The following is a 57,671-nucleotide window of genomic DNA, read 5'->3' as shown; positions in this document are numbered from 1 at the left end:
TATTTCAAGGAACGGAAGTGATAATTCCTAGATTAGGCTTGTCACTTGCAAGTATTGGACCACTAAGTCTTAACTTAAGTATCATTGGTCAACTATTTTACCTTTTATTAAATATTCTAACAATTGTATATATTTCTAACCACAAAAGCTCAGCAAAGCAATTCAGTTATTCATTTGACTCTTCCCTAGATACTTTCTTGTACATGGTAGCAGTAATACCAATCTTTTTCTTGTTATGGGAATTAATTAGCAGATTATTTGGTATATATTATCCATATGAAATAATTTTAAGTAATGAATTTGGGTTGCATGCTCATTCACAGTCATTTGGTGATGGAATTTATAGATTTAGTTCAACCTTTTCAGAACCTTCCTTTTTTAGTCTTTTCTCATCAGGTTTCTCAATTTTTTTCTTATGTAGGGCACGCAGAGTTCTTTCTTACGATTTTCTTATGTATACGATTTATAGTATAGCAACTCTTGCATCTACCTCTACAACTGGCATTTCAGCTATGATATTTGGGCATATAATGGTTATATCTTCAAGAATTATCTCTGGAAAAGAAATTGCCAACTTTAAAGCCAAAAAGCTCCTAATAGTAGCTGCTTTATTTTCTATATTATTGATCTTTGCTATTACGTTTAATATTGTTGAATTAATTACTCTGCTTATCAGATATCAGTTTATAGAAAAAATTACTAATGAGTCTGGTTTAAATAGGTTAGGAGCTGATCAACTATCATTTATAGTTTTAATGAAGACCTACTTCATAGGTGCAGGTATTGGAGCTAATCGGCCATCAAGTCTCTTGTTATACTTGGCATCAAACACTGGCTTGATTGGTTTATTTTTATTCACTCTATACCTTTATCACTTAGTTAGAAAACTTACTAAGAATACTTCAATGACGGATTTTAATTTTGGGTATTCTTATGCTCTCAGTTTGTTAACTGTCTTTTTCGGTATGTGTGTAGGTGTACCTGATTTTAACCAACCATACTTGTGGTTTTGGATATTCTTATGTGAATTAAACATAACTAAACGCAAATCTTGCTTATGCTAAATAATAATAGAAAAATTTTACAAATATCACCTGTGTTTCCATATCCACCTAATTTCGGTGGACGAGTTGATGTTATGTATCGCTTAGAATTTTTGAAGAGCAATGGATATAATGTTGATCTTGTAGTAGCAACAAACGAAAATTCAAAAAAAGATTACATTGAAATAGTTAAAAAATACACTCATAACTTATGGGTACTACCTAGAGTAATGAACATACTTTTTATGCTTCACCCCGATCCTTTTCAAATAATTTCAAGACTCTTACTAAAGAATATTTATTTCTCAAATGAATATGATATAGTAATCATGGAAGGCGACTATGTTTTTATGGCTCTTTTTAATAGAACATTATCATATAAAAAGCTCTACGTAAGAGTTCACAATAATGAATGTTTATACTTTCGTGAGCTTGCAAATAGTACAAAAAATCCACTTAAGTATTTATACTATAGCTTAGAATCATTAAAAATGAAAAGGATTAAGCCTTACCTTTATGAAAAAGCTGATAAATTGCTATTCATATCAAATAAAGAGTATTTAGATCACATAAAGCTTTATCCTGAACACGCAGCCAAATCTCTATGGCTTCCTCCATTAGTCAAACATAAATCTTGCAGGGAACCTCGTCTTGGGAAGTCGGTTATTTTTGTTGGCTCCTTATATTCTCCTGATAACCGTTCAGCAATTACATGGTACCTTGAGAAAGTTCATCCATTAGTAACTAGTAATGATTATTCCTTAATAATTGCAGGTAACACAAAAGGTACATCTCTTGAATGGCTTTATTCAATTTGTCGAGCTTATGATAATGTATCAATCTATGATTCACCTGTGGAATTAGATAGCCTATATGATTCTTCTAGAATATTTATCAGTCCTATATTAAATGGTGCAGGACTTAAAATGAAAAGTATTGAAGCAATATTGAATGGTCTTGCTCTTATAAGCACTGAAATTGGAGTTGAAGGATCAGGATTAGTACCTAATGAGCATTTTTTACTAGCCAATGATCCTGTTGACTTTGCGAACGCTGTTGATAAGCTAATAAAGAATGAAGAAATGAGGTTATATTTGATTCAGAAAAGCCAAGAATTTATTCGTACTAACTATGATGGTTCTATCTTAATAGAACTGCTTAATGAAATTTAAATGTTTGCTTCTATGAAATACAAAGTTGCACTTACTATACCTACTAGAAATGCAGGTGATCTATGGAAGTTAGTCCTCCAATCAATTGATCAGCAACAAATTAGCCTTGATATTAAGTTATTAATTGATACTACATCGACTGATCAAACAATAAAACTAGCTAGAAATTATGGCTTTACAGTGATATCTATCCTGCCTCATGAATTTAATCATGGTCGTACACGTTCATTTGCCTTAGATTACATTGGTAATGCTGATATTGTAATTTTCATGACCCAAGATGCAATTCTTGCAGAACCAACAGCACTTCAGAAACTGATTTCTTCTTTTGATGATCCTAGTGTTGCAGTAGCCTATGGTCGCCAGTTACCTCATGAAAACGCAACCATTTTTGCTCGGCACTTGAGGCTATTTAACTACCCAGAATATTCTAGGATAATCTCAAGAGAAGATATTCCTAGACTAGGCATAAGAGCACCTTTTTGTTCAAACTCTTTTGCAGCCTATAGAGTCTCTGCATTAAACGCAATTGGTCGCTTTCCAGATAATACAATCATGGGTGAGGATGTATGTGCTGCTGCTAGAATGCTCTTAAAAGGTTGGAAGATTTATTATAATGCAGAAGCTTGTGTTTTTCATTCACATAATTACTCATTAATTGAGGAATTTAAAAGATACTTTGATATCGGTGTTTTTCACTCTCGTCAAAAATGGCTTCATCAGAACTTCGGAAAAGCAGATAGCGAGGGTTTTAAGTATTTAATCTCTGAAGCTAAATATGTAATCAGAAATAATATTCTTTTGATACCTTTTTGGGGTTGCAGAATATTAGCGAAATTGGTCGGATATAAACTTGGTCTTTACGAGAGATGGATTCCCAAAAGGCTCAAGACTATGATTTCGATGCATAAACGTTACTGGATGGAAAAAACTAATTCATAAATCTTATAATATAACTTGAGAAACTCATCTTCTTCGTTATTAGGTGCAAATGCAGCTTTTAGATCAGTAAACGTCAGTCGCTCAAAGTATTTTTCAATGAAGTTACCTACTTTGGGTAACTTTTTTACATTGTCAAAATCAGTGTAATTCAAATTGAGTGATGGATTCAGGCGATTAACTACAGAATCAAGAATATAGTTTTCTATTGCCCTCTTTCGGGTAACAAAAATAATAGAAGGGTCAAGATGATCAAGTCTCTCTAGTTCTTGCTGTCGTCGCGACAGACCATCCCTTGATTCTCTATCAGAGTCAAAGAACACAATGAATGGTTTATTGAGCCGCTGAATGATTTGTAGGTTCAGCCAATGTTTAATGTTTCCACAACCACCAACAGGTAAAATGATAACACCCATTTCTTCAAACGTTTTTTCAATTTCCCCTGCTTTTTTATACACTTGACTAGTATGGTTCAAAGCAATGACATCATCTTTGCCTTCTACCAAAATAAATCCCTTGTGTTGTATTAATAAGCTAGTTAGCTGACTGTCTGGTGCAATACCCAGATCACGGATAATTAACTCTAAAGCAGGATTCTCTGTCTCATAATGAACAAGGTTATTTTGACGCTGCACATGAATTAAAGAGGATAGTGGTGCTTGGGCAACGATAATAGGTGAATGAGAGGTTATGAGAACTTGATAGCCCAAATGTGCGAGTTCCACTAGACGAGAAAATAGGGTTTCTTGGGCTGAAGGATGTAAATAGGTTTCAGGCTCTTCAATTGCGAAAATAATTTCTTGCTTTTGCGTATTATTGCTCGATATACTTCTCTCAGCTAAGTACTCAAAGTACGATAGCATAGTAATGCGCTGAAACCCATCCCCACGACTATTGATAGCTAAGTCTTTCTCTCCTATCGTAAAGCTAATATCAAGCATTTTCGACCAATTGAAATCTGGTTTAGCATTTAGCGTTTCCGAGCTAGATGTCGCTGCTCTAATTTTTTCAGTAATTGATTCTAGCTCCTTTTCAATCACTGTCTCTAATTTCCTTTGTAGTTCAAGAACAGCAGGGTTCGTTTCACATTCTTTCTGGATGATTCTCCGTAGATATTGCTGAATAGCACTTTCTGCTTCTTGAAGGCTGCCACGAGCATGAAAATACTGATAGCTAGGTAAAACTTCTGATAGTTCATGGGCAATCTCACGAATTGCTGAATTTCCAGAACTGGGAACATCAACCCATTCGCTATTCCAGAAATTCCATAGTGATGTTCGGCATCCACGCCCTCGTTGTTCCCACATACGACGCATTCTGAAAGTATTTTCTTGGCTGAGTAAATTTATATTTCTCAGTCTCTCAATGAATTGGTGTGAAATAGCTAGTTCGCAAGTCACACTGATTTCTGTTGGCTCACCTTGAGTATGCTGGTCATCCCAGTTAAATTGCTTTGGATTAAAAAAGCTTTCTAGTGCTCGTAAAATAGTTGATTTTCCCGTATCATTCTTGCCGACCAACACTGCTAAAGGCTGAATATTAATCTTGACAGCTTTATCAATACATCGATAGTTTTGAATTGAAATACTAATGACTTTAATCATGTTGAGCTTTCCTGAGCTATAGTTCTAGTAAGATTTTTTATGCCGCGCAGTGAGCTGCAAAATGAACATGATACTAATTATCTTTCTCTATGTATAAATACTGTCTATAGCTGTATTTTTTGAAATTACTAAACTGATAAAAGTAATTATCAAGAAACTCAAAAGGTTTGTTCAGTCTCCCTCTAAGAATATATGTAGATATTAGCCTAAAGAAAAGTAACTCAGGATACTCTACTGTTACAGATAAGTATTTTTTCAATTCATCAACCTCGCTTGATGTAAGTGGAAATTCTTCTGGATCACCGTATTTAGGGATCCAGAGCTTTCCTACAAGGTTTTCTCGAAACCAAATGAGAAGATTGCTCATAGCATTATTTTCGTAGAAAAAAGCTTTACCGCCTGAAGTGAGAGAATTGGCTAAAGTTTTTGCAAACTTATCGAAAGGCTCTATGTGGTGTAAAATCATTGAACCAAAGATATAATGAACTGGCTCTAAGCTAGATATTTCCTGAGCAGGAATATTGATTGCCTTTATATTGTTAATCTGATTATTGAGACAATAGATGGACAAGTTTTCAACTGCTACTTCGCTTAGATCAATACTAATAACAGTTGCACCATGATAGGCAAAAAAAAGCGAGCTAGCACCTCGACCACAACCTAAATCTATCAATGTTTTGCCACTGATGTTGCCAAAATGACTTAGAGCTGCATTGAGAACTGGATCATTAAGATTGGGCATTTCAACTCGACTATAAGGGCTTGCTGCTCCTTGGGAGAATATATTATTCCAAAAATCTTTTGCTTGCATGAGTGGTATCCTTCAAAGTATTAAATTAAAACCTATTATATCATAAAGAGAATATTTTGTCAATTATTTTATCTTAAAATTTAATAAGCATTTTTATGAATAAACCCTCGCCAAATTGTGAGCCACAAAATGCAAAAGTCTAAAGACAGAGACCAATTTTTAATATAAAAAAGATCATGTTCAACTCGTTTTTGCATTTTTTCAACAGTGTCAGTCTCTCCTCGCCAGCCATTGACTTGCGCCCACCCTGTCATTCCTGGTTTCACTTTTAGCCGCCAAATGTAGTGGTCAATCATCTGCCGATAATATTCATCATGGGCAGTGGCATGGGGACGTGGCCCTACAAGGCTCATTTCGCCTTTCAAAACATTAAAAAGCTGAGGTAGTTCATCTAATGAAGTACGTCGTAAAATTTTGCCAATTCGAGTTATGCGTTGGTCGTTTCTTTTTGCTTGGATAATTTCACCTTTGTCTTCGCAAACTGTCATCGTTCGAAACTTCCAGACTTTGATTGGCCGACCATCCAAGCCATAGCGGGTTTGGCGAAAGAAAATAGAGCCTGGAGAATCTAGCTTGATCAAGAGGGCAATGAGGAGCATGACAGGAGCTAAAAGAACTAAGGCAACTGTTCCTAAAATTAAATCTTCTAGCCGTTTCATAAAGGCATTGTAAGCCGTTAGCGGTGATTCTGAGAGGGCAATGAGAGGAATTCCATCGACTTGAAAAAGGCGCAGATTCAGTAGCTCAAAAACAAAAATGTTAGGGAGCAGATACACGGTGGCTGTTGAGTCATGGAACTGCTGCATAATCTGCCGTAGCCGCTCTTCTGCTCTTAAAGGCAATGCTAGATAAACTAAGTCAACTTTGTTTTCTGCAACAAATTGGGCTGCGGCTGTCGTGTTGCCTCGGACAGGAATGCCTTCAACCAAGCTATTGCATAACGCTGGGGCATCATCAAAAAAGGCTAAAACATCAATGCCAAGATGGGAATGGCTGTGTAGTGTCCTCAACCAACGCTGTCCTAAACAACCTGCACCAATAATCACGGCACGGCGACGGTTTTTGCCCTTGCGGCGAATGATTTTAAGAACTTGGCGGATACTATATCGTCCAGCCCCCAGCAAAAAAAGTGTTAATAAAAACCAGAACGCCATCCCCAGCCGTGAATAAGCAGCAGTGAGCTTAAAAATCCAACCCAAAACGAGTAAACTCAGTCCTGTAGAGAGCCATGCTGCACTGATCCGCCGCACCTCTACCCAAAAAGGGCGAATACGCAAGTCTTGGTAGGCACCCCAGAGTTCGGCAAAGAGCCAAAACAGCATAATGCTCAGTAATAAAACACTGAAAGAAGGGGGAGCCAATGTGCCTTGCTCAAGGAACCATCCGTCAACGACTGCAAGCCCGGCGATCGCCAGCCCATCTGTAATCCGAGTAATCAGGGAAGCATTGGTTCCAAGGTGATTCATCTACCACTAAGGTCATGAGTCAGTTTGGTAGCCAGTATAGCAATTAGCCGTCTAAAATCGAGTCAACACTCATGCTACAGTCGCACTTACTCGCTGTTCTTCAATGAGAGGACAAATCCACGTGATTAAGGAATCCACACTCCCGACAAACCCCGCCTATCAAAACGGTCAGCTCCAGAATGGTGTCCATGACCCTGCCCCCGCTGTTCAGGAGTCAGATGAAGATGAAATTGACCTGCGCCAGCTTTTAGGTGGTATCAAGCGTCGCTGGAAAGTGGGGGTACTCACCGCAGGATGTGTGGCAGGCCTCGTTCTTGCTGGCTACTTCCTGCGTTTTCGCACATATCGTCATTCAATTTTGATGCAAGTCGAGGCTATTCAACAGCCAGGGGCGCGCTCTGGAGCACAAGTAAGAGCAATCTCTGATGCAATACAAGGACTTCCAAGTTTACCCTTGCTCTCAGGGCAAACGAGTGGTGATAGCCAAACCCTTGTGCAAATTCTCAATAGTGACTTAGTGTTGCAACCGATCTATGAAAAGTTTCTAGCTGAATACCCAGATGAGCTGAATCCTGAAAAGTATCCTTACAAAAGTTTTATTAAGAGTTTATCGATTACTGCCGAAAGCTCTGGAGCAGGAAGGCTAACAGGTTCTTCTAATTCTAGAATCATTAGAATTCAGTTTCAATCAAAGGATAAAGATAAAATCCGCTCTGTTCTCAATCTAGTCTCAGATTATCTTATCAACTTTAATGAGCAGCAGAAAAATAGACAAATTCAACAAAATTTACGCTATATCAATAATGAGATTAATAAAACTATTCGGCAAATTGAAGAATTAGAGAAAGATTTGCGGGATTTCAGAGCAGCTAATCGAGTATTTTCTCCTAGCCAAGATGCCAATGAATGGCGATCGCAATTGACAACGCTACGACAAGCTCAAAGCGACACTGAAGCTAAAATAGATGCCTTTCAGCAGCGCTTTCGTGCCCTTGAAGAAGAATTGGGGATGACCCCCCAGCAGGCCTTAGTAGCCGTTAATTTAAGTACTTCCCCTAGTTATACTTCTCAGCTTGGTGCACTGCGTCAAGTTGAACAACGGCTAGCTGAGCAAATGAGTTTATTTCCAGCAAACTCGCCAATGGTACAACAAGTAGAGGCAGAGCGGCAGCAACTCCTGCAGCAACTGCAATCTGAAGCACGCACCATTGCTCAACGGAATGCCGTCAACAACCCAGATAACTTAATAGGTTATCAAAGCTCAACATCAGCAGATTTGATTACGAATTATATTACCGCAGGAGTTGAGTATGAGTCTCTACAGCGGGTCAACAGTCGCCTACAGGAACAGATTCGGCAGGTAGAGGATCAAATTAATCGCACAATTAACTTAACACTGGGTTTTCGTAAAATTGAACAGCGGATTGCAGCGGCGCAGTCAGCTCTGCAATTATTGCTCCAGACACGGCAATCGCTCCAACTGCAAATTGCCCAGCAAGATTTTACATGGCAGTTACTCTCCGACATCAATGACGAAGAACAGTATGAACTAACAATGCGGTTCCTCGTGGCTTTGATCCTAGCGATGGTGTTGGGGGGCTTTTCGGGAGCAGTGGTGGCCATTATGCTGGATCTCATGGATCCACGGTTTCAGGATCTGCAACAGGTGCTTAAGCGATCGCCTGCACCCGTGATCGGTCAAGTGCCTTTAACGACAGAGTGGGATCAATTCTCGTTTAATCGTCTGGAACAACCTGTGGCACTCTGGGGGTTACAGCACCATTTGCCCAATAGCCCTCAAGCTTTTCAGGAGAGCTTTCTATTCTTGGTGGGACGGATGCAGCAACAGCGCCAGCGGGGGATAGTTGCGATTACGTCAGCAGAAGCAGGGGCAGGACGAACGACGATCGCCCTTTATTTGGCACTGGCAGCAGCTTCACTGGGACAACGGGTGCTTCTAGTCGATGCCAATCTGCGCGAACCAGGACTGCATACGGCCTTAGGTATCGCTAATACGTCGGGGGTTGGCGAACTACTGGCAGGGTCAACGCCGCCTCCCTACTGGCAAGGACTCCTACAGCAACATTCAGAGCGGTTGTGGGTACTGACGGCAGGGCAAGGCACTGGTCGCTTGAGTTCTGAAGCGGGTGTGGCTCTACTACAGGAGATGAAAGCAGCCTTTGACTGGGTGATTCTGGATACGCCACCGCAGTTGACTGATTCGGAGACCAATCGCCTGCTAACCGTTGTTGATGGTGCTCTCTTGGTCTTACGGCTCAACCACACGGAGCGGGAAGCCTTTATGAATGTCTGCAAGGAATATGATCTGAGTTTTCCCAAGAAGCTGCTGGGAATTGTGATCAATGGGGCACCCACGCCCAAAACCACTGCAAAGCGCGAGCGAGAAGCAGGTATTCCTGCGGGTGGACTGCGGCAACCAGTGAGTGTTTAGGGAGCTAAGACAAAGTTCACTAACTTGCCGGGAACAACAATCACTTTTTTGATCGTTTTGCCCGCTAGGTAGCGTTGGCCAATCTCTGACTGCTTGGCGGCTTCCTCAAGTTCGGCTTGGCTGGCGGTGGCAGGCACTTGAATGGCGCCACGGGTTTTGCCCATGACCTGAATGACAAGGGTGATTTCATCGGCAACGAGGGCAGTGGGGTCTGCTTTTGGCCAAGGCTGACGGTGGATGGAGTCGGTTCCACCCAGTTGTTGCCAGAGTTCTTCGCTGATGTGGGGGGCAAAGGGGGCAAGTAGGGTGAGTAGGGTTTGGATGCCTTCGCTATACACCCCCGAAGTGTAGCAGTCGGCACTGCCAAGGGCATTACTGAGTTTCATCAGTTCAGCAACGGCGGTGTTAAGTTGATAGTCCCCTTCCAGATCGTCGCTAATTTCTTTGATGGCAGTGTGAATGGCACGGCGCAGGTCTTTTTCCGCTTTAGTCAGGGGGGTGGGTAGGGGTTGGCCAAGCTGACCGCCGTTGGCTTTGAAGGTTTGCACGAGGCGCCAGACGCGGTTGAGGAAGCGAAATTGGCCTTCAACATCGGCATCGTCCCATTCAAGGTCTTTTTCGGGGGGCGCTTTGAAGAGAATAAACATCCGTGCTGTGTCGGCACCGTATTGTTGGATGACATCGCCGGGAGCAACGCCGTTGTACTTGGACTTGGACATTTTTTCATAGACGACCTCTAGGGCTTCCCCTGTGTCGGGGTCAGTGGGTTGGCTGAGATCGGCGATGCGGCTGGGAATGACGTATTTACCCGTTTTGGGATTTTTGTAGGTGCGTCCTTGAACCATGCCTTGGGTAAGAAGACGTTGGAAGGGTTCACTGACATGGACTAACTGGCGATCGCGCAAAACTTTAGTGAAAAAGCGCGAATAAAGCAAATGGAGAATGGCGTGCTCAATGCCTCCCACATACTGATCCACTGGTAACCAGTCCTTGATGGCTGCTGGGTCAAAGGGGGCTTCACTGTTGCGAGCATCGGCGTAGCGGAAGTAGTACCAAGAGGAGTCAATAAAGGTGTCCATTGTGTCCGTTTCCCGCTGGGCAGGGGTACCACATTTCGGGCAGGGGACATCCCGCCATGCAGCCAGTTTCGCCAAGGGAGAAGGGCCCCGACCCGTAAACTCCACTTCCTCGGGGAGCAGCACGGGTAATTCTGAGCGAGGCACAGGCACTGCCCCACACTGCGGACAGTGAATGATGGGAATGGGGACACCCCAATAGCGTTGGCGGGAAATGAGCCAATCTCGCAGCCGATACTGCACTTGCTGCCGTCCCCAGCCTTGGGTGGTTGCATATTCGGTAATCGCTGCTTTAGCTGTGGTGGAGTCCATGCCATCAAATGGACCACTGTTGATCAATCTCCCCGGCTCCGTATAGGCGGCCTTGAGACGGGCACTGGCTTTGCCCTCTGGGGGGATGATCACTTGGCGAATGGGGAGCTTGTGGGCTTTGGCAAATTGAAAATCCCGCTCATCGTGGGCAGGCACGCCCATCACGGCACCGGTACCGTATTCGTAGAGGACATAATCGGCAATCCAGATCGGGATTTCTTCACCGGTAAAGGGGTTCAGGGCTTTGCCACCGGTGGCCACACCGCGCTTGGGGCGATCGCCCGCTGTGCGTTCCAGTTCACTTTCCTGTTGCACACTGGCAATAAAGGCTTCAACGGTTTTGCGGCGGCGGCTAGTGGTCACTTTCGGCGTCAGGGGATGTTCAGGCGCCAGCACCACGTAGGTCACCCCATAGACAGTATCGGGACGGGTGGTAAAAACAGCAATTTTCTCATCACTGCCAACAATTGGGAATTCCAGATAGGCACCCGTGGACTTGCCGATCCAGTTGGCCTGCATCAATTTCACCCGCTCTGGCCAGCCGGTCAGTTGTTCTAAGTCATTCAACAGTTCCTCGGCATAGGCGGTAATTTTCAGAAACCATTGCTTCAGGAGTCGCCGTTCCACTAAGGCACCCGATCGCCACGATCGCCCTTCGCTATCCACCTGCTCATTGGCCAAAACCGTTTGATCGACGGGATCCCAGTTCACTGCTGCTTCCTTCTGGTAGGCCAAGCCCGCCTCAAAGAATTCCAAAAACAGCCATTGCGTCCAGCGGTAGTAGTCGGGATGACAGGTGGCCACTTCCCGCTCCCAGTCGTAGGAGAGGCCAAGGCGTTGCAGTTCTTGGCGCATTTGGGCAATGTTTTGCTGTGTCCAGACGCGAGGATGAATCCCCCGTTCAATGGCGGCATTTTCTGCCGGTAGGCCAAAGGCATCCCAGCCCATCGGGTGGAGAACGCGATAGCCCTGCATCCGCCGACAGCGGGCAATGACATCGGTAATCGTATAGTTGCGGACGTGCCCCATGTGCAGATTCCCAGAGGGGTAGGGAAACATCGAGAGGGCATAGAATTTGGGCTTTTTCGGATCGGTGTCGGTGCGATCGATCTGGCGTGCAGCCCATTCCTGTTGCCACTTGGCCTCAATCACTTGGGGGTCGTAGCGATCGTCCACAACAGTTTTCCCGAAAGAACAGCTTATCTATTGTATCTGGCACGTTCCTCTCCAAGATACGGCAACAGTGGTCTTAGCTTTCCGGTGCCGCAACGGGGCGTAGCCGATAGCCTTGACCATAGACCGTTTGAATCAGTGAGGGTTCATCCGCATGTTCAATTTTGCGGCGTAGCAGTCGAATCTGGGCGGCCAGTAGGTTGCGATTGACACAGGGCTGATCCGGCCACAGTTGACTGGCAATCAATTCATGGCTGAGGAGTTCCGTCGGGTGCTTGAGAAACAGCGCCAAAAGTGCCGTTTCCTTTTCTGAGAGACAGATGCACTGTTGCCCGCGGTAGAGCAGCCGACCTTCGACATCTAAACGCAAATCCTGCCAGCAAAGAATGGGGGCTGTACACCCCATGGTATGCCGCCGTCGCAGCAGTGCTCGTACCCGTGCCAGCAATTCCCGCAACTCAAAGGGTTTAACCAAGTAATCATCAGCACCGGCATCCAGACCCCGCACGCGGTCATCCACTGTATCTCGAGCCGTGAGAAAGAGAACGGGAGTCTCATCACCGGCTTGGCGCAATCGTTGACAGAGTTCTAGCCCCGTGGGCGGTGGCACCATCCAATCCAAAATCAAGAGGTGGTAGGGGCGCTGCGTTTGCCAGTAGGTTTGAGCCGTTTCGCCATCGTAGGCCACGTCAACGTGGTAACCCTCTTGGCGCAGGATGTGACCCAAGGGATCGGCTAGCTCCGTTTCATCCTCTAGCAGCAGAATGTGCTCCACAACATCAATTGATGACCGGCGGACACCAAAATTTTAGCGAAATCCTCTTGAGTTAGGCCGCTGCTTGTAGCAACTGTGGCGGAACCGGAATCCCCGCTGCGATCGCCTCCGCTGGGAGTGTGGGTACAAGGCGATAACAGTAGAGAAGAAATTGCTCTAACCATGTTTGCAGCAGCTCTTGCTGCTCCTCGTTGAGGTAGCGATCGGGAGCAGACACCTGCTCATTGTAAAAGGTCTCAACCCGAATCGTGCGCAGCCAAGGATGGGTAGGGCGGGTAATCAACCAGTAGTTACGCACAAGGGCGCGACCGAGGTGATTCTGGACGATCTGGCTTGCCTGCCTAAACCATGGCAGATAGTATTGCAGGGTCTGCACGGCTGGGGGCGTAAACAAGGGGGATGCCGAGGCTGTTAGGCCAAGCAGGTTAAGGATTTCACCTTCTAGCGCTAAGAGGTAGGCTAAGTTAACAGGTAAAGAGGCTGCAACCCGACGGTATGTCGTGAGTAGGGTTTCTAGAGTGGCACGGCTCGCCTCTGGGAGTACTTCAATCAACAGGAGAAGCTGATTTTCAGTTCGCAGGGGACTGGCAGAGAGGGCTGAGCCTTGGCGCTGATAAATTTCCCTCAGAGTATCGAGGAGAAGAGGCGGTAGCAGCATTGCTCAAGGAGTTAGTCTAAAAAGACCTAGGTAATCTTAATACTTTCTTTATATTTGTTTGTCGCGAGTATGGAAGTAAGGGTTGCTACAGTTGACCCAAAAAAAATTTAGTATTTTGATAGGATTTTATAAATCTTTGGGCGATCGCTTGCCAATCCTTTGGCTCATACGCTATATTAAATAGGCTGGAGCAACGCGGGGTAGAGCAGTCTGGTAGCTCGTCGGGCTCATAACCCGAAGGTCCATGGTTCAAATCCATGCCCCGCCATTCATGATGCTAAACAAACTCTGGAGTGTATTGACTCCTTTAATTACTATTCCCAGTCTGATTCTTGGCATGGCCACGGCGCAGACGGCTCAGTATCGCCTGAGTGCGCTGAAGGTTGAACTGGCACCCCAAGAACCTTTTACGGTACTGGCGATCGCCAACACAGGGAATGTCCCCCTTGACTTTAAGGTGCGGGTGCAGCAGTGGCAACAGCGGACAACTGGGGAAGATGAACTCCATCTCTTACCCGCAAATAGCCTAGAGCTAGTCGCCTTTCCCAACCTCCTGCATCTGCCCGTGGGTGGCCGGGCTGAAATTCGCATTGGCCATCGCTTGCCGACCACAGATCTGGAGCGGACATATCGGCTCTTGGTGGCGGAAATTCCCCCAGTCCCTAGCGGCCTGCAATCGGAAACACGCCTCGTAACGGTGCATAGCCTACCCGTATTTATCAAACCAGCGGTGATTCGTCGGCAGGGGCAGCTCCTCAATGCCCAAGTGCAGCAGGGGGCACTCCAAGTCACTGTCAGCAATCAGGGCAATGTACATATCGAGGCCGATCAGATCAAAGTGACGGCCTTTGGCGAAAAGGGTCAACGCCTTTTTGAGGTGCATCCGGAACGGGAATATATCCTCGCGGGGGTGACGCGCTCTTTGAGACCCATACCCTTGCCCCAAGATCACTGTGGAGCTGTGCGAAGCCTACAGATTGTCTTAGACATTGCTGCTCATCCACCCACCACTCAGATTGAACGCCCCACAGGGATTTGCCACTAGGGGATTTGTTCAACAGCAGCCCAAAGGCGCTGGCGATCGCCCTCTAGGGCTTGATCCAGTTCGGGCAAAAAGTAGTTGTCTGGCCACAGCGATGCAAACAACGTCACCATCGGCAAATTGTCAATGGCAATGAAAAAGTCCGTGGGTTGAGGGCCATCAATATGGCGGCTATTCACGCCAAAACCGGCACGAGTATAGGTAATCGCAACGGCAGGCGCCGCAGAACGCAACCAATCAAGGGGAGTTGGCTGACCGGCCATGGAGCGCACAATCTGTTCCAGTTGCTCTGGGCTACCCGACCAAATCGAGGCCAAGAGGTCACGGCGGTGGTTGGGGTCATCCCATGCCTTGAGAAAAATTTGCAGCGTTGCAGGAGCCTTCAGTGTGGTTTCCTGGGGGTTGGCCAGAGGTTGCAGCCATGCAGCTAGGGGGTCGGTATCCGGGGGGAATTCTCCTTGCCACCAGCGCAGCAGGGTTAATACTTGGCGTACATAAGCTCCAGAGGGGCGATCGCTGGGAATCTCCTGCTCAAGCTGACGATAACGCTCTGTAACCGCTGTCAGAACCGGCTGATACAAGGGTGCGAGGGGAGCGACCCGCCAAGCCGGACTGGTGATGAAGAGGGGATAGCGCAGCACCTCAAGGGTGAGGGCTTCAGTTGCAAGTTGCGGTTGATTCTCGCCAATGAGGGCTAACCCTAGCCCCAGAAAATTTCCCCGTTTAGCCGGTACAAGTTGAGCTGCTTTGGCAAATGTCAGCGCCGCTGCGCCAAAATTAGCATCTCGCCAGTAAAGCCACGCCAAGTTGCTATAGCCAAACTCTAGGTAGGGAGACAGCTCAATTCCCTTCTCAAAGTTAACCATCGCTGTGCGCAAGAGGTTGGTTCGTGCTTCGGGATTGTCTGCCATCATGCCCCGCTGGCCATAGTTCCACCCCAGTTGCAGCGGGTAGTAGGATTCCCAAGGGGCGAGTTCCTGAGCATGAAAGAGCTTCTCAGTAAAGCGATTCCAGTCGGGGGGTGTTTCCAACAAGGCTAGAAAGCCTTCGCTGCTACTTGCCCAAGCACGGTGAATCGGTGTCAGCCAACCCACCATCATTAGGATGATTCCCAAGCCCACACCCACTAGCGAGAGTGCCCAGCGTACCCGCAACCGTTTAGGAGGAGGTTGCCCTTGGCCTGTGCGAATCAGGGTTGTTAAGAGGGTGAGTTCAATTAGAAAGAGGCCACCAATGCCGACATTGTCTAGTTGAAAATCTGTAAGACTGAGCACGCCGTAGCCCCAAAGGGCAAGGTAGAGGGCGATCGCCAGCCGTTGTTCCCGCTGTTCTAAGTTCGGCCACCAGCGACGGTAGCGGATAACCCAATAGACCAGTAGCCCCACCCCCAAGAGCAATACCGCCATACCCCAAAGCCCAAGTTCGGCCCAGAGTTGTACGGGGGTACTGTGGAGTTGATAGATCCACTCCGCTTCACGGCCAGCCCAGCCTGGACGATAGTGCTGATACCACAGGGGCACACTGCCTAAGCCATTGCCCTTCAGAGGATGTGCTGCCCCCATCTGCCAGCCAACAATACTGGTAATCCAGCGGTAAGCCAGTTCGCTCCCTTGTCCTCCCTGCAAGAGAGCTACTAAGCTGCGGCGCAGGCGATCGTTAGCCAAAGCGACCACCGCTAAGCCCACCAAAGCCAAGAATCCCCACCAAGAGCGACGCTGGCGGCGATAGTACCAAATCCAACCCACGCCAAGGGGAATGACCATTGCCAGTAAGCCGAGGCCGCCCCCCCGTGAAAATGTTGTATAGAGGGTAACTAGACCCAAAAGCAGCACAGCCATCCAAAACCAGCGCGATCGCCACCACGGTTCACTGGTTTCTGCTTCTATGGCCAAAAGTCCCACCAAGGGTAGAGCCAACAGGAGATAGCCCGCCACATAGTTTTGGTGGCCAAAGGGTGCCCAATTGCGGAGTTCCAAAGTGTCCACATTGAGGTGGGGCGTTAATCCTTGGGGCGTATCGAAAATTGCTGGGGCGATCGTCGTGCCCAACCAAAGGCCTAAACTGACAAGGATCACGAGGGCAGTGAGATAGCCTTGAAAGCGCACGATTTGCCAGCGGCGTTCTGGGGTGCGCAACCAAGCCCCGAGGGGATAAAGGACAGCGATGCCCCCCAAGAGTGCCCAGCCATACCAGCGAGCCTGATGGGGAAAAGCACTCCACGTCCCTGAAATCGCCAATGCCAACAGGAGTAACAGCACCACGCCGTCAAAGCCATTTCCCAAGGGCTGCACCCGCCGTTGATAGGCCAACACCTGCAAAAACCAGAGCAGAGGCACCCCCAGCGCGGCCTGCCAGAGCAAAACCCAAGGCCACGCCACCATCAGACTGTGACTATCGGGTAAGAGGGTAAAAAAGGCATAGCCGGCTGCCGTTAGCAGCCCCAGCAGAATGCCCTCCTGTTTAGCCGCCTGTTCGCCCCAACGTGTTTTCGCCATTCGTAATGCTAAAAGCCAAGGGTATAGGGGTTGAAGCCGCCCCAACCGCCTAGGTTCAGTTCATCCAAACCCATTTCCTCACCACCCGTGCTGTAGATGTAGTTGGGGCTGCCCACATAGGCATCGTTGACAAGGGCATAATCTTGGGCTTGACGAATGACCTCGGCCACGGCTTGCTGCTGCGCTTGCTGTGCCTCCCGATCCAACACTTGGGCGTCCTGTTGCAGATTCGGATTGGGTTGGGGAAGAGGCAAGGGCATCCCTCGATCTTCAATGGCGCCCCCCTGTTGTAAAGGAGCGGCAGTGGTTCCTTGGGCAATTAAACGCTTGCTGTCCCGTTCTTCTGCCTCGATAGGGCGAGCGATCGCGATACCACTCCATAGGAGACCAAGGCCGAGACCCAAGGTTACCGCACTTTGGAACATCCTGCTCTCCTCCTTTCGTGTCTTCCCGATTCTAGCCTACGTCTCCCTAGGCAAAGGCTGCCACCACCCGATCCATGGCTTCAACCACATTTTCACGACTATTGAAGGCCGAAAGGCGCAGATAGCCCTCACCCGCTGCCCCAAAACCAGCACCCGGGGTACCCACCACATAGCAGGTGTGCAGCAATTTATCGAAAAAGTCCCAACTGCCAATCCCTTGGGGCGTCTTCAGCCAGACATAGGGAGCATTGACCCCGCCATAGACTTCAAAGCCTGCTTGGGTGAGTTTTTCGCGAATGAGACAGGCATTTTCCATGTAGAAGGCCACCAGTTCCCGTACTTGGGCTTGACCCGCTTCAGAATACACGGCCTCGGCGCCCCGCTGCACAATGTAGGACACGCCATTAAACTTCGTGGATTGCCGCCGCTGCCACAGTGCCCAGAGTTCGACGGCCTCGCCACTGGGGGTTTGCCCCTTGAGACCCTTGGGTACCACGGTAAAGGCACAGCGGGTTCCCGTAAATCCGGCATTTTTCGAGAAGGAGCGGAATTCAATGGCACACTCGCGGGCACCGGGAATTTCATAGATCGAGTGGGGGATGGCCGGATCGGTAATAAAGGCTTCGTAGGCGGCATCAAAGAAAATGATTGCCCTGTGGGCACGGGCATAGTCCACCCACGCCTGTAAATGCTCCCGTGTAGCCACCGCACCGGTAGGATTGTTGGGGAAGCAGAGGTAGATTAAATCCACAGGTTCACTGGGCAGTGTGGCGGTGAAGTGGTTTTCAGCGGTAATCGGCAAATAGACCAGTCCGGCGTACTCCCCGCGTTCATTGGCTTCGCCCGTGTGCCCTGCCATGACATTGGTATCCACATAGACGGGATAAACAGGGTCGGTAACGGCAATGCGGTTGCCGTCGCCAAAAATGTCGAGGATATTGCCTGTGTCGCACTTAGAGCCATCGGAGATAAAAATTTCACTGGCATCAATGTCGCAGCCTCGGGCTTGGAAGTCGTGGGCAGCAATTTTTTCCCGCAGCCAAGGATATCCCTGCTCAGGACCATAACCTTTGAAGGTGGCGCGATCGCCCATTTCTTCCACCGCTTGAATCATTGCTTGGCGACAGGCGGCCGGCAGCGGTTCGGTGACATCCCCAATGCCGAGACGAATCAGGGGGGCATCGGGATGGGCTTGCAAGAATTCATTGACACGGCGGGCAATTTCCGGAAAGAGATACCCTGCCTTGAGTTTGAGGTAGTTTGCGTTAACAAAGGCCATAGTGCTGCTGGGTGAGAAACAGAAGCTCAATATATCAGGATTCGAGAATCCCTTTGAGGCGAGCGTGCGCCAATTGCAGCGCCTCGGGTAATTTTGCGGGTTGAGCCCCCCCCGCTTGGGCAAAGTTGGGACGCCCACCACCGCGGCCACCACAGACTTGGGCAAGTTCCGCCACCAGTTGACCGGCATGAACCCCCCGCTGCACAACGTCCGGACTGGCGGCGACTAAAAGGTTCACTTTGTCAGCAGCAGGTTGAGTGGCCAACACCACAGCCCCACTGCCCAGTTTATTCAGGAGCCATTCAGCGGCGGTTTTTAGCCCTTGGGGATCCACGCCCGCCAGCGAGGCAATCAGCAGATGGGTATTGCCGACGGCTTCCGCCTGCTCCAAAAGGGCTTGGGTTTTAGCAAGAGCTAGTTCAGCTTTGAGGTGTTCCAGTTCCTTTTGCTGGGCTTTGAGATCCGCTTGCAGTTGGCTAATGCGATCTAGAATCTCTTCCGGTTTAGCTTTGAAGCGATCGCACAACTCGCGGACAATGCTATCGCGCTGTTGCAAATAGTCCCGCACCGCCGGTCCAGCAATGGCTTCAATGCGGCGAATGCCAGCGGCCACCCCACTTTCACTAATGATCTTGAAGAGGCCAATTTCAGCAGTGTTGTGGACATGGGTGCCACCACAGAGTTCCATAGAAACGCCCGGAATATCGAGAACCCGCACCTGCTCACCGTATTTTTCACCAAACATAGCGATCGCCCCCTTGGCCTTGGCTTCATTGAGGGCCATGATACTGGTGTGGGTGGCGTGGCTTTCACTAATCCACGTGTTGATTTGATCTTCAATCTGTTGCAGTTCCTCACGAGTGAGGGCACGGGGGCAGTTAAAGTCAAAGCGCAGCCGATCAAAGGCCACTAGCGAGCCGGCTTGGGAAATGTTTTCGTCAATCAGCTTTTTCAAGGCCGCCTGCAAGAGGTGCGTTGCGGTGTGGTGCGCCTGGACTCGCCGCCGACAACTGAGATCAATTTGGGCGCTCACGCGATCGCCAACGCTGAGGCTGCCCCGCTCTACTTTGCCGTAGTGGACAAACACTTCCTTTTGCTTTTGCACATCGTGGATTTGCACCAGCGCATCACTGGTGGCGAGATACCCGCGATCGCCAATTTGGCCACCGGATTCAGCATAGAAGGGAGTTTCCTCAAGAATCACCTGCACTTCGGTTCCTGCCGTTGCCGTTGTTACTGGATGACCCGCCACCAAAATCGCTGTTACGGTCGTGGTCAAACTAAACTCGTCATAGCCACGAAACTGCGTCGGGTGCAGTTGATCCGCTAGGGAGTCAATCCCCTCCTGAACGGTAATATCAATGGTTTCGTGAGCGGCTTGGGAACGTTGCCGCTGCTCGGCCATACAGGCTTCAAACCCAGCCACATCCACACCAATGCCTTGCTCGGCGGCAATCTCTTGGGTCAACTCCAAGGGGAAGCCATAGGTATCAAAAAGAACGAAGGCATCGCGCCCTGCCAATTGTGGTTTACTGCGTTTTTTGCCCTTAGCCGTCTTCAATGGAGCCAGCATCTCCGCCAAGAGCTTCTCACCCCGATCCAAGGTCTTGAGAAACTGTTCCTCCTCTCGTTGGAGTTCGCTGAGAATCACTGCCTGCCGCTCCCGCACATTGGGATAGACGTTGGCAGCGAGATCAATCGCCACTTGAGCCAAGGCAGGGGTCACCAGTTCATTGATCCCCAACAGCCGACTATGGCGGACAATGCGCCGAATTAATCGCCGCAGGACATAGCCACGCCCCACATTACTAGCGGTGACGCCATCGGCAATGAGATGAACCACGGCACGGGTGTGATCGCCAATCACCTTGAGGGAAGTTTTGGTGCTGGCATTGGCTTTGCGGTACTGAATCCCCGCTCGCTGCGCTGCTGCCTCAATAATCGGGAAAATTAAGTCTGTCTCGTAGTTGTTGGGCACCCCTTGCAGAACCTGCGCCATCCGCTCCAAGCCCATACCGGTATCAATGTTTTTTGCCTTGAGGGGGGTGCGGTGCCCCTGATCGTCTTGGTTCAACTCCATGAACACCAAGTTGTAGAGTTCGATGAAGCGGCGATCGTCATCGAGATCAACGTTAGCTAGCCCTTTTTCCGGATAGAAGTCGTAGTAAATCTCAGAACAAGGGCCACAGGGACCCGTTGGCCCAGCCGTCCAAAAGTTGCTCTCCTCTCCCATGCGCTGGATGCGCTCCTTGGGCAAGCCCACTTGGCGATGCCAAATGTCATAGGCCTCATCGTCATTTTCAAAGACGCTCACCAAGAGCCGTTCCGGGGGCAAACCATACACCGTGGTCATCAGCTCCCATGCCCAAGCAATGGCCTCCGCCTTGAAGTAGTCGCCAAAGCTGAAGTTGCCCAACATTTCAAAGAACGTGTGGTGGCGAGCAGTGCGACCCACATTTTCAATGTCATTGGTGCGCAGACATTTCTGGGCGGTGGTGGCGCGGGGCACTTTCGGGGCTTCTTGACCGAGGAAAATCGGTTTGAAGGGCAGCATGCCGGCGATCGTCAGCAGCACCGTCGAATCCTCTGGAATCAGCGAGGCACTGGGCAAAATCGTGTGTCCCTTGGCGGCATAGAACTCAAGGAATTTTTGGCGAATTTGATCACCTGTGAGGGCAGTTGTCGCCGACGCAGAGGGGGACGAGGTCATTGGAGCAAAGTCTCAACGGAGCGCAACAAACGGCAAGAATACTATTTCATCATACTGGATTGTACTCTGGGAATAAGGCACCCCATTGGCAGGATTTACGAGAATAGCGATGACCGAGCCGGCCACCCGCTCTGAAATGGGTCAACTCCTTGAGGAAGTGAGAGGAATGCGCGCTGACATGAGAAAGTCGCTGATTTGAGCGATCGCCAGCGGGTGGTGGATGCCCGCCTATGGGGTTTTATTGTCGCCCTTGTCGGGGGGATTTTGGCTTATCTTGTGAAGTTATCTTTCTTTGATAAGAGTTAGCGCACAAACACGCCAGGCAAGAAGGTTTCGAGGTAAAGATCAATCAATTGGCGGCCAAAGAGACCACTGACAATAGCCGCCACTGCCAAAAAAGGGCCAAAGGGAATCGGTTGCCGCCGCTGAATCCAACCGAGGGCAATCCCCAGTCCACCCATCAGGCCACCGAGGGCACAGGCCAAGAAAAAGGTCACGAGCAATCCCTGCCAACCTAGCCAAGCCCCGATCATCGCTGCAAGTTTGCTATCCCCTCCCCCCATGACCTCCTGACCAAGGGCGATCGCCCCCCCCCAGCGGATCAGATCAAAGAGCCAAATGCCAATCACTGCGGCAATGATGCCCTCGGTGAGTCCACCTAGACCCGTCGTTAACCCTCTCACCAGCAAGCCGACAATCAACCCCCACTTTGTCAGGGGATGGGGCAGCGTCATCGTGTCTAGATCAATCAAGGCCAAGGCCAATAGCCACGCACTCAACAGCCAGAGCACAAGGGTTTGCACCTGCCAACCACTCACAGCCGCAATCAGGACATATAGCAGTGCCGTCAACAGCTCAATCGCAGGATACCGCCAAGAAATCGGCGCATGGCAGTAACGACATTGCCCCCGCAGGAATAGCCAGCCCAAAATCGGGATATTGTCCCAGGGCTTGAGTGTGGTCAAACAGATTGGACAGCGAGACGGCGGATAAAGGAGCGATCGCCCACTCGGCACACGGTAGATCACAACATTGAGAAAACTACCCACCGCTGCCCCAAGGCCAAAGACAAGGCAGAAGCTGACAAAGGTCAAAAAAGTGAGTGCAGTTATAGGCGTGTTACTTCCGGCAGATGATCGTAGGGAATAAAGCATTCTTGGGGCAGCAGCACTGGTTGGCTGGTAAACAGCACATAGCCCCGCAGGGTTTGCCGATTAACAGCGACACCCGCAGGCACCGTTTTTGCCCCATGAACCTGCTGGTAGAGATTATAGATGGATTGAGCAGCGGCTAATAGGGGGGTATCAACGGTTTCCATGGTCTGCAAAACTGGCATGTGCCCCACTCCTCGGCAATCGAACAATTAGAAACGGTTATGTTTGGTTTTGAGCCAATCATCAGTTCTCGCCAAGCGCTCCGCCTATGCAAAAGCAGATCTGAAATCCTCGACCTGACCATCAATCAACTTGTCTTAGCAAAGCGATAGCATAGGGGTAGGACGGCGCTAAGACATCTTCCCCGTAAAATCACCTCAGGAGGGTATTTATTAAGGAATTGGTTGTTTCACCATGCTAAGCCCCTTGGCGATCGCTAACGGCGCCCTGTAGCCATTGACTGTGTTCCTTGTTTCCTCACACTCCTTTGGCCCAACCATGAACTCACAGCAGTTCTCCCTTGCCAATCATCTGCACCGTTTACCTCATCCTCTCTTGGCGGGCGATCGCAAGGGCACTATTCTTTACGCCAACGCTGCGGCGCAACGGTTATTAAACCACGCTAGTACCGATTTAGCGGGTCTCTCCGTCATCGAGCTACTGTCCGCCAACTTTGACTTCTCCCTAGAGCGGTTCCAGCAGGTGCTCAACACCCAAACCCCGGCACAGTGGGACTGCTATGACCCGCGCAAACAGCAGTGGTGGCAACTGGATTTAAGCGCTGATGCTCACGGCTGGACCTTGACCCTAACGGAAATTACAGAACGCTATCGCCATTGGCTACTCCAAGAAGCGCGGGTTAATGAACTGGAAAAATGGTGGCAGCGATTTCACACCCTGACGGAGATCGGTCAGCAACTTTTCTGGGAAATCCAAGGGGAGCGGTGTTCTTGGTACGGCGATAGTCAAGGGGTGCTGGGGTACTCCCTAGAACAACTGCCCAAAACCCTGCAAGCATGGCAGCAACTCATCTACCCAGAGGATCAAGAGCGCTTTTGGCAAGCCATCCCTCAGCAAAGGGGGGCAACACCCTGCGATTTGGAATATCGCCTGCGCCATGCCAATGGTGCGTATGTTTGGGTGCGCGATCGCTGGGAATATCGGCAGGAACCACCAAACACCACGACAATCATCGGCGTCATGGTCAATATCCATGACCAAAAGATACAGGAAATGCGCCTGCGGGAAAGCGAACAACGCTATCGCAACCTCGTAGATCATCTACCCGCCGTGGTGTATCGCTGTGCCATCGATGCTGCGTGGACAATGGAATACCTGAGTCCCAAGTTCACTGAGCTGACGGGGTATCTCCCTAGCGAACTGGTGCACAATCAGGTTCGTAGCTACGCTAGTATTACGCATCCAGAAGATAGCGATCGCGTTGATTGCACCATTCATGAGGCCCTTGGCAAGGGCTTGCCCTTTAGTGTCGGCTACCGCATTTTCTGCGCTGATGGGTCGGAGCGTTGGGTACATGAGTACGGTCAGGGAGTTTATGACGTGACCGGCCAAGCCTATGCAATTGAGGGCATCATTGTGGATGAAACAGAACGGATTCAGTCAGAGCAAGCCCTCAGAGAAAGTGAGTATCGCTGGCGTGCGGTCTTTGAAAATGCCCAAGTCGGGATTATTGTCACTGGCCCTGCTAACCACTATCGCCTTGTGTATTGCAATCCCTTTTTTTGCCAATTTGTCGGCTACACTGCTCCTGAACTGGCAAATCTCACCGCCCATGATCTGACCTTTGCCGAGGATTGGCCTGAGGAGGCGACCCTCATCCAAGAGTGTCAACTGGGATTACGCAACACTTATCAACTTGTCAAGCGTTACCGCCACAAAGATGGCCACACCGTCTGGGGCAATTTAACCCTCTCCTGCGTGCGCAATGCCAATGGTGAGCCTCACCTGCTGATTGCCCTGATTGATGACATTACCAGCCAACGCCAACTGCAACTCGCCCTCGATCGCGAGCGCAACCGCTACGAGCAGTTAGTGAATAATTGCCCCGTCATCATTTTGACCCTCAATCGTGACAAAATTCTCTTAACCAGTAATTGGGTTGGCTTGAAGACACTGGCAGCAGCTCAAGTCGTTCCCGGCATGCCATTTTCAGCACTGCTCCATCCCCAAGAATCAGTGACTCGGGTGGAAGCCCTGATTGACCGCGTCTTGGCGGGAGAAACCATTAACGATGAGGAAATTTCACTGCGTTGCCGCACCGCTGCCCCCTGTGATATGCTGAGCCACCTTTTTCCCCTGGTGGATGAGGAGGAAGAAATTGTGGGCTGTGTGGTTGTCTGTACCGATATTAGCGATCGCAAGCGTGCCCTTGCTGAACTGGATGAGCGCGAAGCACAATATCGCAGTGTTTTCGAGTCCGTGGCCGATGGCCTAGTGATCTATGACACCGAAAACCTACAGATCGTTGAGGTCAACGATGCCATCTGCGACATCTATGGCTACAGTCGCCGTGAATGCCTTGAACTCCAACCTGAGGATTTTCTGCACCCCGACTACCGCGATCAGTTTCAGGAATTCCTAGACACGATTCGGCATCAGCACACTTGGCACGGTGTCAGCAAGCATCGCTGTAGCGATGGCCAGATCATTGATGTCGATATCTTTGCCACAAGGTTGCGCTACAAAGGCAAAGATCAAGTCCTCTGCGTCATCCGCGATATTACCCAAATCAAGCGTTTTGAAGAGACTCAAGTGGCGATCGCCAAAGAACTCAGCCGACGGGAAGCGCTTTTTCGCAATCTCATTAACGATTTAGATGTGGGCGTCATGCTGTTGGCTGCCGATCTCTCCGCAAAAGTGATTAATCCTCGGGGCTGTGAGCTGCTGGGAGTCAAGGAAGCAGACATCATTGGTCAAAAACCAACAGAAATGGCTTGGGATGCCCTCAACGATGCTGGGGAACCAATGCCGCCAGCAGCTTTTCCGCTGATGATTGCCATTGCTCAAAAGCAGCGAGTACAAGGGGTGATGGGCATTCTCAATCAACAAACCCAACAGCGGCTCTGGCTGCAAGTGACCGCTGATCCAGAAGTCACGGCAACGGGGAGCATTGAGCAGGTGATTCTCACCTTTAGCGATATTAGCGATCGCAAGCACTACGAGGCCTACCTTCAAGATCAAGCCGTTCGCCAGCGGGAACTCAACCAGCTCATTCAGGAGATTCGCGAAGCCCCTGATCTCAATCAAGCTTTTGCCAAGGCGGTACAGGAGGTGTGTCATATCCTGCGGGTCGATCGCGCCATTGTCGTCAAGTATGAGCCAGAACAGCACCACTGGATTCCCCTAGTGGAGTTTCTCAACAAACCGTATATAACCCCTAGCGTGGGACTGACGATTCCAGACGAGCATAATCCAGTTGCCGCAGCCCTACGCCAAGGAAAGATTGCTGAGCTGCCTGCCCTAGAGAATTTAGACCCGACGGATGCAGTGAACCGTGCAATCGCCCAAGTGCTCGGTGGCGGCTGGCTCATTGCCCCAATTCGGATCAATCAGCAGATTTGGGGGTCTTTTTCCTTTCAGCGTTTTAATCATTCCAGCGGCTGGACAGATGAGGAACGCCAACTCATTCTCTCCCTCACCGATCAACTGGCAATTACCATTCAGCAGACAAACTTGTATGACTCACTGCAATTGGCCAATGCCGAACTCTCCCGCCTTGCGACCATTGATGGCCTCACCCAGATTGCCAATCGGCGCTATTTTGACCAGTATTTGCAGCAGCAGTGGCAGTTAGCCCAGCGAGAACAGACCAACATTGCCCTGATTCTTTGTGATGTCGATTTCTTCAAGAACTTCAACGACCACTACGGTCACCAAGCAGGGGATGACTGCCTGATCGCGATCGCGAAAATATTCACCCAAGCGGCGCGCCGTCCCACCGATTTAGCCGCACGCTACGGCGGCGAAGAATTTGCCTTGATTTTGCCCAATACCGATCTCACCGGCAGTCTGCGCGTCGCCGAACGCATCCAACAGCTTCTCTATGCCTTGGAGATTCCCCATATGGCCTCATCGGTGAGCGATCGCGTCACCCTCAGTATGGGTATTGTCAGCTTGCTGCCCCAAGTTGGCCAACCAGTCAATGAATTCATTACCCTTGCTGATCAGCAGCTCTATCTCGCCAAGCGGGGCGGGCGCGATCGCTATTGCTATGCTTGAGTTCTGGTTTAGCAAGGATGCGTTCGTAGGCCTTGAGCAGATAGTGGGGCTTGAGGGCAGTCACTTGGTAGCCCACCAAAATTAGCAGCACAGCCACGAGGGCGATCGGTAGCCCCAAGGGCAGGAACAGTATATGCTTTGGATCATGGCGAACCATCCGCTGCAACCGCTGGCCAAAAATTTTTAACTTGCCCCGCCAGCCCTGATGATCTTGCACCCGTAGCCGTTGGGAGGGCTTGCCTAACAGGCGCTGCTGCCAGTAGTAATCGTGGCCAATGAGCAAAAATCGCCAGTAGAAGTGCCAGAAGCCATTGGGGGGAGCATGACTGGCACGGGCTTCGGGTTGCCGCCAAATACACGCCCCTTGTTGCAGTAGTGTCTGGGCATGAATGACGCAGTTGCCGCGATAGAGCGGTAATTCAGTGGGAATCGGGTGATCCAGCAAAAACTGACGGCGAAAAGCCACATTATTCAAAAAGTAGCCCACCGCCGGTTCCATTTGCCTGCCCCCACTGTACTGCGGAAAAATATAAGTCAGTGCCATGGCTGTGCGGTAAACACCAGCCCCGCGAATCGCAGTTTCCCCAGCCACCACTTGAATCTGTTCATCGGCGGTAAAGCTCATCACCATCCTGCGCAACCAACTGCGCTCATAGCAACAGTCCGAATCACAATAGACAATCACCTCACCCGTTGCTTTCGCCGCTGCCCACATTTTCACCTCGTAGTAGCCAAGCTCCTTGGGCACGGCACAAAACGTCAGCCAAGGGTAGGGATCGGCCAGTTGCGCAAGATACGCTTGGGGGGCATCCCCGGTTTCCAAGAGCAGGACTTCATTGGCGGCAGTGGGGGCTAAATCTTGGCTGGCAAGGGACTGGAGGGCACGGTGGAGTCCAGCCATATCCGCATTTGCCAAGTTCTCAGTTTCCAAGATGATCGAGAAGGTGGGCAGAAGTGGCGTGGAAGACATAGACATCTTGCAGAGTTAGCCGTTCTGTGGGTACAAATCCAGTGTTATTCTCCCAAACGCCATAAATGAGCCGCCAAAACCGTAAAGAATTGCAACATGCGCTCTTGTAGGGTTAAGGGGCAAAAGAATTGCCTATAATACTGTGAGCACGCCAATGCTTGAGGGAGTTGACGTTGACCACGACCGTTTTTCAAACCACAAAATCCCAAGAAATTTTTGCCGCTGCCCAAAAACTCATGCCCGGTGGCGTCAGTTCACCCGTGCGTGCCTTCAAGTCCGTCGGCGGCCAGCCCATTGTCTTTGATCATGTCAAGGGTGCCCACATTTGGGATGTGGACGGCAACCAATACATTGACTATGTGGGGTCTTGGGGACCCGCGATCGTCGGCCATGCCCATCCCGAAGTCATTGACGCTCTCCATGCCGCCCTTGAAAAGGGAACCAGCTTTGGCGCCCCCTGTGTGCTTGAGAATATCTTGGCGGAAATGGTGATTGCCGCTGTCCCCAGCGTTGAGATGGTGCGCTTTGTCAACTCTGGCACCGAAGCCTGTATGGCAGTGCTGCGGCTGATGCGTGCCTATACCCAGCGGGAAAAAGTGATCAAGTTTGAAGGCTGCTACCACGGCCATGCCGATATGTTCTTGGTCAAAGCAGGGTCAGGGGTGGCCACCTTGGGCTTACCCGATTCTCCCGGCGTGCCGAAAGCAACCACTGCCGCCACATTAACTGCACCCTACAACGATCTCGAAGCCGTCAGTCGCCTCTTTGAACAGTATCCCGATGACATTGCGGGGGTGATTCTTGAACCCGTGGTGGGTAATGCTGGCTTTATTCCGCCGGATGCCGGCTTTCTCGAAGGGCTGCGGGAACTGACAAAACAGTACGGTGCCCTCTTGGTCTTTGACGAAGTGATGACCGGCTTTCGCATTGCCTATGGCGGTGCTCAGGAAAAATTTGGTGTGACACCCGACCTCACCACCCTCGGAAAAGTGATTGGCGGTGGCCTACCAGTGGGTGCCTATGGCGGTCGCGCTGACATTATGAAGATGGTGGCGCCGGCAGGGCCAGTGTATCAAGCGGGTACCCTCTCTGGCAATCCCTTGGCAATGACAGCGGGCATCAAAACCTTGGAAATTCTCAGCCGCCCCGGTAGCTATGAGCAACTGGATCGGATCACAGGCAAGCTGATCCAAGGACTGTTAGACGCCGCACGGGAATTTGGCCATGAGGTGTGTGGTGGGCACATCAGTGGCATGTTTGGTCTCTTTTTCACCGCTGGTCCGGTGACGAACTATGAGCAAGCCAAGCAGTCCGATTTGAAAAAGTTTGCGGCCTTCCACCGGGGCATGCTGGAGCAGGGGATTTACCTTGCGCCATCCCAGTTTGAAGCAGGCTTTACTTCCCTTGCCCATACCGAGGCGGATATTGAGCGCACCATTGCGGCAGCGCGGACAGTGCTGAGTCAGCTTTGAGCTTTTACCGTTGCGGCAAGGAGCACCACATCCATTAAGTCCGCCAGATTGAGGCAGGGAAAGACCATGACATCCCCCAATTGATGAATGGCTCGGCTGCTATCTTCGGCCAAGGTAATCATGGGAAGTTTTCGTAGTTTGGGATGATTCTCCAGATGGGCGACCTCGTCAGCGGGCAAATCCCAAATTAGAACATCGGGCTGCCAAATCTCCACCAAGAGATCGGCCTGTTCGAGGTCTTCTGCTTCGAGGAGCCGCAGGTGGGGCAGGCTAATTTCATGGAGTAGGCCGAGGCGGAGTACCGTTTGATTGAGGAGGGGACGCTCAAAGGTCGGTTCTGCCGCTGGAGTAGCCACTCGTGGAAAACACCAGCGATCGAGGACATCAATCAGCAGACTGGGATGACTACTCAGGGGCAGCCGTTGCACAAAACCGGTCAAGCCCAAGGGGGTGGCTTCATCAGAGAGGATGATCAACGGCACAGTGGCCGTGAAGGGGCTGGTGGTCAGACTTTCAACCACATCAGCCAAAATCAGACTACTGGCGGGGCGGACGACAATGGCCGTGGGTTGCAGTTGCTCCAGCTTATCAAGGGCTTCAAGGGGATGGCGAGCGACCATATAGCCGTAGTGACTGCGCCGCAGTGCCGAAGTCGTGTCCATGATCCACGTGGCATCATTACTGACCAAAAGGATCAATTGAGCCGTAGTGGGTAACTCAGGGGGAAGTTCCTCAGCAAAGGGCAGTAGGACTGTCCACTCACTGGACTCGTCAGCTTGGGCAATAAAGGACAGCTCACCATTGTGGAGACGACAGAGTTGGCGGGCGAGCATCAGCCCCATGGTGACTTCGGCGTAGTCCTCGAGGCATTCGTGCAGCAGGCGATCGTGATCCTTAAGGGGAATGCCGTGTCCCTCTTCCCACAGTTGCAGCGCCAGCCAATTTTGCCAGCGACTCAAGCGCAGTCCATAGCGATCGCTGGGAAAGAGCATCAGCCACCCCAAGAGATGGGCAAGAATCTGGCGTAGCCGCAGAGCATCGCCGTAGAGGTATACATGGCTCAAGGGCTGATCAATTTGCCACTGCCACTGCCAACCCGGCGTCGTTAGGTTGTAAAGATGCTCCGCCAATTCCTGCGATCGCAACCATAGACCCGCCAATTCTACGGTTTCCCATTGCAATTCCAACTCTCGCCAGAGGGCACGGGTGTAGTCCTGCCACGCCTGAATGAGGCGATTCATTTGCCAACCGCTACGCTGGATCAGGGCAAGGTAGTCCTGTTGTTCTGGTAGGGGGTGCTGCCACAGCAGTTGGGTGAGGCCGAGAATCGCCGTTAGGGGATTTTTGAGTTCATGTCCCAAGCTCAGGAGGAGGCGCTTTTGCTGATGCAGGCGCAGTTGGTGCAAGCGGGTGGGGGTCGTCGGATCAGCCTCTTGCCGCCGTTGGGCAAAAAATAACCAATAGCGATCGCTCGCCACCGCGACACCGCTTTCTGCCTTCTCCCAGTCCAATGACGTTAAATTCAAGGGAAACGAACACACCTGCCAGAGCGATCGCGCCTCTAGTGTCTGACAATTCATGCCTTCAAATTTAGGCTGCACCAGTGGCAAGAAATCAGTTAAGTGTTCTGACCAAGCACGATTTTGCCAAACAACTCTCCCTTGGGCATTTTGAATTTGTACCGGCAAAGGCAATTGTTCAATCACTTCTAGCCAAGGCAAAGGGGGCTGGCATGCCCAACGATAGAGCAAGCGGTGCTGATCCAGCAGTCCCAAAAAACAACCCTCGGCATCCACCACCGCAATATAGGCTGGCATCTGGGCTTGGCTGCGCAACCACCCCTGAAACTGCAATAGTGTCCACGTTGCGGGTACCACCATCACGGGCGATCGCCAAGAAGCCGTCACACTCCCCACCGCCAAGTCGGCTAACGTCCCTTCCCGCTCCAAACTCAACGCCAACCGCCAGCCCTGCACCACTCCCAAGGGTTTTTGCCGCTCATCCACAATGACGATCGTCTCTGGGAGAGTTTCTTGCCAACGCTGGCACACCTCGCTGAGAGACAAACCTGCCCCCACCGTCATTGCAGGTTCAGTAAAGCTGGCTAGGGAGAGGGAATTCATGGATACAGCCCTTTTTTGAAATGGGGGATACATCAAATCATGAGATAGGATGCCGTTTTACACTGGCTTTTCCATTCTTGAGCGTGTTCTGTCCTTGTGAGCAGGGCTGTTGGTCCTAAGCTTGTAATGAAATGGCAACACTCCTCCAGAAAACACTGCCACCACCAGCGAGAAAGTGATAGGATGCTATCAGATGCAAACCCAAGTTCTGAAAGCACGTGGCGCAGTCAACCGCACTAACAATCTGTGGCTTAGTTTACTCGCCCGCTATTGGCCAAGAATTAGTCCGTTTGCACAACTCCGACATCGATGAACTGGTTTATTTTTCCGACGAGAGAGAGTTTTGCACTTACCTAGAGCAGCGGCGCAATAATGTCGCTTGTTTAATTTTAGAATGGGGAGAGGGAACTCCGCAAATCATTACCTATCTTCACCACAGCGCCACACTCCTGCCTGCGATCATTATCTTTCCTGCCGGCACCTCACCCGTTCCGCCGGGTCCGCACTACCACATTGCTGAAATCATTCTCACCGCTGACAACCTCCACCAGCTCAACCACCAAATTGAGGAAGCCATTACGGGATTTGTCAAACTCTGTCCAGGCTGTGCGGTACCGCCCCATGTCATGTTTCGCATGCCAGCCCTGAAAGAAAGCAGTAATGTTGATCCGCAGCATCGTCTTTCCCAAAAATTGAAGGAGCGGCTCGGCTACCTAGGGGTCTATTACAAACGAGACACGGAATTTTTCTTCCGCCGTATGTCTACTGCCGATAAACGCAAGCTGCTGGACGAATTGCGCTCAATTTATCGTACCATTATCCTTGAATACTTTAACACCGATGCCAAAGTTAATGAGCACATTGACGAGTTTGTTAGTAAAGCGTTCTTCGCGGATATTTCTGTTTCCCAAGTGCTAGAGATTCACGTCGAACTCATGGATAACTTTTCCAAGCAACTCAAACTCGAAGGTCGTAGTGAGGACATTTTGCTGGACTATCGCCTGACGCTCATCGATGTCATTGCCCATCTGTGTGAAATGTACCGTCGCTCCATTCCGCGTGAGGTGTAGTTTCTATGGCCCCACTGCGGAAAACCTACGTTCTCAAGCTCTATGTGGCTGGTAACACCGCCAACTCCGTGCGTGCCCTCAAAACCCTTAATAATATTCTTGAAAAGGAATTTAAGGGGGTTTATGCCCTCAAAGTCATTGATGTCCTAAAAAATCCGCAACTGGCGGAGGAGGATAAAATTCTAGCGACCCCAACCCTTGCCAAAGTCTTGCCCCCACCAGTGCGCCGCATCATTGGCGATCTCTCCAATCGCGAAAAGGTGCTCATTGGTCTTGACTTGCTGTATGAAGAGATTGGTGAGCAAGCCGAAGACGATCTTGATCTGGAATGAGACCTTTCTTCCCCTCGGTTTAGAATAACCCTTTGGAAATCCCTTTAAGAGTGCCGACTTAGAACCTCTATGACTGATACACCAGAAAACCAGCCCAGTTCAACGCCGAAGGTGGCTGCCGAAGTCAAAAAAATCCGCACGATGATCGAGGGCTTTGATGACATTAGTCATGGTGGCCTGCCCCAAGGACGCACGACACTCGTCAGTGGTACATCGGGTACCGGCAAGACCCTCTTTGCAGTGCAGTTTCTCTACAACGGCATTACGATTTTCAATGAGCCGGGGATCTTCGTCACCTTTGAGGAGTCTCCCCACGACATTATTAAAAACGCCCTGAGCTTTGGCTGGGATCTCCAAGGTCTCATTGATCAAGGGAAGCTCTTTATCCTTGATGCCTCCCCCGATCCCGATGGCCAAGATGTGGCGGGAGACTTTGATCTATCGGCGCTGATTGAACGCATCCAGTACGCCATCCGCAAGTACAAAGCAACACGGGTTTCCATTGACTCCGTGACAGCCGTCTTTCAGCAATACGATGCGGCCTCAGTGGTACGGCGGGAAATTTTCCGCTTGGCCTTCCGCCTTAAGCAACTGGGGGTCACCACCATTATGACCACGGAGCGCATTGATGAATATGGCCCAGTGGCACGCTTTGGCGTCGAAGAGTTTGTCTCCGATAATGTGGTGATTTTGCGTAATGTGCTGGAGGGAGAACGGCGGCGGCGCACGGTCGAAATTCTCAAGCTGCGGGGCACCACCCACATGAAGGGGGAATATCCCTTTACGATCAACAACGGTATCAATATCTTTCCGTTGGGAGCCATGCGTCTTACGCAGCGCTCCTCCAATGTGCGGGTGTCTTCGGGGGTCAAGACCCTCGACGAGATGTGTGGCGGCGGCTTCTTCAAGGATTCGATTATTTTGGCCACGGGTGCGACGGGTACTGGCAAGACCCTCTTGGTCAGCAAATTCTTGGAGACGGGCTGCCAACAGGGAGAACGGGCACTGCTGTTTGCCTATGAAGAATCGCGGGCGCAGTTGTCGCGCAACGCTTCCTCTTGGGGCATTGATTTTGAGGAGTTAGAACGCCAAGGTCTGCTGCGGATTGTCTGTGCCTATCCAGAATCAGCGGGTCTTGAGGATCACCTGCAAATTATCAAGTCGGAAATTGCCGACTTTAAGCCTTCGCGGGTAGCCATTGATTCCCTATCAGCGCTGGATCGGGGGGTAAGTAATAATGCCTTCCGGCAGTTTGTGATTGGGGTTACAGGCTTTGCTAAGCAGGAGGAGATCACTGGTTTTTTCACCAACACGACGGATCAATTTATGGGGTCGAACTCGATTACGGAGTCCCATATCTCGACCATTACGGACACGATTTTGCTGTTGCAGTATGTGGAAATTCGCGGTGAAATGTCACGGGCGATTAACGTCTTCAAGATGCGTGGTTCTTGGCATGATAAGGGCATTCGTGAGTACGTGATTAGTGAGAAGGGGGCGGAAATTCGCGATTCCTTCCGTAATTTTGAGGGGATTATTAGCGGTACCCCCACCCGTATTGCTGTGGATGAAAAAACGGAGTTGGCACGCATTGTGAAAGAGGTGCAGGATCTAGACAACGAGTAGCCGAGAGTTCGTTGCAGAAGGAGGGAGTAGGCTCCAACCCTTGCCCTATGGCCACATCCTGTTTATGTACCCCCTATAGGCACGCTGGATGCAACTAAATCAGGTCATTGTCGTTCATAAGGCGGGCGATCGCCAGAGCAAGGAATGGGCGGATCGCGCCTCCCGTCAACTACAACAGCGTGGCGCCAATGTGCTCGTGGGCCCCAGTGGGCCTAAGGACAACCCCTACCCCGTCTTTATGGCCTCGGTGACAGAGCCGATTGATCTGGCTGTTGTTCTGGGGGGAGATGGCACTTCCTTGGCGGCGGCACGGCATCTGGCTGCGGCTGGGGTTCCGATTCTGGCGGTGAATGTGGGAGGGCATTTGGGGTTTTTGACGGAACCATTAGAGCTGTTTCGCGATATGGAGGCGGTTTGGGATCGCCTTGAGCGGGATGAGTACGCCATGCAACAGCGAATGATGCTGCAAGCCCAAGTGTTTGAGGGACCAAAATTGCATCCTGAAGTGGTGGGCGATCGCTACTATGCCCTGAATGAAATGTGTATTAAGCCGGCGTCTGCCGATCGCATGATTACCGCTATCCTCGAAATGGAAATAGATGGCGATGTGGTGGATCAGTACCAAGGGGATGGGTTGCTGGTGGCCACCCCCACCGGCTCCACCTGCTATACGGTTGCAGCCAATGGCCCCATTTTGCATCCGGGGATGGAAGCCCTTGTAGTGACGCCGATTTGCCCCTTGAGTCTCTCTAGCCGCCCCATTGTCTTGCCCTCACGCTCGGCAGTAAGCATTTGGCCGTTGGACGATCACAGCCTCAATACCAAACTGTGGATGGATGGCGTACTGGCCACCTCCATTTGGCCGGGGCAGCGGGTACAGGTGACGATGGCCGATTGTCAGGCACGCTTTATCATCCTGCGGGATCACTACTCCTTTTATCAAACGCTGCGGGAGAAGTTGGCTTGGGCAGGAGCACGCATTCCCTATCACAACAACCACCGCAATTAGATCACAACCGGATTCTTGCAACGCATCTATAATGGGCGCATTCCTCACCGGTCTTGCGCAATGATTGTCAGCCCCCTTGAACGAGCGGTGCTTGGCTCGGATGCGGAAACGCTTGTCGATCAGCTTCTGGAAATTGGCATTGCCCTTTCCGCGAGCCAATCCCTAGAGGAACTACTGCATCTCATTCTTACGAAAAGTCGCCAAATTACCGCTAGCGATGCCGGCACGATTTTTCTAGTTCAGCGCGAACGGGCAGCTCTGGAATTTAAGGCGGCTCAAAATGATAGCGTTGCTCTCCCTGAGCAGGTACAGGACGCTACGGTTCCCCTCACCCCTGATAGCTTGGTGGGCTATGCCGCCCTCACGGGGGAATCGCTGAATATTGCCGATGTGTATGCCCTCGACGGTAACGAGGTGTACCAGTTCAATCGTTCTTTTGATGAAGCCCTGCGCTATCGAACCTGCTCGGTACTGGTGGTGCCGATGCAAAATGTCAGTGGTGAAGTGATTGGCGTTCTGCAACTGATTAACCGCAAGCGATCGCCCGACACCCTGCTGACGCCAGAAACCACCGTGGCTCTCACCCAGCCCTATAGCCCTTGGGAAGAACACATTGTGCGATCGCTGGCCAGTCAGGCCGCCGTGATTATTGAGCGCAACCACCTGCTTGAAAGTATTGAACAGCTCTTTGAGGGCTTTGTCACCGCCTCAGTGCAAGCAATTGAGGTGCGGGATCCCACCACGGCAGGACATTCGGAACGGGTGGCGGCGCTGACAGTACGCCTAGCAGAGATCACCCATGCAACCTCAAGGGGCGTCTTTCGGGAAGTCTCCTTTAGCGATCGCCAACTGCAAGAGATTCGCTATGCAGCGCTGCTCCATGATTTTGGTAAGGTGGCCGTCCCTGAAGCCATTCTCAACAAGCAAAAGAAATTTTTCCCTGAACAACTGGAGGTGATTCGCCAACGGTTTGCCCTCGTGCGCCGCACCCTAGAAATGGAAACGGCTCAAGCCAAGGTGAACTATCTCCTCTGCCATCCCCATACGGTTCACAGCCCAGAACAGGCCTGTCACCACTGTGCCTTTTTGCGTCACTTCGATGAGGAACTGCGGCAACAACTGGTCACCCTCGAAGCCTATTGGCAGTTGCTTGAGCAGGCCAATGAGCCGCAAATTCTCGATCAAGAACCCCTTGGCCGCCTTCAGGAATTAACCCAGTTTTATTATCGCGGCACTGATGGCGAACTCCATCCCCTGATTACGGCTAGTGAACTGGAACAACTCTTGGTGCGGCGGGGCAATCTCACCCAAGGGGAGCGGCGGATCATTGAAGCCCACGTGACCTATACCTACCAGTTTCTCTCCCGCATTCCCTGGACCCCTCACCTGAAGGATGTGCCGATCATTGCCTATGGTCACCATGAGCGCTTGAATGGCAGTGGCTACCCGCGAGGTATTGGGGCGGCGGAGATTCCTTTGCAAACCCAGATGCTGGCGATCGCGGATATTTACGATGCCCTGACAGCCAAGGATCGCCCCTACAAAAAGAGCCTGCCCGTGGATGCGGCCTTAGAGATTCTGTGGCAGGAGGCCAAGGAATTTAAGATTAATCCCGATCTCGTTGAACTCTTTGAGCAACAGGAGGTCTTTCGGGTGCTGGGGCACCAGCGCTAGGGTTGATGGGGAGACGATCGCAAAAAGGAGACTTTCCAGAGCGTAGCCGCCAGCCAATTGGTACAGGTATGGGCCACGATCGCTGGGAGTAAATTATTCGTTGCTACGGCACTATAGGCAAACAGCCCGCCAACAATGGTTGCCCACAGGGCATAGGGCCACTGCTGCCGCGATCCAGCGTGCAAAATACCAAAGCACACCGAACTGCCGATGATCCCTGCCCAGTTGAGACCCAAACTTGGTAGGAGCACCCCGCGAAAGAGCAGCTCTTCACTCAAGCCGGGCAGAATGCCAATCCAAAACAGATCAGGCCACAGCAGCGGTGAAAGTACCAGTTTCAGGTAGGTATCCGACGCATGGCGGTAGGCGGGCCAGAGGCGATACAAAATAGCCCCCATCCCCGTAATTCCTAAGCAGAGGGCAATTCCTAAAACCACTGCCCAACCATCCCAGCGCAGCGGCAGAAGTCCCCCGGAAAAGGGGGTAAATAACCACACCCGCGCCAAAATCAGCCACAGGATGGCCGTCAACGCCATAGCCACTAAGACCTGCGTACGACTCAGAGGCTCATCGGGCAGGGGGGACTCCTCCATAGGCTTAGGCTTTCTGGAATTGGCCAAATTGGAAGTTATAGACCTCTTCCTCTTTTTCAGAGATGAGTTTCAGATCCGAACAGGGGCGAGCCACACAGAGGAGCACATAACCTTTTTCCCGCAGTTCGGGACTCAGCCCCATGGCATCCCCGTGATCAACGGTGCCCTCCTGAATTTGGGCGGCACAGGTGGTGCACACCCCGGCATTACAGGAACTGGGGAGATCAATGCCGGCAGCGGTGGCCGATCGCAGGATGGGTTTATCGGCACTGGCTTCAAACGTGTAGGTTTGTCCTTGGTGCAGGATCTCAACACGAAAGGCTTGGGTCATTCTTGCAGTGAGCTATGACGCAACATCTTCCCTATTATCCGCTAATTCAAACCTACGAGAATCTGTAAAATCTACAGAAACCTAAGAATTCGCAACCGTAGCGGTACGATTGCTCCGCTGTGGACTTGCACCACATCTAGAAGCGCCTTTCCGCTTGCCATGCACTCCATCCGAGGATTCGGCGCAAAGCATGACCTCTAGTTCTCTGTTAGAGAGCGTTGTTTAGCGCGTACCATGCAGACCATACGTGCTTTGCTGACTTCACGCCAGCATAGGCGTTGTGGTTAGGTACACGCTCTGACCACCGCTGCTTTTGCGGTCTGGTACTCATTCCCCAGTTTACTCCCATTTGCGAAGGGTTTCAATCGAAACCCCCAACAACTTAGCCGCAACGCCAATTTTAACAAATCTACTTTCCATACTTATAGATTTTAGGAGATTCGTTAAGATTTGAGCTATCTGCTTACAACCCCCTAATCCTCGCGATCGCTGGTTTCCTCTGGTGCGGACTTTAGCCAGCGGCTCAAAGGTTCAGGGATGGCCACCCGTTGGCGTTCTTGCAGGCAAATGTGTTGGGTCTGGGCAATGGCCACGCGATCGCCCCCTGCCTTGTAGAGGGTATAGGTGAGTTGAAAACGGCTGTGATCCAGTCTTTGGGGGTCAATGGTCACCCGCAGGCGATCGCCACAGTAGAGGGGTTTCAAAAACCGCACCTGCGCCTCTGTAATCGGCACAATCAGGCCACTGTTGCTGAAAAATTGCCGCAGATCCACCCCCAACTGGGCAAGGGCATCCTCATAGGCCTCATGGCAAAACCGCAGCAGATTGGCAAAGTAAACTACCCCAGCCGCATCCGTATCAGCAAAATGAACCGTGCGCTCATAGTCGCGAAGGGGGGGTGTATTCATTGATCACCATCCCATTGGGTTGCCCAACACAAGTGATACGCAAAAACGCGCCACAGCCTTTATTGTTAATGTAGGGTACAGCCCTTTTGCAAGCGATTGGGGTACGGGACGGATGAGTAACAAAGGCAGTTCTGATCTTCGACTTCTTTTGAGCACGCTTGTCATCAGCGGCTTGGTCGCAGGACTAGCCTATTGGCAACTCAGTCAACGCTGGACGTCCTCCCCCGATCAGAACGGTGCCTCCCCCACAGAGGCCACCACCTCTAAGTGGCAAAAAATTGCCCTCGCTACGACACTGCGCGGTCATCAAGATGAAGTGAACGCGATCGCTCTTAGTCCCGATGGCAATTTACTCGTCAGTGGTGGCGACGATAGCAAGCTGTATTTTTGGAACTTGGCTACGGGAACTGCCCTCGGACAAGCCAGCGGTCACACCGATTGGATCTATGCCCTTGTGATCACTCCCGATGGTCAAACGGTGATTAGCGGCAGCAAAGACAAAACAATCAAACTCTGGGGTGTGGGCGATCGCCAGCTCCAAGCCACCCTCAGTGGCCACCAAGATTTTGTGAATGGCTTAGCCCTCAGTCCCGATGGTCGCACCCTTGCCAGTGCCAGCTATGATCACACCGTCAAGCTGTGGGATGTCCCTAGCCGTCAGGAAATCACTACCCTAAAAGGCAATGAGGGCATCATGCTCAGTGTTGCCATTAGTCGCGATGGGCGTTTTTTAGCCACTGGCGGAGTAGATAAGCTGATCCGCATTTGGGATTTGCCCTCCCGCCGCCTTCTGCGCACCCTCGAAGGACACACCAGCGATGTCAATAGCCTCGCCTTTACCCCCGACAGCAGCCAACTAGTGAGCGGCAGCGACCAAGACGGTATCAAAGTCTGGAACCTGACCACAGGAGAACTCCAGCATCAGTTTGGCACCGAAGGTGGGCAAGTCTTTAGCGTGGCGGTGAGTCCCGATGGCAGCACCATTGCCAGTGGTCACGGCGATCAAACCGTCAAACTTTGGTCCCTCTCTGGTCAGCCATTACGTAACCTCAAGGGACACTCGGGGGCGGTGTACAGTGTCGTCTTTGGTCAGGATCAACTGATCTCCGCCAGTGAGGACAGCACCATCAAAGTGTGGCGTCTCTTTCCGGGGACATCTTAAGACCTCTAGCCAACACTGCCTTCTAGCTTGAGACTCAGCAGGCGATCGGCCTCGACCGCAAACTCCATCGGCAATTGGTTAAAGACATCGCGACAGAAGCCACTAATCATCATTGAGACCGCATCTTCGGCAGAAATGCCCCGCTGGGCAAAATAGAAGAGTTGATCCTCACCAATTTTTGAGGTTGAGGCCTCATGCTCCACCTGTGCCGTGGGGTTTTGCACCTGAATATAGGGGAAGGTATTGGCGGCTGCCGTATCACCAATGAGCATCGAATCGCATTGGGAATAGTTGCGTGCCCCCGTGGCCTTTGGCCCAATTTTCACCAAGCCGCGATAGCTATTTTGGGAGTGCCCTGCCGAAATCCCCTTCGAGACAATCGTGCTGCGGGTATTCTTACCAATGTGGATCATCTTGGTGCCCGTGTCCGCCTGCTGGTAATTATTGGTAAGGGCAACAGAGTAAAATTCACCCACGGAATTATCCCCCACCAAGACACAACTGGGGTACTTCCAAGTAATGGCTGAACCCGTTTCCACCTGTGTCCAAGAAATCTTGGAGTTACGGCCAAGGCAGAGGCCACGCTTGGTCACAAAGTTGTAGATGCCCCCCTTGCCGTTTTCATCGCCGGCATACCAGTTTTGCACCGTGGAGTATTTGATTTCGGCATTGTCAAGGGCAACCAGTTCTACCACTGCTGCGTGGAGTTGATTGGTATCAAACATGGGAGCAGTACAGTTGTGAACGGCAATGCCTCGGACAAGGTAGCTATGGGTTTCAGCAACATCAATATTGAACACCAGATCATCCCAAGGCTCTCGGCTAATTTCGCGAATGGGGACAAGGAAGTGAGTCTCTGTTTCGCGGACAAGATCCCAGCGTTTATTTGCTGTATAGCCCACTTGATAGAAGCTAAGACCAAGGGCATGGCGATCGCGCTGCTCTGTCAGGTAAGCCTTACGCCCTGTAACCGTCTCCACAAGAGTCTTGGCACGCTCTGCAAGGGGACGCTCATGTAGGCCAAAACTGAGCTGATTGGTGTATTGACCATTGGCAGAGTTCAAATAAGTGCTACCTTCAGCCAAGTAGTATCCCAGCAGTTCCACCTCAGGATCCGAGAGGGTCTGTTGAGTGGGCGCGTGGAGCTTGGGTACAAGCAGGAAATCACCCACTTCAAGTTCATCAGCTTTTAACCACTGGGGTTGGGCTTGCTTTAACTTCTTGCTGTCCACTTCTGGCAGCCAATCACCCCGCCGCTGCCGTTTCACAGCGACATCCCGACGCTTGACCACTAAAACAGGGTGCTCCGTGGTGAGGCGAAAGGCATTGTAGGGGGAAACAGGGCGCACTGTAATCATATCCCCCTTGTAGTGACGCACCATCGCCGCCCGTACCCGCTGGGGATTCCCTTCATGGTCATAGACTTGGTCGCCGGGCTTGAGGCTTTCAATATTCACCCAACCATCGGGCGTACAGACTTGCTCGCCGGCAGGATGGCAGCCTTCAAGATAGCTAACATAGCTGCCCTCATCAGCAATAATCAGCGTGCGCTCAAACTGCCCTGACTCGCCATTGTTAATGCGGAAATAGGTGGATAGCTCCATCGGACAGCGGGTGTTCTTGGGAATATAGACAAAGGAGCCATCGGAAAAGACGGCGGAGTTCAAAGCAGCATAGAAGTTATCACCAATGGGGACAACGCTGCCTAAGTATTTCTGCACCAACTCGGGATATTCGTGGAGCGCTTCAGAAATGGAGCAGAAAATGATCCCCTGCTTGGCCAACTCTTCACGGAATGTGGTAGCCACTGACACGCTATCGAAAATGGCATCTACGGCCACGTTGGTCAGCCGCTTTTGCTCTGAAAGGGGAATCCCTAGTTTTTCAAAGGTTTCCAGCAGGACGGGATCCACTTCATCCAAGCTCTTCAGCTTTTCCTTTTGTTTTGGAGCCGAATAATAGACAATGTCTTGATAGTTGATGGGGGGATAGCTCACCCGTGGCCATGTGGGTTCGCTCATCTTCAGCCATTGGCGATAGGCCCGCAAGCGAAAGTCCAGCATGAACTCTGGCTCGTTCTTTTTGGCAGAGATGAGGCGAATAATGTCCTCGTTGAGACCTCGGGGAATGGTTTCCGTCTCAATTTGGGTGACAAAGCCGTATTTGTAGGGCTGATTGACGAGGGATTGTACCGTTGCCGACATCGAGTGTTCTCTTAGGTGAAGGAATGGCCAAAATTTAGAGTATATTAAGCAACAAGATGGTTGCTTTATCTCTAGGACTAATTTAGCAACAAAACGGTTGTTTTAGTCAAGGGGGCGTTGCGTGACGCTCACATCAGATACTAAACAGGACATCTTACACTGCCTTCTCCGCGACGGTCACCTCAGTGCCCAGGAGTTGGCGGCACAACTGGCGATTAGTCCGCAAGCGGTGCGGCGGCACCTCAAGGATCTAGAGGCGGAGCAACTGGTGACCTATGAAGTCCTGTCGGGTACGGTGGGGCGTCCCCAATACCGGTACACGATTAGTGAGGCGGGGCGAGAGGAATTACGGCAACTGCAACTGCGGCAACAGTCGAGTCAGTCAAAGGGCTTTGCGGTTGAACTCCTAGAATCCGTAGCAGCAACCCTTGGCCCAGAGCAGATGCAGGACGTATTGCAGGCAGCTTGGCAGCGCAAGGCATTGGCCTATCGGGAGCAAATGGGGAGCGGTACCTTGGCCGAACGCTTGGCACGACTGGTGGCCCTGCGGCGACAGGAAGGCTATATGGCAGAGTTTTACCCCGTGAGTGAGCCTCCAGGTGCCTATCTATTTACGGAGTACAATTGTGCGATTTCTGCTGTTGCCCAGTCTTTTCCCACCGTCTGTAATCATGAGTTAGAGATGTTTGCGATCGCCCTTGGGGATTGTGCTGTTGAGCGCACCCATTGGCTTGTGGATGGTGAACATCGCTGTGGCTATCTCATTCGTCCCCTGAAGTAGCATGGCCTTTTGTCCGCCCACCTTTGTCCAGCAGAGCTTTAGCACCAGCAGTGGCCGTATGGTCTATTACACCCCCAGCGATCGCTACTGGGGTCAGGTGCAATCTCGACCGCCCCTTGTCTTTCTCCACAGTCTGGGGGGTGGCTCTAGCCACTATGAATGGTCGCAGGTGTATCCTGCCTTTGCGCCCCATTACCGCGTCATTGCCCCGGATCTCATTGGTTGGGGGGAGTCGGATCATCCAGCCCGTGACTACAGCAGTAGTGACTACTGGCTAATGATTGCTGAACTGCTGCGCATGCTGGGCACGCCCGTTACCGTTGTCGCTTCCTCCCTGACGGCTGGGATTGTTGTGCGGCTAGCGATTCAGCAACCCCATCTTTTTGAGCGTTTGTGTCTAGTCTGCCCCAGTGGGTTCAATGACTTTGGCGAAGATCAAGGACAGGCGATCGCCAATGCCCTGCTGAGTGTACCGATTCTTGATCGCCTCATTTACACGGTGGCTGCGGCTAACCCCTTGGCGGTGCGCAACTTCCTTACTCAATTTATTTTTGCCGATCCGCAGCGGCTGCGCTCCGAAACCGTTGAAGCTTACCTAGATGCCGCCTGTCGTCCCAATGCCGAGTGGGCCGCTCTGGCCACCCTGAAGGGAAATCTCTCCTTTGATCTCAGCCAGTATTTACCCCAGTTAACGATCCCCACCGTGATCCTCTGGGGAGAAAAGGCCAAGCTCACGCCCCTCTCGCTGGGTGAGCGACTCTATGCCACCGCCCGCGATCGCCTGCAACAGTTTCAAGTGATCCCCAAAGCTGGGGTCTTACCCCATTTGGAGCAGCCCGAATGGGTGATTTACAGCCTGCGGCGCGATTTCTTGGTTTGAGCTGTCCCCGATACAGGTATCCTAGAAGTATTGCTTGAAGTATTGGTGCAATGGCAGAAATTCAATTTATCCGTGGCGTTGATGAAGAAGTGGTTCCCGATGTGCGTTTGACGCGGGCACGGGATGGCAGTAGTGGTCAAGCCATGTTTTACTTCGATAATCCGAAAATTGTCCAAGAGGGCAATCTGGAGATCACAGGGATGTACATGGTGGACGAAGAAGGCGAAATTGTTACCCGTGATGTCAATGCCAAGTTCATTAACGGCCAGCCCGTTGCCATTGAGGCCACCTACACGATGCGCAGTCCCCAAGAGTGGGATCGCTTTATTCGCTTTATGGATCGCTACGCTGCCAGCCATGGCCTTGGCTTCCAGAAGTCCTAGAAGTCTTCAATTGATCGGGTGCCGATTCAAAAAGATTGTGCTAGCTTAAAGTTACGATGCCTTTTTTGTCTTTATGCAGGACACAGGGCATCTGCAAGTTCTATAGCGATACAGTAGGGACATCAATGGATTATCTAGAGAGCCTGCTTGACACCCTCAAATCGTGGTTAAAAAAACTGTTGGAACTTCTAGGTGGCGCCGAACCCACCCCTGAACTGGAGCCGATTCCGATTCCCGTGCGCGATCGCCGATAGAGCGACAGCATTCAACATAATTGAGTTATTTTTGAACGGTTAGGTTAAGCTTGGCCTTTCATATTCTGGTGCTGCATGGCCCCAATCTGAACCTGTTAGGGCAACGGGAGCCGGGAATTTATGGGGTTGTGACACTGGCGAGCATCAATCAATCTTTGGCAGCCTTGGCGCAGGAGTTAGGGGTAACCATTGAGTACCTGCAATCCAATCATGAAGGGGTCTTGGTGGATGCCATTCAGGGGGCAATGGGGCGTGTCCAAGGCATTTTAATTAACCCCGCAGCCTATACCCACACCAGCGTAGCTCTACGAGATGCAATTGCTTCGGTTGCCCTGCCCACTGTGGAAGTTCACCTGAGTAACATTCATCAGCGGGAAACGTTTCGCCATCATTCCTACATTGCACCAGTGGCGATCGGTCAAATTGCCGGCTTTGGTGCCGATAGCTATTTATTGGGGTTACGGGCACTGGTCAATTATTTACAAGCCAAAGGCTAATTCTCAGCCGGGGGCGCGATCGCCAGCGGCGTTCCCAACTGTCGTGCCAGCCAAAACTCCAGATTGCGTACCCAAGATTTACCATCAAGGCGCTTGACGAGAACCGGTTGTACCAAGATCGTGAACATCCCCAAACGATTGCCTGCGAGAATATCGGTAAACAGGCGATCGCCCACCATGGCCACCTGATCATAGGGCAAATTCATGGCTTGCACGGCCTGACGAATCTTACGCCGCGAGGGCTTGCCTGCCCCCATCAAAAAGGGTAACTCCACCTGCTGGGCAATACGTTCAATGCGGCGATGGTTCAAGTTATTGCTCACTAGCCAGATCGGCATTTGATGCTTGATCTCCAGTAGCCACGCCAAAATTTTCGGCGGCAGATCCGCATCCCACGTAGGGAGGAGCGTATCATCCACATCTAGCACCATGCCCCGCAGATGATATTTTTCCAACAGACTGGGGTGCAACTGTTCAATCGTGGTTTCAAGAATTAAATCCGGTTGCAGCAGTGCTGCTAGAGACCCAGTGGCCATTGAAAACGCAAATAACGAAGAAGAGGCTTTTGCCAGACTATCATGATCCTAGAGGAGGGTGGGAACTATAAAAATCTTCAGAGCAACTTTAGTGACCAAAAAATTGGGTCTAAAGCCCCACCCTGCTACGCGCGGCCTAACAGTCTAGAGGGCAGCTCTATCTTTTTTGTTTTGTGATAAGATACGCCAATGTTAGTCTAAACGTCCAACGCCAACGTATAGACCAAGAAAAGCTTGGTGCGTGGTGGCATCTAACGATGTCGTGGCGTGGTAAAGAAGAAGGTCAAAGACAGTCAAAAGCAGTACCCAAGGGCATTGGGAAACTGGGGAGCTATCCCGAACGACTGGAGAGACAATCGCCTCTGTGGTGGAAGGGAAACCTAAAATCCTAAGTGAGGTCACGGAACCAGTAACAAGAATCCCCTGACTTTAGGGGGGGTCAACATAACTCTTTAGTGCCGCTGCACCTGTGAGTTTGCCATGACGGTTGCCTATTTTGACTGCCCTGCTGGGGTGGCGGGGGATATGTGCTTGGGTGCCCTCCTTGATCTGGGGGTTCCCCTCGACTACCTCCAAAGCCAATTGGCCAAGCTCGGGATTGCCGATGAGTTTGAGTTGACCACGGAAACGGTGCAGCGCAAGGGACAGCGAGGATTAAAAGCACAGGTGCATCTGCGCGATCGCCACTCCCATCACCATCGCCATTGGCCGGACATTGCAGAGCAAATTTCCGCTGCCCACCTCAGCGATCGCGCCCGCGACTGGAGCCTCAAGGTTTTTGAAGCCTTGGCCATTGCTGAGGGCGCCGTGCATGGCATTGAGCCAGAAAAAGTACATTTCCATGAAGTGGGGGCGGTAGATGCCCTTGTGGATATTGTCGGCACCTGCTTGGGGCTAGATTACCTCGATGTCAGCCACATTTACTGCTCGGCGCTACCCACTGGGGGCGGAACGGTCAAAGCGGCCCATGGTCAACTACCAGTCCCCGTTCCTGCGGTCTTGCAACTATGCCAAATGTACCAAGTACCCCTCTACAGCAACGGCATTGCCAAAGAACTGGTCACACCTACGGGAGCTGCCTTGGTTTGTGCCCTGAGTGAGGGCTTTGGTGCGCCGCCAGCGATGACATTGCAACGGGTGGGCTTAGGCGCTGGCAGTCAAGAGTTGCCCCTACCGAATCTCCTGCGTCTCTGGTTGGGAACGCTGCCGAACTCAGCAGAAACAACCACAGCAAAAACCATTGTCGAGCTACAAACCCAACTGGATGACATGACGCCCCAAGCTCTCAGCTATACCCTCGAACAACTCTATGCTGCTGGTGCGATTGAAGTCTTTTACCAACCTATTACGATGAAAAAGTCACGCTTGGGGGTTTTGCTCACGGTGTTGTGTCCCCCCAGTGCTGAGGCCGCCTGTGTCCAGACCCTCTTTCGGGAAACAACAACGCTGGGGCTGCGGCGGCAAGTACAGGAGCGCTATATCCTTGAACGCCAAATCAAAACCATTGCAACGGCCTTTGGTGAAGTACGGGTGAAAGTGGCTGAACACCAAGGACAGCGGCTCAATGTCCAGCCGGAATACGAAGACTGTGCCGCCCTTGCCCGTCAGCATCAGCAGCCTTGGCAGGTGGTCTATCAAGAGGCCTTGGCAGTGGCGCTGCAACTGTGGCCCTTAGGCTAGCTTGGGTTTAATAAAGACAATGGCCTGCTTCCAAATGATTGTGGGTTGATCGTAGTGATCGACAACGCAGAGGCAGTTCATATCCTGCCAGCGCACCTTACCAACCACGAGATCACTGGTACTGAGCTTGACTTCAACCTCGGTGCTATCTTTAATGAAGGTCTGCAACTGGCGAATGCTGGGCAGTGCCGTATTAAATTCGTCGGTCATGGATTTCCCTCTCGTACCTTTTCAATTCTATGAGCCTATCTTTTCAGAAGTACCAAGGGTTAGGTAACGATTTCCTACTCATTGACAATCGCCATCAGGAAGCGCTGCTCTTAACCCCAGAACAAGCCCAACACTGGTGCGATCGCCACTTTGGCGTGGGCGCCGATGGCGTCATTTTTTTGCTGACAGGCACGGGGGAGACCGACTACCGCATGCGGATGTACAATGCCGATGGTTCAGTGGCCGAAATGTGCGGTAATGGCATTCGCTGTTTGGCGAAGTTTATTTTTGCCCTTGAGGGTCGCTCTGCGGGTGAAATCGTGCGCTACCGCATTGACACCCTTGCCGGTCTCATTGTGCCCGAGGTACAAGCGGATGGTCAGGTAACGGTGGATATGGGCCAACCCCACCTCTTGGCGCAGCAGATTCCCACCACCTTGGCAGCCGCAGATCAAAAGGTGATTGATGTGCCCCTAACGGTGGGCGATCGCCCGTGGTTGGTGACCTGCGTGAGTATGGGAAATCCCCACTGTGTCACGTTTGTCGAGGATGTCGCTGCGGTTGATCTGGCAACCCTTGGCCCGCAGTTTGAACATCACCCCGTCTTTCCCCAGCGTACCAATACTGAGTTTGTGCAAGTCCTAGGCAGCGATCGCCTGCGGATGCGCGTCTGGGAACGGGGAGCTGGCATGACCCTTGCCTGTGGAACGGGAGCCTGTGCCACCCTCGTCGCTGCCGTCTTGACTGATCGCCTGAGTCCGGTGGGCGATCAAGCCCAAGCCACGGTTGAACTGCCGGGGGGAGATCTCCATATTCGCTGGGATTTGCCTAGCCAACATCTGTATATGACTGGGCCTGCCCTCGCAGTCTTTAGCGGTACCTTACCCTAAGTGAGCTATGACCCGTCGGCGACAACTGTGGTATTACCCTCTTTTTCAGATTCCCCTGATTCTCTTCATAGGCTGTGTCCTGCTAGCGCTGCTCTTCTCACTGTTGAATTGGGGACGCCCCAGTGTCGCCGTGGTTCTCTCCCTTGATCTCAGCGGCAGTACGTTTGGCAATAATCCGTTGCAATTTAATCAACCGCAAACGGTGATGGCGCAACAGGTGCTCGCTGCCAAGCTCTACTTGCAACGTAACCAACGGGATCTCACCAACCCCAACGAAGTCATGATCCACGGCTTTGGCCGCAATGTGGTGTTTCTGACGCCTCGGTTTGAGACGAATAGTGATCTGCTCCTCACCCAACTGGATCAAGCCCTGAATCGCAGTGATTTGCTTGCCCAAGTGGATCCCAATGCAACCAATCTTTCGGGGGCGATCGCCATGGCCACCCAACAACTGCAACAGATTCCGAATCGCTGCCGCGAACTGCTCCTCATTACCGATGGGGAAGCCCCAGTGGATGCCGCTGTGGTTGCCAATGCTCGCCAACAACGAGTGAAAATCAACGCCATTGTCGTCGGTGATCATGCTCCGCAACTGGCCGCCGCTACCCAAGTCACGGGTGGGCAATACCGCTCTGCCCCCGTCGCCATTCTTGAAGAACTGGTGGGTCAAACCTTTTTTGAGGGCTTCAATAGCAACGCCCGCTGGCCAATCTTTTGGGGCGGCATGGCCGTCATTTGTTTCATGTGGCTCTTGGTCTTGCCCTTGGATCGCTGGGTGTTACAGGGATGGTTGCATCTGCCGATGAATCTGGCGGGTCAAATTGCCTTGCTCAATGCCTTTTTCTGGACCGTGGCGATTCCCCTTATTCTCTGGCGATTTCCGGGCTGGCCCTTTGTACAGACCTGTTGAGGAGTAAGCATGAAGCGTCGCTGGTGGTTCTTGGTGTGCGTGGTTGCCCTAGGACTGATGCTAGGTGGTACCCAAGGGAATTGGGAGTCCTTGGCAGGCACCGCAAACCTGACGCGCCAGAATATCCCATTGCCAGCGGCAGTACACTATCCGTTGCCCCCCTCCCTAGCTGCAATTCCCACAAAAGGTGAGGATTATTTTGATGAAGTTCAACCAGTGGAAGTGGGCTATCTGCTGTGGACAGAGTTCCCAGTCACCGTTGCCATTGAACCGCCGCCGTGGGATCCAAACTATGTGTGGCAAGCAGCAGCAGAACAGGCCGTAAAGGAGTGGTCCGCCTATTTGCCCTTAGAAATTGTGGATGCCAGCCTGCCGGCCAATATTCGCCTGCTCTCGCAGCGACCCACAGATCAAAATAACCGCCGCGCCCGCTTTGCTGAAACCAGCTACGAACTCTTTGTGGATAGCCAAGGAATTCTGCGCCATCGCTGCCGTGTCGTGGTGCGTCCGACTCAAGCCGCCAAGTTTGTCCTTGCGGCGCTGCGCCATGAACTGGGTCATGCCCTCGGCATTTGGGGACATAGCCCCCTACCCAGTGATGCCCTCTATTTTGCCCAAGTGGCAGATCCACCCCCCATTTCACAGCGGGATGTGAATACCCTGCGGCGGGTCTATGAGCAACCCACACGATTGGGACAGCGGCTAGCGGAGTTGACCCCCCATGGATGAATCCTTGACCCTTTGGGGCATCCTATTGACGCTGACGGCACTGGGGTTGTGGCTAGAGCATCGCTTTCGCTGGGCGGCACGCTTGGGGTCTTCGCTGATCATTTTGATGTTGGCGGCCCTCTGTGCAAATTTGGGTCTTATTCCCCAACAATCGCCGGTCTATGACACGATTTACGGCACAATCACCTCGCTGGCGATCGTCTGGCTACTGCTGCTGGTGAATTTACAGGATGTGCGGCGCTTGGGGCGATCGGCTCTGTTGGCCTTTGCCCTTGCCAGTTTGGGAACCTTGGTGGGCGCTCTCCTTGCCAGTGTGCTGTTTCATAGTCGCTTTCTCGGGGATACCCCCCGCTTGGCGGGCAGTTTGGCAGCCAGTTACATTGGCGGCAGCATTAACTTTGTGGGGGTTGGGCGTGCCCTCAACCTTTCGGATTTGCTCTTTAGTGCGGCGACGACGGCGGATAACCTGCTCACGGCCATTTGGCTGGCCACTACCCTGAGTCTGCCTTCACTGCTAGCACGTGTTTATCCACCACCAGATGAGAGGGAAGCGGGTACGGTGACACCTCTGCCCACGACCTCAGCGATCGCGCCCCTAGATTTAGCCATTCTCCTCAGCTTGGCTGTGGCGATCTTGGTCTTGTCAATGGCACTGCATCAGTTTTGGCCGCTGATTCCCACTGTTGTCTGGCTCACCACCCTCAGCTTGGCATTGGCGCAGTTTAAGTGGATGCGTTACCTGCGGGGCACGGGCGCTTTGGGAATGTTTGGCCTGAATCTTTTTTTTACGGTGATTGGTGCCGGTACCCATGTGCCCTCCCTGATTCCAGTGGGACTGGAAATGATTCTTTTTACCACAGTGATTGTCTTTACCCACGGTCTTGTCACCTTTGGCCTTGGGGCACTTCTGAAATTGGATCTGGAACTAATTGCCCTTGCTTCCCAAGCCGCCGTGGGGGGACCAACCACAGCCGTTGCCCAAGCGACGGGTCGGCATCAGCCGCAGTTAATGGGGGTAGGGATTACCTTGGGACTGCTTGGCTACGCGATCGCCAACTATTTGGGACTGGCGCTAGCTCAAGCGCTTGGCTGGATGGGCTTAGGGTAGGCTGACGAGGACAAATAAACTCACTTCCAAGCGGGTCAAGAGGGTTTGCAGTTGTTGCCGTGCCACCTTTGGTGCAATGGGGTCGAGGGTGACGGGGTCAAGGGGTGCCAAGCGTTGATAGCGATCGCACAACTCTGGAAAGGCCAAGGGCTGATCAAAGAGGGGCAGCAGCGTCGCTAGCCCAAGGGGGTCAATATAGGTCGGGCCGGGACTAGAGAAGGACATAAAGGTACCCAGATCAACAATCATGCGGTCATTGAGGTACCCCAGCCATTTTTCCTTAATGGTTTCCGTACGCAGTTGCGGATGCAGATAAATTGTACTTTGATCCCACTGCTCTTCAGTCCATTCCCCTAAGTCGGGTGCGGTGGCACGGGGTTGCGGACTACACCAAAAATCCAAGAGGCGATGTACTGGATGCAGCAGCTCATACATCTCCAACTGCACCGACTGTGGCACATCGGGCAAGCTCAGCGCCAAAAAGGTGGGCAAGTTTTCTGGGTCTTTGAAGAGATCCACCAGATTCCAGTGGCGCCAGTTGACCATAGAAATGAATTCCAGACCCGCTGCCTCTAGGTATTGAAAGAGTTGGGGAATCGTGCTGCCCTTATCGCCCACCAGTAAATGATTCGCCAAGAGGGTCTCATTACTCTCCTCCTGTTCGTAGCGGGGGTTCCACGTGCGGGCTTTGAGATCCACGCCATCCTTGAGTTCTTTCATGATCTCGCGGACGATGTCCATTTCCATTTCTTCGGGGTTGTCGTCCATCAAGCCCATCAGCTTAAAGAGATTTTGGGCCCGAAAGAAGGGAAAGCGTTGCAGCGCACTATGGAGATTACTGCGGAGAATGCCATCGGGCTTAAGGACACTTTTCAGGGCATTGAGACCTTCGACAGGATCAGGCAGCAGATACAACACCTCATCGCAATTAATGTAGTCAAACTGCTCTCCCCAACTGGGCAAATCCAAAATCGAGCGCGCCTCAAAGTAAACGTTGTCAAACTGATGAAACTTAAGCCGCTCCGCCGCCAACTTCACAGATTCAGGGGATAGGTCAATACCGACAATTTCCGCGCCGGGGTTGGCGATCGCCAGCACTAAGGACTTATAGCCAGTCCCACACCCGGCATCGAGAATCCGCTTGCCCTTGGTCTCTGGCACCCGATGATCCCGCACATAAAAGGCGGTCACCAAATCGTGGACAAAGAGAACATTCGGCTCATCCTTGGGAGTTTTGTCAATGGCAACACGGGGATAGGGGCCATAGTCAAACTGGCGGCGAATTTTCTCTAGATCATCCGTAGCAGCCATCTATTTCTCCCAAGCGGTTCGTTTTGCTGTCAAATTGATACTACAGAACGATGGCACTGGAGATCATCGCGCAGAAAGTTTTAATGCCCTCTGGGGAATTGACGATCGCTCGGTAGGGGTAGTAGGAGACCAGCCATAAACCGCAGCACTAGACGCTTGAGGGGGGCAACAGTTCGCAACAGCCACAAGCCCCAGCGGCGCACCCCCACTAAAGGCCACCACGCATTGGAAAAGAGCCGATTGAGTAGGTCAGTAAATCCAAGGGTTAGGGCATTTTGCCACCAGCGTTGACGGTGAAATTGCACCAAGGACGGGCGATCGCCCAGTCTCTCACAAGGCGTGGCAAGAATCTGTTGCGCCAGTGCCCACACATCCCGCAGACCTAAATTTAGCCCTTGCCCTCCCACTGGATGACAGCGATGGGCCGCATCGCCAATAACCACAAAGCGATCGCCCACATAGGAATTGACCTGCATCAGTTGGGTGGGGAAAATAAAGCGATCGCTCACCCCCGTAATCTCCGCCATCTGCGGGTCAAGATAGGGCTGAAGTTTCGCCAAAAAGGCGCGATCGTCGAGGGCAGCAACGGCTTCCGCCTCTGGGTGGGGCAGTGTCCAAACCACTCGATAGCGATTCCGCGGTAGGGGCAGCACCCCCATCGGGCCTGTCGGCCAAAAGCGCTCATAGGCAATCACGGGTTGAGGATGGGCAACATCGAGGGTGGCAACCACACAGGACTGACCATATTGCCACCCCTTGGGTTCAATGCCCATTTGCTGTCGCAGGGGAGACTTGCCCCCATCTGCTGCCACCACTAAACGTGCTGCCAAGTGAGCCACCTTGGGTGCGGCCGGGTCACCAGAGATGAGCGTTAACTGAGCGCGATCGCCCTTGATTTCATTCGTCACCACCCACCACGGGCAATAGAAGGTGACATTATCAACGGACTGTAAAACGCTCTGTAGGGTCTCCGCGATCGCGGCGTGCTCAGCCACATAACCAATGGCTTCTGTACCCAAATCGGCTGGGGCAAAGCGAACTGTCAAGGGGAACCGTCCATCGGAGAGTTGCACCACCTCAAAGGGCTGCACATAGGGCAGCAGTTTATCCCACACCCCTATCTCCTCAAAGAAACGACGAGACACTTGATGCAGGGCATAGGCTTGGCCTTTGGTGTTTTCCCGCGCGTAGGGAGTTGCCTCAATGAGGGCGATCGCTAGGCCACTGTGGCGTAGAGCACAGGCCAAACTCAGACCGACAATCCCGGCACCGACAATCGCCACATCCACGGCGGGCAATTCTTGGGGAGAAGCGACCAGCGATTGTTCTGAGGGGGCAAAGGCCGATGTCATCACCATTTTGATTTGGGCACAAAAAACACATGCCCCTTTATTTTAAGGAATCCAGAAGATTGCCGGAAAGGTAGGGTAATGGCAGACTAGGGGCAGAGCATTGATTGCATAACTACCCCTATGACCCCAGAGGCTGAGATTCGTCGTCTGCTTGATCTGATGCCGGCGTCGGCACGGATGTACTGTAAGTTGATTTCTCGACCGCAACAAAGCCAAGTCCTGCGCTATCAGCCCGCTCTCCCTTGGGGCGATCGCCCGATTGAAATTAACTTTCGCCTGTGGCAGCATCTCGATACCCCGGAGCGCGATCTTTTATTGCTGCGGGCAGTGGCGTGGTTTAACACCACGGGTTTGATCAAACTTGACCTCTACCAAGGACTGACGGTGGCAGGCGTGCTGGGTACAGTCTTACAAGTTGTCCAAGCAGATCCTGTCGGCATTTTGGTAGCCGGCGGGCTAACCACCTTTGCTGGCCTGCAAGTGTGGCAAAATACGCGGGGCATTCCCGTGGAAGTGGCGGCCGATCGCCAAGCTTTGCAATTGGCTCAACGGCGCGGCTACAGTGAACAAGAGGCTGCCAAAGCTCTCCTTTCAGGCATTTCTCAGGTAGCAGAGTTGGAACGTCGTCCTGTCCTTGATGTCACTGAACTGATTCGCTGCCAAAACCTGCGGCAGTTGGCGGGTGAGTCTGAGGTCAAAGTCCCTGTTTAGACCCCCTGAAGACTTTGCCAGTACAAAAATCCCGCCTGCACAACACCAATCAAAAAGCCAAGAATGCCCCCCAAGCGGACAATGGCTTGCAACTCACTGCGAACAATGCCCTGAATGGCTAGTTCCAAATTTTCTGGCGAGGTGGCCTTGACCCGATCCACAATCACCCGATCCAAATCCAAAATCGGAATTGCCCGCTCAATAATCAGCTCCATATCCCGTTCCAGATAGCGATCGAGCACCAAAGCCAACTCATCACTAACCACTTCCAAAGAGGCACCCAGACTCGCCGAATCCCGCAGTCGCCGCAAAATACTCAGGGAAATCGTTTCCCACTCCACCGTTTGACTCACCGTTTCAATGACGCTAAAGCCCTGCTCTTGGATATAGCTGCGCACCGTCTGCCGAAACAGTTGCCGTAGCTCCCGCACCGTACCGAGGGGCAAACTTTGTAGGGTGATATTTTGCAGGGCTTCCACCAAGCGTTGCCGCAGTGCCAATGCCGTAATCAATTCTCCGAGGCGGCGGTTACAGGCTTCGCGTTCATTCAGGCAATATTCCCGCAGGCGAATTAACGTATTGCGCACCCCCACCAGATTGGCCACGACCCAGTAGGTGCCACTGGTATTTTGGCGTAGTTCTTGATCGAGGACATTAATGGTGCGATCGGTGAGAAAGTCAATGATAGCCAGTCGTAGGCGATCGGGGGGCAACATGACCGACAGCAGCCAATCTGCAAGTTTTTCCGCCTGTTCATCACTCAGTTGCAGTTCCACTAACACCTGATCAAAGAGTTGATTCAGTTGGGGTTCCAGAAAGTCTTCCCGCCGCGACCACACTTTAATCAAACGGGGTAGGGCACTGCCAAAAAAATCCCGTAGAATATTGGCCAAAACTTGAGCCGATCGCTGTTCACTTTGAGCCTGAATTTGGCTCAGACTGGTTTGTAGGAGCCAATGGATGACCGCCTTCACCCGTTCCACTTGCAACAGCCGCCGCGCTAAGTTTTGCAGCTCCTCTGGCGTCAGGAGAGAACCCAGAATGGCATCAGCAATGCGACGAGCCAGCCGCTCCTGATTGCGGGGAATGAGACCAGGTGTAAAGGGGAGTTGCTTGCCGCCTACATAAATGGGTTTGTAGGGGCGAAAGAGCATGGTAATGGCTAAATCATTCGTAAAGTAGCCGATGACACCCCCCGCCAACGGTGGTACGAGCAATGTCCAATAGCTGATATTGGCCAATCCTGACTGATTCCTCAAACACCTTTCTTTTGAAGAATTTTACAGGCGGCGAATGGCGTCAATCAGAACTTCTGGCGGCTGAACCCCTTCCCAGCGCTGAACCTCACGGCCTCGGTGGAAGAGAATCAAGGTTGGCAGAGCGTGAACGTGGTATTGACTCGACAGTTGGGGATAGCGCTCAGAGTCAATTTTGACGACCTCAACGCCCGATTTCAAGATTTGCTTGACCTGCTCTAAAATCGGCGCCATCATGCGGCAGGGGCCACACCAGTCGGCATAAAAGTCAACCAAGAGGGGTTTGTCTGTGGTGGCAAGGAGATCGCTGAAGCTACTAAATTGACGTGTCGTCGCCATAGCAAATTCCGATCAGGACTCTAGTTCTCATCATAGACACGGCAGAAGAGAATCGGGGAGAGGATAGCGGAGTAGGTTTAGCCCTCTGCGGACTGGATTGGCATGGCAATCGTTCGCGATGCTGGCAGCACTACGGCAAAACTTACAATATATGTTATACAATAACAGTAGGAGTGATTCGTTCTCTGAGGGGCTGGTCATTCATTACACAGCCTCTATTAGCACTATTTTTCAGTTGAATTGGTATTAGCTGTCCATTCTGATTTGAGTTTAGTCATTTTAGCGATATTATAGTTAGCAAGTTAGCGAAAAAGACAAGGATGAAGTCATGGAGCAGGTGAATTCAGCTACGGCATACATCGTCTGGTGTCTTTGCTTTGTTGGTATCTGCGGTGCTCAACGCTTCTACACAGGGAATATTGCCAGTGGATTGATTTACCTTTTCACGTTTGGCGTTTGTGGAATTGGTCAATTGCTCGATCTGCTTCTCATTCCAGATATGGTTGATCGACGCAATCTGTATTTGAGAGGATTGGGAGGAAATGCAACGGCTAGTGTCAACCAGTCAATTACTCTGAATCTCGGCGATATTCCACAACTGAAGCAACTTCAGGAGGCAACTCAGTCCCCAGTATCAGTGTCAGTCAGTCCCATGCAGAAGCTACTCAGAGCGGCTAAAGAGAATGGCGGCACCTTATCTATTGCTCAAGCAGCTATGTATACTGAGTTGGAGCCTCAAGAAGTTAAGCGGTTACTTCAAGAAGCAGAGATGAATGGTTTAGCGGAAATTACTAATGATCCAGATACTGGAGCCATTCGTTATCGCTTTGATGTATAGCCCTCTTCAGTCACTTTAGACAGATGAAAAGATACGTTGATAGCTCCGCTGATGAACAAGTGGACAGATAGCATCACTCATCTGACCATGAGCAGCGCGCTCATCAACTAACTCCCACCACTTCTCGATGTGCTGATCACCGATCTTGCGACAGCCAGCCGAGCTTAAGGTATCTTTGGCTTGCTTGAGGCTGTATTCAATCCAAGTTCTCAAGCCATAGGGGCTAACAATCTCTTGCCATCTTACTGCAAGGAAAGCCATCTTCACAAAGATAGTGGGTTTGGCGGTTAAGGTTTCGGTGTCACTTGAAAACTTCAAAGGTACGTATGTCTGAAAACAAGTCCTTAAACAATTCGCAATACTGATCTACAAACTGAAGAGTGGGTCGAGCAGGTTCAGTGGTTAGGAAAAAAGCTATAATTTAAGACTAATCAACGTCTTATAGAATTCAGGTGTTTCTATGTTTAGTTTGAGAAAATTTCTAGTATTGAGTTTATGGTTTTTGCTGTCGTGTAATTTTATATTTCTAAAATACTTCTTAGAAATGAATGTCTCTCAAGCTACTGAAGTTTCTGCTAATCAAGATATAATTAAGTTAGTCAAACATGAAATGGCAAGAAGTTTGACTGCTCTTGAATATAGAAATATCAAAGTTACAAATGTAGCTATTATTGACAATTACGCCATGGGAAGTTGGGAAGCTACCA

General features: G+C 51.4%; 50 protein-coding genes, 1 tRNA gene and 2 pseudogenes (2 of these 53 running past the window's edge). 27 read left to right on the top strand and 26 right to left on the bottom strand.

From position 1 onward, the window contains the following. The 3 genes in view from KV190_RS12030 to KV190_RS12020 are tightly spaced (at most 32 nt apart) and all read left to right on the top strand, a layout consistent with a single transcriptional unit that may run on beyond the window. Nucleotides 1-1,064, top strand: the 3' portion of a protein-coding gene (locus KV190_RS12030; protein ID WP_460193598.1) for a hypothetical protein. 244 nt of this gene lie to the left of the window's left edge; only the last 1,064 of its 1,308 coding nucleotides appear in the window; its start codon lies off the left edge, out of view; its stop codon occupies nucleotides 1,062-1,064. 32 nt (nucleotides 1,065-1,096) lie between these two features. Beyond that, entirely contained in the window at nucleotides 1,097-2,215 is a 1,119-nt protein-coding gene (locus tag KV190_RS12025) for a glycosyltransferase family 4 protein (RefSeq protein WP_460193596.1), read from the top strand. A gap of 12 nt (nucleotides 2,216-2,227) precedes the next feature. Beyond that, nucleotides 2,228-3,157: a glycosyltransferase family 2 protein gene (locus tag KV190_RS12020; protein WP_460193595.1), complete on the top strand. Its 930-nt coding sequence runs from the start codon at nucleotides 2,228-2,230 to the stop codon at nucleotides 3,155-3,157. On the opposite strand, the gene KV190_RS12015 is transcribed toward KV190_RS12020, so the two are convergent. From KV190_RS12015 to KV190_RS12005, 3 genes are all read right to left on the bottom strand, one after another. Then, a complete protein-coding gene (locus KV190_RS12015) occupies nucleotides 3,130-4,758 on the bottom strand; it encodes an ATP-dependent nuclease (RefSeq protein ID WP_460193594.1) in 1,629 nt (542 codons plus the stop codon). The two genes, KV190_RS12020 and KV190_RS12015, sit on opposite strands and share 28 nt — an antisense overlap. Nucleotides 4,759-4,831: 73 nt before the next feature. Continuing rightward, nucleotides 4,832-5,569 carry a class I SAM-dependent methyltransferase gene (locus KV190_RS12010; RefSeq protein ID WP_460193593.1) on the bottom strand — a complete coding sequence of 246 codons (738 nt, stop codon included), beginning with the start codon at nucleotides 5,567-5,569 and terminating at the stop codon, nucleotides 4,832-4,834. Between the two features lie 80 nt (nucleotides 5,570-5,649). Continuing rightward, nucleotides 5,650-7,035: an undecaprenyl-phosphate glucose phosphotransferase gene (locus tag KV190_RS12005; protein WP_460193592.1), complete on the bottom strand. Its 1,386-nt coding sequence runs from the start codon at nucleotides 7,033-7,035 to the stop codon at nucleotides 5,650-5,652. Between the two features lie 121 nt (nucleotides 7,036-7,156). On the opposite strand from KV190_RS12005, the gene KV190_RS12000 reads away from it, so the two are divergent. Next, on the top strand, nucleotides 7,157-9,487 hold the full coding sequence (locus KV190_RS12000) for a GumC family protein (protein ID WP_460193591.1): 2,331 nt from the start codon (nucleotides 7,157-7,159) through the stop codon (nucleotides 9,485-9,487). On the opposite strand, the gene leuS is transcribed toward KV190_RS12000, so the two are convergent. From leuS to KV190_RS11985, 3 genes are all read right to left on the bottom strand, one after another. After that, entirely contained in the window at nucleotides 9,484-12,051 is a 2,568-nt protein-coding gene (leuS, locus tag KV190_RS11995) for a leucine--tRNA ligase (RefSeq protein ID WP_460193590.1), read from the bottom strand. The genes KV190_RS12000 and leuS overlap by 4 nt on opposite strands. 73 nt (nucleotides 12,052-12,124) lie before the next feature. Next, nucleotides 12,125-12,823: a response regulator transcription factor gene (locus KV190_RS11990; RefSeq protein ID WP_460193588.1), complete on the bottom strand. Its 699-nt coding sequence runs from the start codon at nucleotides 12,821-12,823 to the stop codon at nucleotides 12,125-12,127. Nucleotides 12,824-12,875: 52 nt separating this feature from the next. Further along, entirely contained in the window at nucleotides 12,876-13,481 is a 606-nt protein-coding gene (locus KV190_RS11985) for a hypothetical protein (protein ID WP_460193587.1), read from the bottom strand. Between the two features lie 194 nt (nucleotides 13,482-13,675). Here KV190_RS11985 and KV190_RS11980 point away from each other — a divergent pair. Then, nucleotides 13,676-13,749, top strand: a tRNA-Met gene (locus KV190_RS11980). Between the two features lie 30 nt (nucleotides 13,750-13,779). Further along, nucleotides 13,780-14,526 carry a fimbrial biogenesis chaperone gene (locus KV190_RS11975; protein ID WP_460193586.1) on the top strand — a complete coding sequence of 249 codons (747 nt, stop codon included), beginning with the start codon at nucleotides 13,780-13,782 and terminating at the stop codon, nucleotides 14,524-14,526. Here the strand turns inward: KV190_RS11975 and KV190_RS11970 are convergent. The 6 genes from KV190_RS11970 to KV190_RS11945 form a co-directional block, all read right to left on the bottom strand. Further along, nucleotides 14,523-17,018: an O-antigen ligase family protein gene (locus KV190_RS11970; protein ID WP_460193585.1), complete on the bottom strand. Its 2,496-nt coding sequence runs from the start codon at nucleotides 17,016-17,018 to the stop codon at nucleotides 14,523-14,525. The two genes, KV190_RS11975 and KV190_RS11970, sit on opposite strands and share 4 nt — an antisense overlap. A gap of 8 nt (nucleotides 17,019-17,026) precedes the next feature. Further along, entirely contained in the window at nucleotides 17,027-17,443 is a 417-nt protein-coding gene (locus tag KV190_RS11965; RefSeq protein ID WP_460193584.1) for a hypothetical protein, read from the bottom strand. A 46-nt stretch (nucleotides 17,444-17,489) separates the two neighbouring features. Then, nucleotides 17,490-18,722 carry an LL-diaminopimelate aminotransferase gene (locus tag KV190_RS11960; RefSeq protein ID WP_460193583.1) on the bottom strand — a complete coding sequence of 411 codons (1,233 nt, stop codon included), beginning with the start codon at nucleotides 18,720-18,722 and terminating at the stop codon, nucleotides 17,490-17,492. Nucleotides 18,723-18,756: 34 nt separating this feature from the next. Next, nucleotides 18,757-21,432: an alanine--tRNA ligase gene (gene alaS / locus KV190_RS11955; protein WP_460193582.1), complete on the bottom strand. Its 2,676-nt coding sequence runs from the start codon at nucleotides 21,430-21,432 to the stop codon at nucleotides 18,757-18,759. 302 nt (nucleotides 21,433-21,734) lie between these two features. Beyond that, on the bottom strand, nucleotides 21,735-22,586 hold the full coding sequence (locus tag KV190_RS11950) for a prepilin peptidase (RefSeq protein ID WP_460193581.1): 852 nt from the start codon (nucleotides 22,584-22,586) through the stop codon (nucleotides 21,735-21,737). Next, entirely contained in the window at nucleotides 22,541-22,768 is a 228-nt protein-coding gene (locus tag KV190_RS11945; RefSeq protein ID WP_225901554.1) for a hypothetical protein, read from the bottom strand. The genes KV190_RS11950 and KV190_RS11945 overlap by 46 nt, the downstream gene beginning before the upstream one ends. Nucleotides 22,769-23,084: 316 nt before the next feature. On the opposite strand from KV190_RS11945, the gene KV190_RS11940 reads away from it, so the two are divergent. Continuing rightward, complete coding sequence (locus KV190_RS11940; RefSeq protein ID WP_460193580.1) at nucleotides 23,085-26,825, top strand: PAS domain S-box protein; 3,741 nt, start codon at nucleotides 23,085-23,087, stop codon at nucleotides 26,823-26,825. On the opposite strand, the gene KV190_RS11935 is transcribed toward KV190_RS11940, so the two are convergent. Further along, complete coding sequence (locus KV190_RS11935; RefSeq protein ID WP_460193579.1) at nucleotides 26,758-27,795, bottom strand: glycosyltransferase family 2 protein; 1,038 nt, start codon at nucleotides 27,793-27,795, stop codon at nucleotides 26,758-26,760. The genes KV190_RS11940 and KV190_RS11935 overlap by 68 nt on opposite strands. Before the next feature lie 236 nt (nucleotides 27,796-28,031). Here KV190_RS11935 and hemL point away from each other — a divergent pair, with 236 nt between their 5' ends. Then, nucleotides 28,032-29,267, top strand: a complete 1,236-nt coding sequence (gene hemL / locus KV190_RS11930; RefSeq protein ID WP_460195285.1) for a glutamate-1-semialdehyde 2,1-aminomutase — start codon at nucleotides 28,032-28,034, stop codon at nucleotides 29,265-29,267. On the opposite strand, the gene KV190_RS11925 is transcribed toward hemL, so the two are convergent. Beyond that, complete coding sequence (locus tag KV190_RS11925; protein ID WP_460193578.1) at nucleotides 29,258-31,390, bottom strand: histidine kinase dimerization/phospho-acceptor domain-containing protein; 2,133 nt, start codon at nucleotides 31,388-31,390, stop codon at nucleotides 29,258-29,260. The genes hemL and KV190_RS11925 overlap by 10 nt on opposite strands. 218 nt (nucleotides 31,391-31,608) lie before the next feature. On the opposite strand from KV190_RS11925, the gene KV190_RS11920 reads away from it, so the two are divergent. The 5 genes from KV190_RS11920 to KV190_RS11900 all read left to right on the top strand — a co-directional run bounded on the left by KV190_RS11920 (nucleotide 31,609) and on the right by KV190_RS11900 (nucleotide 37,101). After that, entirely contained in the window at nucleotides 31,609-32,460 is an 852-nt protein-coding gene (locus tag KV190_RS11920; protein WP_460193577.1) for a circadian clock protein KaiA, read from the top strand. Nucleotides 32,461-32,465: 5 nt separating this feature from the next. Continuing rightward, entirely contained in the window at nucleotides 32,466-32,792 is a 327-nt protein-coding gene (gene kaiB / locus KV190_RS11915) for a circadian clock protein KaiB (protein ID WP_206199962.1), read from the top strand. A gap of 69 nt (nucleotides 32,793-32,861) precedes the next feature. After that, nucleotides 32,862-34,418 (top strand): circadian clock protein KaiC, encoded by a 1,557-nt coding sequence (gene kaiC, locus KV190_RS11910; RefSeq protein ID WP_460193576.1) that lies wholly within the window; start codon nucleotides 32,862-32,864, stop codon nucleotides 34,416-34,418. Between the two features lie 88 nt (nucleotides 34,419-34,506). Next, on the top strand, nucleotides 34,507-35,427 hold the full coding sequence (locus tag KV190_RS11905; protein WP_297049075.1) for an NAD(+) kinase: 921 nt from the start codon (nucleotides 34,507-34,509) through the stop codon (nucleotides 35,425-35,427). Between the two features lie 60 nt (nucleotides 35,428-35,487). Next, a complete protein-coding gene (locus KV190_RS11900; protein ID WP_460193574.1) occupies nucleotides 35,488-37,101 on the top strand; it encodes an HD domain-containing phosphohydrolase in 1,614 nt (537 codons plus the stop codon). Here KV190_RS11900 and KV190_RS11895 read toward each other — a convergent pair. From KV190_RS11895 to KV190_RS11885, 3 genes are all read right to left on the bottom strand, one after another. Continuing rightward, nucleotides 37,098-37,694 carry a CPBP family intramembrane glutamic endopeptidase gene (locus KV190_RS11895; RefSeq protein WP_460193573.1) on the bottom strand — a complete coding sequence of 199 codons (597 nt, stop codon included), beginning with the start codon at nucleotides 37,692-37,694 and terminating at the stop codon, nucleotides 37,098-37,100. The genes KV190_RS11900 and KV190_RS11895 overlap by 4 nt on opposite strands. Nucleotides 37,695-37,698: 4 nt before the next feature. Then, entirely contained in the window at nucleotides 37,699-38,025 is a 327-nt protein-coding gene (locus KV190_RS11890; protein ID WP_460193572.1) for a 2Fe-2S iron-sulfur cluster-binding protein, read from the bottom strand. A 473-nt stretch (nucleotides 38,026-38,498) separates the two neighbouring features. Next, nucleotides 38,499-38,933, bottom strand: coding sequence for an acyl-CoA thioesterase (locus tag KV190_RS11885; RefSeq protein ID WP_460193571.1), 435 nt, complete (start codon nucleotides 38,931-38,933; stop codon nucleotides 38,499-38,501). Between the two features lie 148 nt (nucleotides 38,934-39,081). On the opposite strand from KV190_RS11885, the gene KV190_RS11880 reads away from it, so the two are divergent. Next, nucleotides 39,082-40,095 (top strand): WD40 repeat domain-containing protein, encoded by a 1,014-nt coding sequence (locus KV190_RS11880; protein WP_460193570.1) that lies wholly within the window; start codon nucleotides 39,082-39,084, stop codon nucleotides 40,093-40,095. A 5-nt stretch (nucleotides 40,096-40,100) separates the two neighbouring features. On the opposite strand, the pseudogene KV190_RS11875 reads toward KV190_RS11880, so the two are convergent. Both KV190_RS11875 and KV190_RS11870 read right to left on the bottom strand, forming a co-directional pair. Beyond that, nucleotides 40,101-40,880: pseudogene (locus KV190_RS11875) on the bottom strand (SufD family Fe-S cluster assembly protein); the annotation flags it as partial. 711 nt (nucleotides 40,881-41,591) lie between these two features. Beyond that, nucleotides 41,592-42,299: pseudogene (locus KV190_RS11870) on the bottom strand (SufB/SufD family protein); the annotation flags it as partial. A gap of 121 nt (nucleotides 42,300-42,420) precedes the next feature. Between KV190_RS11870 and sufR the strand changes: the two are divergent. The 5 genes from sufR to aroQ all read left to right on the top strand — a co-directional run bounded on the left by sufR (nucleotide 42,421) and on the right by aroQ (nucleotide 45,094). After that, nucleotides 42,421-43,080 carry an iron-sulfur cluster biosynthesis transcriptional regulator SufR gene (gene sufR / locus KV190_RS11865; protein WP_460193568.1) on the top strand — a complete coding sequence of 220 codons (660 nt, stop codon included), beginning with the start codon at nucleotides 42,421-42,423 and terminating at the stop codon, nucleotides 43,078-43,080. A 1-nt stretch (nucleotide 43,081) separates the two neighbouring features. Next, the gene (locus KV190_RS11860) at nucleotides 43,082-43,960 is read left to right on the top strand and encodes an alpha/beta fold hydrolase (RefSeq protein WP_460193567.1); all 879 of its coding nucleotides are present in this window, start codon (nucleotides 43,082-43,084) and stop codon (nucleotides 43,958-43,960) included. Between the two features lie 50 nt (nucleotides 43,961-44,010). Further along, complete coding sequence (gene psb28 / locus KV190_RS11855; RefSeq protein WP_149818920.1) at nucleotides 44,011-44,343, top strand: photosystem II reaction center protein Psb28; 333 nt, start codon at nucleotides 44,011-44,013, stop codon at nucleotides 44,341-44,343. Nucleotides 44,344-44,468: 125 nt separating this feature from the next. Further along, nucleotides 44,469-44,597, top strand: coding sequence for a hypothetical protein (locus tag KV190_RS11850; RefSeq protein ID WP_286626960.1), 129 nt, complete (start codon nucleotides 44,469-44,471; stop codon nucleotides 44,595-44,597). Nucleotides 44,598-44,647: 50 nt separating this feature from the next. After that, complete coding sequence (gene aroQ, locus KV190_RS11845) at nucleotides 44,648-45,094, top strand: type II 3-dehydroquinate dehydratase (RefSeq protein ID WP_460193565.1); 447 nt, start codon at nucleotides 44,648-44,650, stop codon at nucleotides 45,092-45,094. Here aroQ and KV190_RS11840 read toward each other — a convergent pair. Then, nucleotides 45,091-45,630, bottom strand: a complete 540-nt coding sequence (locus KV190_RS11840; protein ID WP_460193564.1) for a YqeG family HAD IIIA-type phosphatase — start codon at nucleotides 45,628-45,630, stop codon at nucleotides 45,091-45,093. The two genes, aroQ and KV190_RS11840, sit on opposite strands and share 4 nt — an antisense overlap. Nucleotides 45,631-46,110: 480 nt before the next feature. On the opposite strand from KV190_RS11840, the gene larC reads away from it, so the two are divergent. Next, a complete protein-coding gene (gene larC, locus KV190_RS11835) occupies nucleotides 46,111-47,310 on the top strand; it encodes a nickel pincer cofactor biosynthesis protein LarC (RefSeq protein WP_460193562.1) in 1,200 nt (399 codons plus the stop codon). On the opposite strand, the gene KV190_RS11830 is transcribed toward larC, so the two are convergent. Next, nucleotides 47,302-47,520, bottom strand: coding sequence for an Hfq-related RNA-binding protein (locus tag KV190_RS11830; RefSeq protein WP_149818719.1), 219 nt, complete (start codon nucleotides 47,518-47,520; stop codon nucleotides 47,302-47,304). The two genes, larC and KV190_RS11830, sit on opposite strands and share 9 nt — an antisense overlap. 29 nt (nucleotides 47,521-47,549) lie before the next feature. Here KV190_RS11830 and dapF point away from each other — a divergent pair, with 29 nt between their 5' ends. Genes dapF through KV190_RS11810 form a run of 4 tightly spaced genes read left to right on the top strand, consistent with a single transcriptional unit; the run spans nucleotide 47,550 to nucleotide 51,157 of the window. After that, nucleotides 47,550-48,410, top strand: a complete 861-nt coding sequence (dapF, locus tag KV190_RS11825; RefSeq protein WP_460193561.1) for a diaminopimelate epimerase — start codon at nucleotides 47,550-47,552, stop codon at nucleotides 48,408-48,410. Between the two features lie 7 nt (nucleotides 48,411-48,417). Next, a complete protein-coding gene (locus KV190_RS11820) occupies nucleotides 48,418-49,320 on the top strand; it encodes a vWA domain-containing protein (RefSeq protein ID WP_460193560.1) in 903 nt (300 codons plus the stop codon). A 9-nt stretch (nucleotides 49,321-49,329) separates the two neighbouring features. After that, nucleotides 49,330-50,049 (top strand): peptidase, encoded by a 720-nt coding sequence (locus KV190_RS11815; protein ID WP_460193559.1) that lies wholly within the window; start codon nucleotides 49,330-49,332, stop codon nucleotides 50,047-50,049. Next, entirely contained in the window at nucleotides 50,042-51,157 is a 1,116-nt protein-coding gene (locus tag KV190_RS11810; protein WP_460193558.1) for a DUF819 family protein, read from the top strand. The genes KV190_RS11815 and KV190_RS11810 overlap by 8 nt, the downstream gene beginning before the upstream one ends. Here the strand turns inward: KV190_RS11810 and KV190_RS11805 are convergent. Both KV190_RS11805 and KV190_RS11800 read right to left on the bottom strand, forming a co-directional pair. Beyond that, on the bottom strand, nucleotides 51,149-52,468 hold the full coding sequence (locus tag KV190_RS11805; protein ID WP_460193557.1) for a class I SAM-dependent methyltransferase: 1,320 nt from the start codon (nucleotides 52,466-52,468) through the stop codon (nucleotides 51,149-51,151). The genes KV190_RS11810 and KV190_RS11805 overlap by 9 nt on opposite strands. An 80-nt stretch (nucleotides 52,469-52,548) precedes the next feature. Beyond that, nucleotides 52,549-53,826 (bottom strand): FAD-dependent hydroxylase, encoded by a 1,278-nt coding sequence (locus KV190_RS11800; protein ID WP_460193556.1) that lies wholly within the window; start codon nucleotides 53,824-53,826, stop codon nucleotides 52,549-52,551. A 114-nt stretch (nucleotides 53,827-53,940) separates the two neighbouring features. On the opposite strand from KV190_RS11800, the gene KV190_RS11795 reads away from it, so the two are divergent. Then, nucleotides 53,941-54,531 (top strand): DUF3318 domain-containing protein, encoded by a 591-nt coding sequence (locus KV190_RS11795; protein ID WP_460193555.1) that lies wholly within the window; start codon nucleotides 53,941-53,943, stop codon nucleotides 54,529-54,531. On the opposite strand, the gene KV190_RS11790 is transcribed toward KV190_RS11795, so the two are convergent. Further along, complete coding sequence (locus KV190_RS11790; RefSeq protein ID WP_460195284.1) at nucleotides 54,528-55,685, bottom strand: DUF445 domain-containing protein; 1,158 nt, start codon at nucleotides 55,683-55,685, stop codon at nucleotides 54,528-54,530. The two genes, KV190_RS11795 and KV190_RS11790, sit on opposite strands and share 4 nt — an antisense overlap. A 126-nt stretch (nucleotides 55,686-55,811) precedes the next feature. Continuing rightward, on the bottom strand, nucleotides 55,812-56,126 hold the full coding sequence (trxA, locus tag KV190_RS11785; protein ID WP_250681422.1) for a thioredoxin: 315 nt from the start codon (nucleotides 56,124-56,126) through the stop codon (nucleotides 55,812-55,814). Nucleotides 56,127-56,454: 328 nt separating this feature from the next. Here trxA and KV190_RS11780 point away from each other — a divergent pair, with 328 nt between their 5' ends. Next, on the top strand, nucleotides 56,455-56,964 hold the full coding sequence (locus tag KV190_RS11780) for a TM2 domain-containing protein (RefSeq protein ID WP_460193554.1): 510 nt from the start codon (nucleotides 56,455-56,457) through the stop codon (nucleotides 56,962-56,964). 15 nt (nucleotides 56,965-56,979) lie between these two features. Here the strand turns inward: KV190_RS11780 and KV190_RS11775 are convergent, their stop codons facing one another. Further along, complete coding sequence (locus tag KV190_RS11775) at nucleotides 56,980-57,282, bottom strand: hypothetical protein (RefSeq protein ID WP_460193552.1); 303 nt, start codon at nucleotides 57,280-57,282, stop codon at nucleotides 56,980-56,982. Between the two features lie 226 nt (nucleotides 57,283-57,508). Here KV190_RS11775 and KV190_RS11770 point away from each other — a divergent pair, with 226 nt between their 5' ends. Further along, a protein-coding gene (locus KV190_RS11770) for a hypothetical protein (protein WP_460193550.1) crosses the window boundary here: on the top strand, nucleotides 57,509-57,671 show its start. The gene runs 197 nt beyond the window's last position; 163 of the gene's 360 nt are visible here — the first part of the coding sequence; it begins with the start codon at nucleotides 57,509-57,511; its stop codon lies off the right edge, out of view.

The organism is Thermosynechococcus sp. FA-CM-4201 (assembly GCF_054689355.1).
The sequence above is the reverse complement of the archived record's forward strand: the minus strand, read 5'-3'. Positions and strand labels throughout refer to the sequence as shown.

Bases quoted from the DNA above. Each gene is read 5' to 3' on its own strand.
- KV190_RS11810 (WP_460193558.1), top strand. From the start codon at position 50,042: ATGGATGAATCCTTGACCCTTTGGGGCATCCTATTGACGCTGACGGCA.
- KV190_RS11950 (WP_460193581.1), bottom strand. From the start codon at position 22,586: ATGCTTTATTCCCTACGATCATCTGCCGGAAGTAACACGCCTATAACT.
- KV190_RS12010 (WP_460193593.1), bottom strand. From the start codon at position 5,569: ATGCAAGCAAAAGATTTTTGGAATAATATATTCTCCCAAGGAGCAGCA.
- hemL (WP_460195285.1), top strand. From the start codon at position 28,032: ATGCCCGGTGGCGTCAGTTCACCCGTGCGTGCCTTCAAGTCCGTCGGC.
- KV190_RS11815 (WP_460193559.1), top strand. From the start codon at position 49,330: ATGAAGCGTCGCTGGTGGTTCTTGGTGTGCGTGGTTGCCCTAGGACTG.
- KV190_RS11970 (WP_460193585.1), bottom strand. From the start codon at position 17,018: ATGGCGAAAACACGTTGGGGCGAACAGGCGGCTAAACAGGAGGGCATT.
- KV190_RS11925 (WP_460193578.1), bottom strand. From the start codon at position 31,390: ATGAATTCCCTCTCCCTAGCCAGCTTTACTGAACCTGCAATGACGGTG.
- kaiB (WP_206199962.1), top strand. From the start codon at position 32,466: ATGGCCCCACTGCGGAAAACCTACGTTCTCAAGCTCTATGTGGCTGGT.
- KV190_RS11850 (WP_286626960.1), top strand. From the start codon at position 44,469: ATGGATTATCTAGAGAGCCTGCTTGACACCCTCAAATCGTGGTTAAAA.
- KV190_RS12005 (WP_460193592.1), bottom strand. From the start codon at position 7,035: ATGAATCACCTTGGAACCAATGCTTCCCTGATTACTCGGATTACAGAT.
- KV190_RS11795 (WP_460193555.1), top strand. From the start codon at position 53,941: ATGACCCCAGAGGCTGAGATTCGTCGTCTGCTTGATCTGATGCCGGCG.
- KV190_RS11820 (WP_460193560.1), top strand. From the start codon at position 48,418: ATGACCCGTCGGCGACAACTGTGGTATTACCCTCTTTTTCAGATTCCC.
- KV190_RS11960 (WP_460193583.1), bottom strand. From the start codon at position 18,722: ATGGCCTTTGTTAACGCAAACTACCTCAAACTCAAGGCAGGGTATCTC.
- KV190_RS11900 (WP_460193574.1), top strand. From the start codon at position 35,488: ATGATTGTCAGCCCCCTTGAACGAGCGGTGCTTGGCTCGGATGCGGAA.
- KV190_RS11805 (WP_460193557.1), bottom strand. From the start codon at position 52,468: ATGGCTGCTACGGATGATCTAGAGAAAATTCGCCGCCAGTTTGACTAT.
- KV190_RS11780 (WP_460193554.1), top strand. From the start codon at position 56,455: ATGGAGCAGGTGAATTCAGCTACGGCATACATCGTCTGGTGTCTTTGC.
- KV190_RS12020 (WP_460193595.1), top strand. From the start codon at position 2,228: ATGAAATACAAAGTTGCACTTACTATACCTACTAGAAATGCAGGTGAT.
- psb28 (WP_149818920.1), top strand. From the start codon at position 44,011: ATGGCAGAAATTCAATTTATCCGTGGCGTTGATGAAGAAGTGGTTCCC.
- KV190_RS12015 (WP_460193594.1), bottom strand. From the start codon at position 4,758: ATGATTAAAGTCATTAGTATTTCAATTCAAAACTATCGATGTATTGAT.
- alaS (WP_460193582.1), bottom strand. From the start codon at position 21,432: ATGACCTCGTCCCCCTCTGCGTCGGCGACAACTGCCCTCACAGGTGAT.
- kaiC (WP_460193576.1), top strand. From the start codon at position 32,862: ATGACTGATACACCAGAAAACCAGCCCAGTTCAACGCCGAAGGTGGCT.
- larC (WP_460193562.1), top strand. From the start codon at position 46,111: ATGACGGTTGCCTATTTTGACTGCCCTGCTGGGGTGGCGGGGGATATG.
- KV190_RS11985 (WP_460193587.1), bottom strand. From the start codon at position 13,481: ATGCTGCTACCGCCTCTTCTCCTCGATACTCTGAGGGAAATTTATCAG.
- KV190_RS11860 (WP_460193567.1), top strand. From the start codon at position 43,082: ATGGCCTTTTGTCCGCCCACCTTTGTCCAGCAGAGCTTTAGCACCAGC.
- KV190_RS11800 (WP_460193556.1), bottom strand. From the start codon at position 53,826: ATGGTGATGACATCGGCCTTTGCCCCCTCAGAACAATCGCTGGTCGCT.
- KV190_RS11840 (WP_460193564.1), bottom strand. From the start codon at position 45,630: ATGGCCACTGGGTCTCTAGCAGCACTGCTGCAACCGGATTTAATTCTT.
- KV190_RS11945 (WP_225901554.1), bottom strand. From the start codon at position 22,768: ATGCCAGTTTTGCAGACCATGGAAACCGTTGATACCCCCCTATTAGCC.
- dapF (WP_460193561.1), top strand. From the start codon at position 47,550: ATGAGCCTATCTTTTCAGAAGTACCAAGGGTTAGGTAACGATTTCCTA.
- KV190_RS11790 (WP_460195284.1), bottom strand. From the start codon at position 55,685: ATGCTCTTTCGCCCCTACAAACCCATTTATGTAGGCGGCAAGCAACTC.
- KV190_RS11935 (WP_460193579.1), bottom strand. From the start codon at position 27,795: ATGTCTTCCACGCCACTTCTGCCCACCTTCTCGATCATCTTGGAAACT.
- KV190_RS11830 (WP_149818719.1), bottom strand. From the start codon at position 47,520: ATGACCGACGAATTTAATACGGCACTGCCCAGCATTCGCCAGTTGCAG.
- KV190_RS11890 (WP_460193572.1), bottom strand. From the start codon at position 38,025: ATGACCCAAGCCTTTCGTGTTGAGATCCTGCACCAAGGACAAACCTAC.
- KV190_RS11895 (WP_460193573.1), bottom strand. From the start codon at position 37,694: ATGGAGGAGTCCCCCCTGCCCGATGAGCCTCTGAGTCGTACGCAGGTC.
- trxA (WP_250681422.1), bottom strand. From the start codon at position 56,126: ATGGCGACGACACGTCAATTTAGTAGCTTCAGCGATCTCCTTGCCACC.
- KV190_RS11965 (WP_460193584.1), bottom strand. From the start codon at position 17,443: ATGTTCCAAAGTGCGGTAACCTTGGGTCTCGGCCTTGGTCTCCTATGG.
- KV190_RS11905 (WP_297049075.1), top strand. From the start codon at position 34,507: ATGCAACTAAATCAGGTCATTGTCGTTCATAAGGCGGGCGATCGCCAG.
- KV190_RS11885 (WP_460193571.1), bottom strand. From the start codon at position 38,933: ATGAATACACCCCCCCTTCGCGACTATGAGCGCACGGTTCATTTTGCT.
- KV190_RS11940 (WP_460193580.1), top strand. From the start codon at position 23,085: ATGAACTCACAGCAGTTCTCCCTTGCCAATCATCTGCACCGTTTACCT.